Origin of the sequence: Streptomyces sp. AP-93 (assembly GCF_022808175.1) — a bacterium.
Classification (GTDB): Bacteria; Actinomycetota; Actinomycetes; order Streptomycetales; family Streptomycetaceae; genus Streptomyces.
In genome coordinates, this window is sequence record NZ_JALGBX010000011.1 from 171,463 (window position 1) to 229,133 (window position 57,671).

The 57,671-nt window shown below is 71.6% G+C and carries 48 protein-coding genes, 1 pseudogene and 1 riboswitch (2 of these 50 only partly in view); of the genes and pseudogenes, 23 read left to right on the forward strand and 26 right to left on the reverse strand.

From position 1 onward, the window contains the following. A protein-coding gene (treS, locus tag MTF69_RS20020) for a maltose alpha-D-glucosyltransferase (RefSeq protein ID WP_243336286.1) crosses the window boundary here: on the reverse strand, positions 1-584 show its beginning. 1,129 nt of this gene lie to the left of the window's left edge; the window shows 584 of its 1,713 coding nt (coding positions 1-584); the start codon lies at positions 582-584; its stop codon lies off the left edge, out of view. Beyond that, a complete protein-coding gene (locus MTF69_RS20025) occupies positions 581-2,575 on the reverse strand; it encodes an alpha-1,4-glucan--maltose-1-phosphate maltosyltransferase (protein ID WP_243336287.1) in 1,995 nt (664 codons plus the stop codon). The genes treS and MTF69_RS20025 overlap by 4 nt, the downstream gene beginning before the upstream one ends. Positions 2,576-2,900: 325 nt before the next feature. On the opposite strand from MTF69_RS20025, the gene MTF69_RS20030 reads away from it, so the two are divergent. Then, a complete protein-coding gene (locus MTF69_RS20030; protein WP_243336288.1) occupies positions 2,901-3,407 on the forward strand; it encodes a hypothetical protein in 507 nt (168 codons plus the stop codon). 177 nt (positions 3,408-3,584) lie between these two features. Next, positions 3,585-6,230, forward strand: coding sequence for an alpha-glucan family phosphorylase (gene glgP, locus MTF69_RS20035; protein WP_243336289.1), 2,646 nt, complete (start codon positions 3,585-3,587; stop codon positions 6,228-6,230). A 13-nt stretch (positions 6,231-6,243) separates the two neighbouring features. On the opposite strand, the gene MTF69_RS20040 is transcribed toward glgP, so the two are convergent. After that, entirely contained in the window at positions 6,244-6,396 is a 153-nt protein-coding gene (locus MTF69_RS20040) for a hypothetical protein (RefSeq protein ID WP_243336385.1), read from the reverse strand. Positions 6,397-6,861: 465 nt separating this feature from the next. Here MTF69_RS20040 and MTF69_RS20050 point away from each other — a divergent pair, with 465 nt between their 5' ends. Both MTF69_RS20050 and MTF69_RS20055 read left to right on the forward strand, forming a co-directional pair. Then, positions 6,862-8,448, forward strand: coding sequence for a DHA2 family efflux MFS transporter permease subunit (locus MTF69_RS20050; RefSeq protein ID WP_279345987.1), 1,587 nt, complete (start codon positions 6,862-6,864; stop codon positions 8,446-8,448). A gap of 255 nt (positions 8,449-8,703) precedes the next feature. Continuing rightward, the gene (locus tag MTF69_RS20055; RefSeq protein ID WP_243336290.1) at positions 8,704-9,267 is read left to right on the forward strand and encodes a hypothetical protein; all 564 of its coding nucleotides are present in this window, start codon (positions 8,704-8,706) and stop codon (positions 9,265-9,267) included. A 113-nt stretch (positions 9,268-9,380) separates the two neighbouring features. Here MTF69_RS20055 and MTF69_RS20060 read toward each other — a convergent pair whose 3' ends face one another. Both MTF69_RS20060 and MTF69_RS20065 read right to left on the reverse strand, forming a co-directional pair. Continuing rightward, a complete protein-coding gene (locus MTF69_RS20060; RefSeq protein ID WP_243336291.1) occupies positions 9,381-10,841 on the reverse strand; it encodes a nitronate monooxygenase in 1,461 nt (486 codons plus the stop codon). Positions 10,842-11,101: 260 nt separating this feature from the next. Then, positions 11,102-13,366 carry a M4 family metallopeptidase gene (locus MTF69_RS20065; protein ID WP_243336292.1) on the reverse strand — a complete coding sequence of 755 codons (2,265 nt, stop codon included), beginning with the start codon at positions 13,364-13,366 and terminating at the stop codon, positions 11,102-11,104. 380 nt (positions 13,367-13,746) lie between these two features. On the opposite strand from MTF69_RS20065, the gene MTF69_RS20070 reads away from it, so the two are divergent. Further along, positions 13,747-15,222, forward strand: a complete 1,476-nt coding sequence (locus MTF69_RS20070) for a sugar transferase (protein WP_374323405.1) — start codon at positions 13,747-13,749, stop codon at positions 15,220-15,222. A 25-nt stretch (positions 15,223-15,247) separates the two neighbouring features. On the opposite strand, the gene MTF69_RS20075 is transcribed toward MTF69_RS20070, so the two are convergent. Beyond that, a complete protein-coding gene (locus MTF69_RS20075) occupies positions 15,248-16,213 on the reverse strand; it encodes a GDP-L-fucose synthase (RefSeq protein WP_243336294.1) in 966 nt (321 codons plus the stop codon). A gap of 842 nt (positions 16,214-17,055) precedes the next feature. On the opposite strand from MTF69_RS20075, the gene gmd reads away from it, so the two are divergent. The 4 genes from gmd (at position 17,056) to MTF69_RS20095 (ending at position 22,207) form a co-directional block, all read left to right on the forward strand. After that, positions 17,056-18,069, forward strand: coding sequence for a GDP-mannose 4,6-dehydratase (gene gmd / locus MTF69_RS20080; RefSeq protein WP_243336295.1), 1,014 nt, complete (start codon positions 17,056-17,058; stop codon positions 18,067-18,069). A gap of 251 nt (positions 18,070-18,320) precedes the next feature. Next, complete coding sequence (locus MTF69_RS20085) at positions 18,321-21,098, forward strand: LamG-like jellyroll fold domain-containing protein (protein WP_243336296.1); 2,778 nt, start codon at positions 18,321-18,323, stop codon at positions 21,096-21,098. Positions 21,099-21,177: 79 nt separating this feature from the next. Further along, positions 21,178-21,861 (forward strand): hypothetical protein, encoded by a 684-nt coding sequence (locus tag MTF69_RS20090; protein ID WP_243336297.1) that lies wholly within the window; start codon positions 21,178-21,180, stop codon positions 21,859-21,861. Positions 21,862-21,994: 133 nt separating this feature from the next. Further along, positions 21,995-22,207: a hypothetical protein gene (locus tag MTF69_RS20095; protein WP_243336298.1), complete on the forward strand. Its 213-nt coding sequence runs from the start codon at positions 21,995-21,997 to the stop codon at positions 22,205-22,207. A 24-nt stretch (positions 22,208-22,231) separates the two neighbouring features. Here MTF69_RS20095 and MTF69_RS20100 read toward each other — a convergent pair whose 3' ends face one another. The 3 genes from MTF69_RS20100 to MTF69_RS20110 form a co-directional block, all read right to left on the reverse strand. Beyond that, positions 22,232-23,353 (reverse strand): glycosyltransferase, encoded by a 1,122-nt coding sequence (locus tag MTF69_RS20100; RefSeq protein ID WP_243336299.1) that lies wholly within the window; start codon positions 23,351-23,353, stop codon positions 22,232-22,234. Next, positions 23,350-23,889: a WcaF family extracellular polysaccharide biosynthesis acetyltransferase gene (locus MTF69_RS20105; protein WP_243336300.1), complete on the reverse strand. Its 540-nt coding sequence runs from the start codon at positions 23,887-23,889 to the stop codon at positions 23,350-23,352. The genes MTF69_RS20100 and MTF69_RS20105 overlap by 4 nt, the downstream gene beginning before the upstream one ends. Before the next feature lie 88 nt (positions 23,890-23,977). Continuing rightward, positions 23,978-25,864, reverse strand: a complete 1,887-nt coding sequence (locus MTF69_RS20110) for a transposase (RefSeq protein ID WP_243336301.1) — start codon at positions 25,862-25,864, stop codon at positions 23,978-23,980. Between the two features lie 149 nt (positions 25,865-26,013). Here MTF69_RS20110 and MTF69_RS20115 point away from each other — a divergent pair, with 149 nt between their 5' ends. Continuing rightward, positions 26,014-27,528, forward strand: coding sequence for a hypothetical protein (locus tag MTF69_RS20115; protein ID WP_374323409.1), 1,515 nt, complete (start codon positions 26,014-26,016; stop codon positions 27,526-27,528). 159 nt (positions 27,529-27,687) lie between these two features. After that, a complete protein-coding gene (locus MTF69_RS20120; protein ID WP_243336302.1) occupies positions 27,688-27,906 on the forward strand; it encodes a hypothetical protein in 219 nt (72 codons plus the stop codon). Between the two features lie 57 nt (positions 27,907-27,963). Here the strand turns inward: MTF69_RS20120 and MTF69_RS20125 are convergent, their stop codons facing one another. Genes MTF69_RS20125 through MTF69_RS20135 form a run of 3 tightly spaced genes read right to left on the reverse strand, consistent with a single transcriptional unit; the run spans position 27,964 to position 32,188 of the window. After that, complete coding sequence (locus MTF69_RS20125) at positions 27,964-29,184, reverse strand: hypothetical protein (RefSeq protein WP_243336374.1); 1,221 nt, start codon at positions 29,182-29,184, stop codon at positions 27,964-27,966. Positions 29,185-29,216: 32 nt separating this feature from the next. Further along, positions 29,217-30,986, reverse strand: a complete 1,770-nt coding sequence (locus tag MTF69_RS20130) for a polysaccharide biosynthesis tyrosine autokinase (RefSeq protein ID WP_243336303.1) — start codon at positions 30,984-30,986, stop codon at positions 29,217-29,219. Next, the gene (locus MTF69_RS20135; protein ID WP_243336375.1) at positions 30,983-32,188 is read right to left on the reverse strand and encodes a glycosyltransferase; all 1,206 of its coding nucleotides are present in this window, start codon (positions 32,186-32,188) and stop codon (positions 30,983-30,985) included. Before MTF69_RS20135 ends, MTF69_RS20130 begins: the two co-directional genes overlap by 4 nt. A 172-nt stretch (positions 32,189-32,360) precedes the next feature. Here MTF69_RS20135 and MTF69_RS20140 point away from each other — a divergent pair, with 172 nt between their 5' ends. Next, positions 32,361-32,834, forward strand: coding sequence for an adenylyltransferase/cytidyltransferase family protein (locus MTF69_RS20140; protein ID WP_243336304.1), 474 nt, complete (start codon positions 32,361-32,363; stop codon positions 32,832-32,834). A 28-nt stretch (positions 32,835-32,862) separates the two neighbouring features. Here the strand turns inward: MTF69_RS20140 and MTF69_RS20145 are convergent, their stop codons facing one another. Both MTF69_RS20145 and glgX read right to left on the reverse strand, forming a co-directional pair. Further along, entirely contained in the window at positions 32,863-33,609 is a 747-nt protein-coding gene (locus MTF69_RS20145; RefSeq protein ID WP_243336305.1) for a CDP-alcohol phosphatidyltransferase family protein, read from the reverse strand. 202 nt (positions 33,610-33,811) lie between these two features. Then, complete coding sequence (glgX, locus tag MTF69_RS20150; RefSeq protein ID WP_243336376.1) at positions 33,812-36,025, reverse strand: glycogen debranching protein GlgX; 2,214 nt, start codon at positions 36,023-36,025, stop codon at positions 33,812-33,814. A gap of 426 nt (positions 36,026-36,451) precedes the next feature. On the opposite strand from glgX, the gene MTF69_RS20155 reads away from it, so the two are divergent. The 8 genes from MTF69_RS20155 (at position 36,452) to MTF69_RS20190 (ending at position 46,246) form a co-directional block, all read left to right on the forward strand. After that, complete coding sequence (locus MTF69_RS20155) at positions 36,452-37,648, forward strand: Ig-like domain-containing protein (protein WP_243336306.1); 1,197 nt, start codon at positions 36,452-36,454, stop codon at positions 37,646-37,648. Positions 37,649-37,820: 172 nt separating this feature from the next. Further along, positions 37,821-40,004, forward strand: a complete 2,184-nt coding sequence (locus tag MTF69_RS20160) for a choice-of-anchor A family protein (protein ID WP_243336307.1) — start codon at positions 37,821-37,823, stop codon at positions 40,002-40,004. A gap of 109 nt (positions 40,005-40,113) precedes the next feature. Next, a complete protein-coding gene (locus MTF69_RS20165) occupies positions 40,114-40,857 on the forward strand; it encodes a L,D-transpeptidase family protein (RefSeq protein WP_243336308.1) in 744 nt (247 codons plus the stop codon). Positions 40,858-40,970: 113 nt separating this feature from the next. Continuing rightward, positions 40,971-42,212, forward strand: a complete 1,242-nt coding sequence (locus MTF69_RS20170) for an Ig-like domain-containing protein (RefSeq protein ID WP_374323412.1) — start codon at positions 40,971-40,973, stop codon at positions 42,210-42,212. Between the two features lie 85 nt (positions 42,213-42,297). Then, positions 42,298-43,065 carry an enoyl-CoA hydratase/isomerase family protein gene (locus MTF69_RS20175; RefSeq protein ID WP_279345988.1) on the forward strand — a complete coding sequence of 256 codons (768 nt, stop codon included), beginning with the start codon at positions 42,298-42,300 and terminating at the stop codon, positions 43,063-43,065. A 294-nt stretch (positions 43,066-43,359) separates the two neighbouring features. Beyond that, entirely contained in the window at positions 43,360-43,863 is a 504-nt protein-coding gene (locus MTF69_RS20180; RefSeq protein WP_254384318.1) for an anti-sigma regulatory factor, read from the forward strand. Positions 43,864-44,213: 350 nt separating this feature from the next. Continuing rightward, positions 44,214-45,053 carry a polysaccharide deacetylase family protein gene (locus tag MTF69_RS20185; RefSeq protein WP_243336309.1) on the forward strand — a complete coding sequence of 280 codons (840 nt, stop codon included), beginning with the start codon at positions 44,214-44,216 and terminating at the stop codon, positions 45,051-45,053. Beyond that, positions 45,050-46,246: a YncE family protein gene (locus MTF69_RS20190; protein WP_243336310.1), complete on the forward strand. Its 1,197-nt coding sequence runs from the start codon at positions 45,050-45,052 to the stop codon at positions 46,244-46,246. Before MTF69_RS20185 ends, MTF69_RS20190 begins: the two co-directional genes overlap by 4 nt. 115 nt (positions 46,247-46,361) lie before the next feature. Here MTF69_RS20190 and MTF69_RS20195 read toward each other — a convergent pair whose 3' ends face one another. Then, positions 46,362-47,600: a cytochrome P450 gene (locus tag MTF69_RS20195; protein ID WP_243336311.1), complete on the reverse strand. Its 1,239-nt coding sequence runs from the start codon at positions 47,598-47,600 to the stop codon at positions 46,362-46,364. Continuing rightward, on the reverse strand, positions 47,581-48,381 hold the full coding sequence (locus MTF69_RS20200) for a tRNA-dependent cyclodipeptide synthase (RefSeq protein WP_243336312.1): 801 nt from the start codon (positions 48,379-48,381) through the stop codon (positions 47,581-47,583). The genes MTF69_RS20195 and MTF69_RS20200 overlap by 20 nt, the downstream gene beginning before the upstream one ends. A gap of 254 nt (positions 48,382-48,635) precedes the next feature. Between MTF69_RS20200 and MTF69_RS20205 the strand changes: the two genes are divergently transcribed. Beyond that, positions 48,636-48,848: an EF-hand domain-containing protein gene (locus MTF69_RS20205; protein ID WP_243336380.1), complete on the forward strand. Its 213-nt coding sequence runs from the start codon at positions 48,636-48,638 to the stop codon at positions 48,846-48,848. A 43-nt stretch (positions 48,849-48,891) separates the two neighbouring features. Here MTF69_RS20205 and MTF69_RS20210 read toward each other — a convergent pair whose 3' ends face one another. Genes MTF69_RS20210 through MTF69_RS20230 form a run of 5 tightly spaced genes read right to left on the reverse strand, consistent with a single transcriptional unit; the run spans position 48,892 to position 52,126 of the window. Then, positions 48,892-49,446: a PadR family transcriptional regulator gene (locus MTF69_RS20210; RefSeq protein WP_243336313.1), complete on the reverse strand. Its 555-nt coding sequence runs from the start codon at positions 49,444-49,446 to the stop codon at positions 48,892-48,894. A gap of 51 nt (positions 49,447-49,497) precedes the next feature. Next, a complete protein-coding gene (locus MTF69_RS20215; RefSeq protein ID WP_243336314.1) occupies positions 49,498-50,343 on the reverse strand; it encodes an energy-coupling factor ABC transporter ATP-binding protein in 846 nt (281 codons plus the stop codon). Then, positions 50,340-51,089, reverse strand: coding sequence for a cobalt ECF transporter T component CbiQ (gene cbiQ / locus MTF69_RS20220; protein WP_243336315.1), 750 nt, complete (start codon positions 51,087-51,089; stop codon positions 50,340-50,342). Before cbiQ ends, MTF69_RS20215 begins: the two co-directional genes overlap by 4 nt. A gap of 3 nt (positions 51,090-51,092) precedes the next feature. Next, positions 51,093-51,431 (reverse strand): energy-coupling factor ABC transporter substrate-binding protein, encoded by a 339-nt coding sequence (locus MTF69_RS20225; RefSeq protein ID WP_243336316.1) that lies wholly within the window; start codon positions 51,429-51,431, stop codon positions 51,093-51,095. Beyond that, a complete protein-coding gene (locus tag MTF69_RS20230) occupies positions 51,431-52,126 on the reverse strand; it encodes an energy-coupling factor ABC transporter permease (protein ID WP_243336317.1) in 696 nt (231 codons plus the stop codon). Before MTF69_RS20230 ends, MTF69_RS20225 begins: the two co-directional genes overlap by 1 nt. 28 nt (positions 52,127-52,154) lie before the next feature. Beyond that, a riboswitch (cobalamin riboswitch) is annotated at positions 52,155-52,349 on the reverse strand. 317 nt (positions 52,350-52,666) lie between these two features. On the opposite strand from MTF69_RS20230, the pseudogene MTF69_RS20235 reads away from it, so the two are divergent. Next, a pseudogene (locus MTF69_RS20235) lies at positions 52,667-53,098 on the forward strand (flavodoxin family protein); the annotation flags it as partial. Positions 53,099-53,403: 305 nt separating this feature from the next. Here MTF69_RS20235 and MTF69_RS20240 read toward each other — a convergent pair. The 4 genes from MTF69_RS20240 to MTF69_RS20255 form a co-directional block, all read right to left on the reverse strand. Next, positions 53,404-53,931 (reverse strand): hypothetical protein, encoded by a 528-nt coding sequence (locus MTF69_RS20240; protein WP_243336318.1) that lies wholly within the window; start codon positions 53,929-53,931, stop codon positions 53,404-53,406. A 124-nt stretch (positions 53,932-54,055) separates the two neighbouring features. After that, positions 54,056-54,463: an SsgA family sporulation/cell division regulator gene (locus MTF69_RS20245; RefSeq protein ID WP_243336319.1), complete on the reverse strand. Its 408-nt coding sequence runs from the start codon at positions 54,461-54,463 to the stop codon at positions 54,056-54,058. A 215-nt stretch (positions 54,464-54,678) separates the two neighbouring features. Next, positions 54,679-54,993: a hypothetical protein gene (locus tag MTF69_RS20250; protein WP_243336320.1), complete on the reverse strand. Its 315-nt coding sequence runs from the start codon at positions 54,991-54,993 to the stop codon at positions 54,679-54,681. Positions 54,994-55,287: 294 nt separating this feature from the next. After that, on the reverse strand, positions 55,288-55,605 hold the full coding sequence (locus MTF69_RS20255) for a ricin-type beta-trefoil lectin domain protein (protein ID WP_308401433.1): 318 nt from the start codon (positions 55,603-55,605) through the stop codon (positions 55,288-55,290). A 172-nt stretch (positions 55,606-55,777) separates the two neighbouring features. On the opposite strand from MTF69_RS20255, the gene MTF69_RS20260 reads away from it, so the two are divergent. Further along, positions 55,778-56,251, forward strand: a complete 474-nt coding sequence (locus MTF69_RS20260; RefSeq protein WP_243336322.1) for a hypothetical protein — start codon at positions 55,778-55,780, stop codon at positions 56,249-56,251. Positions 56,252-56,361: 110 nt separating this feature from the next. Here MTF69_RS20260 and MTF69_RS20265 read toward each other — a convergent pair whose 3' ends face one another. Beyond that, positions 56,362-57,671, reverse strand: partial view of an L-serine ammonia-lyase gene (locus tag MTF69_RS20265; protein WP_243336323.1) — the 3' portion only. It continues 73 nt past the right edge of the window; only the last 1,310 of its 1,383 coding nucleotides appear in the window; the start codon falls outside the window, past its right edge — the gene reads right to left on this strand; the stop codon is at positions 56,362-56,364.

The window sequence follows — 57,671 nt, forward strand, 5'->3', positions numbered from 1 at the left end:
GCCGGGTTCTCGTAGTTGAGGTCCGGCTGGTGGGAGAAGAACCGGTGCCAGTAGTACTGCTTGCGGACCGGGTCGTACGTCCAGTTCGAGGTTTCGGTGTCGACGAAGATGATGCGGGCGTCCTGGAACTGCTTGTCGTTGTCGGCCCACATGTAGTAGTCGCCGTAGGGCCCGTCCGGGTCCTTGCGGGACTGCTGGAACCACTCGTGCTGATCGCTCGTGTGGTTCATGACGAAGTCGATGATCACCCGCATGCCGCGGGTGTGCGCCGCGTCCACGAACTCCACGAAGTCGGCGAGGTCGCCGAATTCGGGCAGCACGGAGGTGTAGTCGGCGACGTCGTAGCCCCCGTCGCGCAGGGGTGAGGCGAAGAACGGCGGGAGCCACAGGCAGTCGACGCCGAGCCACTGGAGGTAGTCCAGTTTGGCGGTGAGCCCCTTGAGGTCACCGACGCCGTCGCCGTTGCTGTCGTGGAAGGACCGTACGAGGACCTCGTAGAAGACCGCCCGCTTGAACCAGTCGGGGTCGCGGTCCTTGGCGGGGGTGTCCTCGAAGGTATCGGGGACGGGATCGTTGATCATCATGAGATGGGTGACCCTCCGGTGGGCGGGGACGGTCGCAGAGCGGCAAGTACGTGCGCGGGCGTTCGGCCCGGCTCTAGGCGCACGTAATTCGCCCTGCCCCAGTGATAGGTCTCGCCGGTGAGCTCGTCGCGCACCGCGAGGGACCCGTGCCAGTCGAGGCCGAGTACCGGCATGTCCAACGAGACCGTCGCCTCCTGGGTGTGGTGCGGATCGAGGTTGACGACCACCAGTACGGAATTGCTCCCCGCGTGCTTCGAATAGGCGATCACCTGTTCGTTGTCGGTCGGGTGGAAATGGATGTCGCGGAGCTGCTGGAGTGCCGGGTTGCGCCGGCGCAGCCGGTTCAGGGAGGTGATCAGCGGGGCGATCGTGCGGCCCTCGCGGTCGGCGGCGGCCCAGTCGCGCGGGCGCAGCTCGTACTTCTCGGAGTTCAGGTACTCCTCGCTGCCCTCCTTGACCGGGGTGTTCTCGCAGAGCTCGTAACCGGCGTAGACCCCCCAGGTGGGGGAGAGCGTGGCGGCGAGGACCGCGCGGATCTCGAAGGCGGGGCGGCCGCCGTGCTGAAGGTATGCGTGCAGGATGTCGGGGGTGTTGACGAAGAAATTCGGCCGCATGACGGAGGCGGAGCGGGTGTCCGCGAGCTCCGTCAGGTACTCGGTCAGCTCGGCCTTGGTGTTGCGCCAGGTGAAGTACGTGTAGGACTGCTGGAAGCCGACGGCGGCCAGCGCCCGCATCATCGCGGGGCGGGTGAAGGCCTCGGCGAGGAAGATGACGTCCGGGTCGGACTTGTTGATGTCCGCGATCACCTTCTGCCAGAACACCACCGGCTTGGTGTGCGGGTTGTCGACCCGGAAGATCCGGACGCCGTGCTCCATCCAGTGCCGCAGGATCCGCACCGTCTCCCCGACGATGCCGGCCATGTCGGCGTCGAAGTGGATGGGGACGATGTCCTGGTACTTCTTCGGCGGGTTCTCCGCGTAGGCGATCGTCCCGTCGGCGCGGTGGCGGAACCACTCCGGGTGCTTCTCCACCCACGGGTGGTCCGGGGAACACTGCAGGGCGAAGTCGAGCGCCACCTCGATGCGCAGCTCGCGGGCCTTGGCGACGAAGGCGTCGAAGTCCTCCAGGGTCCCGAGCTCGGGGTGGACCGCGTCGTGGCCGCCCTCGGTGGAGCCGATGGCCCAGGGCACGCCCGGATCCCAACTCCCTGCGGACAGCGTGTTGTTCGGACCCTTGCGGTACGTGCTCCCGATCGGGTGGATCGGCGGCAGGTACACCACGTCGAAGCCCATCGCGGCGATGGCGGGAAGCCGCTCGGCGGCGGTCCGGAACGTCCCGCTGACGGGAGCCTCGCCGGGCTCCAGCACGGCTCCCTCCGACCGGGGGAACATCTCGTACCAGGAACCGAAGAGGGCCCGCTTGCGCTCGATCAGCAGCGGCAGCGGCTTGGACGCCGTCACCAGCTCCCGGAGCGGGCGCTTCGCGAGCAGCGCGTCGATCCGCGGTCCGAGGGCGGCCGCGTACCGCTCGGCGACGGGCCGGTCCTCGTCGCGCATCACGTCCGCGGCGGCGAGCACGTGCTCGCGGCCGTCCCGCTTGGGAATCTTCGCGGCGGCCCGCTCGTAGAGCTGGGCGCCCTCCAGGAGGGTGAGCCCGGTGTCGATCCCGGCCGGGATCTTCACCGCCGCGTGGGCCCGCCAGGTGCCCACCGGGTCGCTCCACGCCTCGACGGTGTACGTCCACCTCCCCTCGACCTCGGCGGACACCCGCGCCCCCCACCGGTCGGTGCCGGGAGCGAGCTCGGACAGGGACACGGGGGGCCGCAGCCGCCCGCTCGGATCTCGGAGCACGACATGGGCCGCCACGGCGTCGTGTCCCTCGCGGAACACGGTGGCGGAAATCTCGAAGACCTCGTCCACGACCGCCTTGGCGGGTCTGACGCCGCAGTCGACGGCGGGGCGGACGTCCAGCACGGGAATGCGACCGATCATGATGGGATCACCTGGGGGCAGTTCGCAGGGCTCGGTGACAACAGGCCAGCCGGCATGGCGGCTGGTAGTGCACGCTCTGTTCGCTCTGTTTCTAGCTGCTCGGAAGACGGCTGGGCTGCGGGCATGGCCGCTCCTGTCCGCGTTCACTCGGGTGGCGGGAGAGGTCGGGGGGAGGGTGCGCCGTGCGCGTACCCGGGGAGCCCTTCCCACTCCAGCCCCGCCCATGCCGTGTGTTCGGTTAACTACTCGTACGTAGTGGAACGCCTGCCCGGACAACCCGGCCCGACACCCACTCATGCTCCGTCAACTCGGATGGGACTACCGGATGTCCACCTCTCCACTGTTCCGCTACACGGGACCGCCGGAACTGGCCGAAGCCGTACGGCCCGAAGCGCGCGGGCGGGCCGTACGCACGGCGGCGGACCTGGAGGGCGACCCGGGCGAGCCGCACACGTACGTGGTGGACGCCTCGGGCGTGCTCCGCATCGCCCCGCGCCGCAGCGAGCACGTCGCCTGCGCGGGCGGCGCCCCCGTCCGCGCGGCGGGCGAGATCAGCTTCACGCGGGATCCGGCGACCGGCTGGACGGCCGTGGAGGTGAGCAACCTGTCCACCGGCTACTGCCCCGACCTGACGGCCTGGCCGGCCGTCGCCGCGGCCCTGGACCGGGCGGACATCCGCCACCCGGCGGCCTTCACCCACGCGGTGGTCTTCCGCCGGTGCAGCTCCTGCGGCGAGTGCAACGTGGTCCGCGACGACTGGTTCGTGTGCGTCTTCTGCGACAGCGAACTCCCGCCGCAATGGAACGTGGACGCGGGGCCGGGCCCCACGTGACCCCGGGGTGCCAACGGACCGGGCCGCGCGAGCAGTCGGCGCCGGCGCCCGGTGGAGGCGCGCTGGAGGCGCCATGGCCGGGCGGGGCGGTCGCCGCTAGCCTTCCGGGGGTGACGCTCGCGGTGCACAGCGTGGTGCGGCCGCTCCGATCCGTAATCCCCTGCGAAGGTGGAACGCGTGAAGGCTATCCGTCGATTCACCGTGCGCCCCGTCCTCCCCGAGACCCTCTCGCCGCTCGCCGACCTCGCGCGCAACCTGCGCTGGTCCTGGCACGCCGAGACCCGTGAACTCTTCCAATCCGTCGATCCCGAGGGCTGGCAAGCCGCCGGCGGGGATCCCGTCAGGCTGCTCGGCGCCGTGTCCGCCGCGCGGATCGCCGAGCTCGCCGGGGACCGGCGGTTCCTGCGGCGGCTCGCCGTCGCCGCCGCCGACCTCGATGACTACGTCCACGGCGGGAGGTGGTACCAGAGCCACGAGGCGGCCGCGGAGCTGCCCGCCGGCATCGCCTACTTCTCGCCCGAGTTCGGGATCACCGCCGCCCTGCCCCAGTACTCCGGCGGGCTCGGGATCCTCGCCGGGGACCACCTCAAGGCCGCCAGCGACCTCGGCGTCCCCCTCATCGGCGTCGGACTCCTCTACCGGCACGGGTACTTCCGCCAGTCCCTCTCCCGGGACGGCTGGCAGCAGGAGCACTATCCGGTGCTCGACCCCAACGAACTGCCCCTCTCGCTGGTGCGCGAGGAGGACGGGACACCCGCGCGGGTGTCTCTGAGCCTGCCCGGCGGCCGGGCCCTGCACGCGCATGTCTGGCAGGCCCGCGTCGGCCGGGTGCCGCTGCTGCTCCTCGACTCCGACGTCGAGGACAACGACGCCGTCGCCCGCGAGGTGACCGACCGGCTGTACGGGGGAGGCAGCGACCACCGGCTCCTGCAGGAGATGCTCCTCGGCATCGGCGGGGTCCGGGCGGTGCGCGCCTACTGCCGGATCACCGGGCATCCCGGCCCCGAGGTCTTCCACACCAACGAGGGCCACGCCGGGTTCCTGGGACTCGAGCGCATAAGGGAACTGGAGGGACGGCAGGGACTCGGCTTCGACGCCGCCGTCGAAGCCGTCCGGGCCGGCACCGTGTTCACCACGCACACCCCCGTCCCCGCCGGCATCGACCGCTTCGACCGGGCCCTGGTCGCCCGCCACTTCGGCGACGGCGGCGAACTGGCCGGCGTACCCGTCGACCGGATCCTGGCCCTCGGCGCCGAGACCTACCCCGGCGGCGACCCCGGGGTGTTCAACATGGCCGTGATGGGCCTGCGCCTCGCCCAGCGGGCCAACGGGGTCTCCACCCTGCACGGCGCCGTCAGCCGCGAGATGTTCGCCGGGCTGTGGCCGGGCTTCGACCCCGCCGACGTGCCCATCACCTCGGTGACCAACGGCGTGCACGCCCCGACCTGGGTGGCGCCCGAAGTCGTGAGGCTCGGCGCGAAGCAGATCGGCGCCGGCCGCACCGAGGACGCGCTCTCCGTCGGCGGCTCGCAGCGCTGGGACGCCGTCGCCGACATCCCCGACCAGGACGTCTGGGACCTGCGCCGGGTGCTCCGGGAGCAGCTCGTACAAGAGGTACGGGACCGCCTGCGCGCCTCCTGGCGCCAGCGCGGGGCCGCCGCCGCCGAGCTGGGCTGGGTGGACTCCGTACTCGACCCGGACGTGCTGACCATCGGGTTCGCCCGCCGGGTGCCGTCCTACAAGCGGCTCACGCTGATGCTGCGCGACCCCGACCGGCTGCGCCGCCTGCTGCTGGACCCGGACCGGCCCGTGCAGATCGTCGTCGCGGGCAAGGCGCACCCGGCCGACGACGGCGGCAAGCGGCTCGTCCAGGAACTGGTGAGGTTCGCGGACGACCCCCGCGTGCGCCACCGGATCGTGTTCCTGCCCGACTACGGCATGGCCATGGCCCAGAAGCTCTACCCGGGCTGCGACGTCTGGCTGAACAACCCGCTGCGCCCGCTGGAGGCCTGCGGCACCAGCGGGATGAAGGCGGCGCTCAACGGCTGCCTCAACCTGTCCGTCCTGGACGGCTGGTGGGACGAATGGTTCGAGCCGGACTTCGGCTGGGCCATCCCGACCGCCGACGGACTCGGCGCGGACGAGGACCGCCGCGACGACCTGGAGGCGAACGCCCTCTACGACCTGATCGAGGGCCGGGTCGCCCCCCGGTTCTACGACCGGGCCGGACAGGCCGGACTCCCCGTGCGGTGGATCGAGATGGTCCGGCGCACCCTCGTCTCCCTGGGGCCCAAGGTGCTCGCGGGGCGCATGGTGCGGGAGTACGTGGAGCGGCTCTACGCTCCGGCCGCGCACTCCCACCGCGCCCTGACCCCGGACGCGGCGCGGGACCTCGCCTGGTGGAAGGGGCGCGTCCGCGCGGCCTGGCCGCAGCTCACCGTCGAACACGTGGAGGCCCTGACCGCGGGCCCGGTCGGCGGCACCGCCGAACTCGGGGCCACCCTCACCCTGCGCGTGCAGGTCTCCCTCGACGCCCTGGCCCCCGAGGACGTCGAGGTACAGGCCGTCGCGGGCAGGGTCGACGCGCAGGACGTCATCCGGGACGGGCGGGCCTTCCCGCTCAAGCCCGCCGGCGGACCCGACCTGGAGGGCCGCTGGCTGTACGAGGGCCCGCTCGCCCTCGACCGTACGGGACCCTTCGGCTACACCGTACGGATCATGCCGGCGCACCCGCTGCTGGCGACCCCGGCCGAACTGGGCCTGGTCGCAAGCCCCGCCACGGGCACGGGCACGGACACGGGAGGCGGCGTCGTACTGCGCTGACGGCCCCGGCCGTTCAGGGGGCGGGCGGCGGATCCACCAGCCGCCCGTCCTCCACCAGCATCCCGGCCCGCTTGACGCGGCGCAGCGCCGGGATCACCTCCACCTGCCCCACACCGTCCACCGCGCCGATCCGCTCGGTCAGCCGGGCGGGCGGGACGGAGAGCACGACCGTCGCCTCCGCCTCGTAGCCGAAGAGCGACGCCGGTCACCCGGCGGGTCCGCGGCAGCTTCTCCAGCAGCAGGGCGTCCCGGTCCTGGCGGGTACGGGCCCGGGTCATGCAGTGGATCTCGGTACCGCCCGAGCCCAGGGTCACCCACGCGATGTCCGGGCGGCGGGCGAGCGCCTCGGCCACCGGGAGCGCGGCGTCGGGGGCGCACCGCACCCGCAGCCAGGACTCGAACAGTCCGACGCGGCTCCCCAGCGGCAGCCCGACGACCCGGATCAGGCCGGTGGTCCGCAGCCGCCGGCAGCGCCGTACGACGGTCTGGTCGCAGACCTCCAGCACCTCGGCCGGATGGCTGAAGGGAGCCCGGCCGTCGATCGTGCCCCCTGCCCCCGGGCCCCCTGCCCACCGTCGTTCCATCCCTGCCCTGCCCCGCCCCTGCCCTCGGACATCTCCAGGAGTAACCCATGCGCAAATGGCTGCCGTTGACGGCGGTGTGTCTCGGAGCCTTCATGCTCCTGGTCGACGTTACGATCGTGACCGTCGCCCTGCCCGACATGGCCCCCGACATGCGCACCGGCTTCTCCGGGCTCCAGTGGGTGATGGACGGCTACGCCCTCGCCCTGGCCGCCCTGCTGCTCGGCGCCGGATCGCTCGCCGACCGGATCGGCCGGCGCCGCGTCTACCTCGGCGGGCTCGCCCTCTTCGCCGCCGCCTCGCTCGCCTGCGGCCTGGCCCAGGGCCCCGCCGCGCTGATCGCCTTCCGCGCGGTCCAGGGCGTCGGCGGCGCCGCGATGTTCGCCACCACCATGGCCCTGCTCAGCTCCACCTACCAGGGCCGCGACCGGGGCGTCGCCTTCGGCGTCTGGGGCGCGGTCAACGGAGCGGCCGCCGCGGCCGGTCCCCTCCTCGGCGGGCTGCTCACCGAGCAGTTCGGCTGGCGCTGGATCTTCTTCGTCAACCTCCCGGTCTGCGCCCTCGCCGTGTACGTCACCCTCAAGGCCGTCACCGAGTCCCGCGACCCGCACGCCAAGGGCCTGGACCTGCCCGGCATGGCCACCTTCACCGCCGGCGCCGCGACCGTCACCTACGCCCTCATCCGCGGCGGCGAGAACGGCTGGACCTCCGCCGGCACCCTCGGCCTGTTCGCCCTGGGCGCGGCCTCCTTCGCCGCCTTCGTCCTCGTCGAACTGCGCGGCTCCCGGCCGATGCTGGACCTCTCGCTCTTCCGTAGTCCGGTCTTCCTCGCCGTGATGACCGCCTCGCTGCTGATGTCCGGCGCCGCCTTCGGGTACCTGATGTACGTCTCCCTGTGGCTGCAGACCGCCGAGGGCATGGGCCCGGTCGGCGCCGGACTGGCCCTGGCGCCGATGAGCCTGGCCGGCTTCCTCGTCTCCGCGGCCTCCGGCAAGCTCCTGCACGGGGCTTCGCACCGGATCACCATCGGCGGCGGGCTGCTCCTCATCGCGGCCGGCGCGCTGCTCCAGGGCTGGATGCTGGACGCGGGCGACGGCTGGACGGCGCTGGTGCCGGGCCTGGCCGTCGCCGGTGTGGGCGTCGGACTGATCTCCCCGGCCCTGGCCGCCGCCGCGATGGGCGCCGTGCCCCCGGCCCGGGCGGGCATGGCGGGCGGTGCGCTGAACACCGCGCGACAGCTCGGCATGGCCCTGGGCATCGCGGTGCTCGGCGCGGTGTTCCACGCCGGGCTGGCCGACGGCCTCGCCGGCTCCGGGCAGCCGCACGGCACGGCCACGGCGCTGGCCGGAGGCGGGGCGGCGCGGCTGCTGGACACCGTTCCGGGGGCCGGGTCCTGGGTGGAGGCGGCCTTCGCGAGCGGGCTGCGCGACACCTTCTGGGTCGCGGGGGCGATGGGGCTGGTGGGGGCGCTGATCCTGGTGGTGCTGGTCCGTCGGCCGGCCGCCACCGCTGCGGCGGGCCCCGCGGTGCCGGGTCAGGTGCCGGGTCCGGTGCCGGTCCCGGGTCCGGTACCGGGCCAGGCCGCCGGCCCAGTCGCCGGCCCGGTCGCCCGGCCCGGTGACCGCGCCGCCCTCTGAGTCACCGTCCGAGCTCCGTGCGGGCCGCCCCGGCGGGTCCACGGGGCTGCGCGCGAGGCCTCGTAGACCACCTCGTGCGACCCGGATCCCCCGCGGATCCGGGTCGCACGGGTGTGCGGAGACCGGGGGACCGTGAGGGTGAACCTTCGAACGGACTGCCGTGAAGAATCGTTTCTGCGAGGGGGGCCGCTCCTACGCTGCCCGCGGATGCCCACCGGACCCGGCATCCGAGAACGCGAGAAACGGATTCCCCCCATGCGTCTTCGCACCACCGCCACCGCGCTCGTCGGCGCCCTCATGATGGTCCTGCCGACCGCCGGGCTCTCGTACGCCAACGACCACGACGACCGCGAGCGCCTCGGCACCCTCCACTACCGCTACACCGACCAGGACGGCGACCGCCGCCACGGGCAGATCCGCCCGGGGGACAACGACACCTGCTACCGGCTGACCCACACCAGCGAGAACCGGCCGGCCTTCGAGGTGACGAACGAGACCGAATCCCTCGCGGTGGTCTACAGCAACCGCAGCTGTGGCGGGGTCCCGGAGGCGGAGCTGGAGCCGGGCGAGCGGCTGCGGAACACGGCCGTGGCATCGGTGTACTTCAAGCCCGTCGACGAAGACCACCACCACGGCGGCCGCCACGACTGGCGCGACGAGGACGACCACGAAGGCCGCGGCGATGGCCGCGGCGATGGCCGCGGTGACGGCCGCGACGACTGGCGCGACGACGAGGACCGCGCCATCGGCGGGCGCGCCGCAGCGGCGGACGGCTCCACGCCGGACATCCTCGACCGGATCTTCCGCTCCGTCGGCTGATCCGCTCCCCCGGCCGACCGGCCCCTTCGGCTGATCCCCGGCCGGTGAGCCGGAAGGCCCGGCACCCCGCTCGGGGGTGCCGGGCCCTTCTCGCGCCGTGTTCCCCGGCTGCCTCAGCCGGCCGGACGCCGGTCCGCGCCCGCCGCGAGCCAGTGCACCACGTCCGCGGCCGTGTAGGGCTCGGCGTTCGGGGCGAGCTCCGGGAGGAATGACAGGTCCTTGCCGATCGTCACCAGCGGGGGTTCCACCCGGCCGTGCGGCCGCCGCTGGGCCAGTCCGATCGTGGCCAGCAGGCCGTTGCACAGGCACTGGCGGCCCTTGGTGTCGGAGGCCTCGCCGCCCTTGCGGACGTACGCGGCCACGGGCTCGGCCGCGCACCGGTAGACCAGACCGCGCGGACCCCGTACGGGGGTGCGCAGGAACCCGAGGTCGCAGACCCGGCGCCGGGCCTCGGACACCTCAGGCTCGGAGACCGTCCCCGGCAGGTCCGCCACCTTGAACGGGAAGGACGTCGGGGAGGCCTCGGGGTCGTTGCGGACCGAGAGGGTGCCGGTGTGGGCCCGGTCCAGCAGCTCCTCGCGCAGGTGGCGGGCCATCCCCGACTCCTCGCACAGGGCGAACGCGCTGCCGATCTGGACCCCGGCCGCGCCCTCGGCGAGCGCCCGGGCCACGGCCTCGGGGGCGGCCTGGCCGCCGGCGAGCCAGAACGGCAGCCCGAGCGCCGCCATCTTGGCGAGGTCGGGGCTGTCGCGCGGGCCGTAGACCGGCTCGCCGTCCTCGTCCAGCTTCATCGGCCCGCGCGGCGGGGCGCTGTGGCCGCCGGCCTGGCTGGTCTCGATCACGAAGCCGTCGGGGCGGGTGATCTCGTCCCGGGCCAGGTAGGTGGCCAGGACCGGGAGCGAGACGATGGCCAGCACGTGGGGGCGGCGCAGCGCGCCGGGCAGGTGTCCGGCGAGCAGGGCGGCGGGGTCGAAGAGGTGCTCGAGGGGCTCCTCATCGCCCTCCACGTGGATCTTGCTCACGCAGCGTTCGTAGCGCGCCAGCCTCGAGGCGAGGGCAGGGATCTGACCGGGGACTCCCGCGCCCACGAGCACGTAGTCGACACCTGCCAGGATCGCGCCGAACATTGCGGGGGCCGTGGCGAGCTGGATCTTCTCCAGGTAGTTGATGCCGATGACACCGTCATGTCCCTCCTTGGCGAGCCAGACCTCGACGAAGTTGCCGAGGACGGTGAGGATCTCGGCCTGCGACCCGCCCGTCGCCCGCAGTCGCGGGGTGGTGCGCATCGCCGCGCCGTCCGCGAGGCCTTCCTCGCGGAAGTAGAGGTCGAGGGCGGACTGGGCCAGCTCCGGCAGCGGGAAGGCCGCCAGGGCCCGGCGGGCGTGGCCGCCGGGGTCGCCGGTCTGCAGCACGCGGGCCAGTACGACGTCCAGGGCCGTCCCGGAGACCACGCCCAGCTGGCCCTCGCCGGAGACGGCTTTGGCCAGCCGCCAGCCGGAGACGCCGACGCCCATGCCGCCCTGGATCAGCCAGGGATGCTGCGCGGCGGGGGCGGTCGTGGGGGTCTGCGGCATGGGTCACGTCCTCGGAATCACCCGAACCTACGGTTCCGTAGGTTCGCTGAATTCCACTATGACCCCGCGGTCGCCCGCCGGATGGCGCCGAAGGTCCCGGCCCTCAGGGGCGCCGGACCTTGTCCGGCGGGGGCTTTCGGAAAGAGGGGTGGGAGGAGCGGCGCAGGGGGAATGGAACAGGGCCGCCCGGGGAGGTCTTCTCCCGGGCGGCCCCGTGGTCTAACGGTTCAGCTCTGGTTCACGGACGGCCCCGGTGGGGGTCAGAAGGTGAGCTTCCAGCTGTCGATCTTGCCGGTGTCGATGTTCGCGTTGTCGTTGACACGCAGCTTCCAGACGCCCTGGGCAACCTCGGAGGAGGCGTTGACCGTGACGGCCTTGATGATGTTGTCCGCACTGCCGCCGGTGCGGTTGTGCAGGTTGTACAGGGTGCCGTCGGGGGCGACGAGGTCGACCTTCAGGTCACCGATGTAGGTGTGGAGGATGTTGAGGTCCACCTTGAGGGTGCTCGGGGCGTTGCCCGTGCGGTTCACGGTGATCGGGGAGTCGACCGTCGAGTTGTCGGCGATCGCGTAGTCGGTGGTGTTCTCGAAGACGTTCGGCTGTGTGGCGCCGACCGTCCAGGTGAACGCCGCCGTCCCGGTCTGGTTCGCCGAGTCGGTCACCGTGATGGTCACGTTGGACGTGCCCGCCGTGGAGGCCGTACCCGAGATCAGGCCGTTGGAGGCGTTGATCGACAGCCCGGCCGGCAGGCCGGTCGCCGCGTAGCTCAGGGCACCCGCGTTGGTGCTGGTGGCCTGGATCTGGAGGCTGACGGCGCTGCCCGTGACGGTTGTCTGGTTGCCCGGGTTGGTGACCGTGACGCCGTTGACGATGCGCGGACCGACGTTGACGGCGGCCCAGGCGTTCGCGGCGTTGTTGTACGTGGTCGAACCAGCGCCGTACAGGTCGGCGGCGGCCTGCAGGGTGGCGGTACGGGCGGCCGCGTAGTTGGTGTTCGACCTGAACAGATTGGTGGTCAGGGCGCGGAACCAGATCTTGGACGCGGCGTCACGGCCGATCGCGGTGACCGGGAGGCCGTCGGAGGTCGGCGAGTCGTAGCTCACGCCGTTGACGACCTTGGCGCCCGAGCCCTCGGAGGCCAGGTAGTACCAGTGGTTGGCCGGGCCCGAGGAGTAGTGGACGTCGATCGAGCCGATGCCCGAGTACCAGGCGTCCTTCGACGATCCGTCCTTGCTCGGCTTGTCCATGTAGCGCAGCGGGGTGCCGTTGCCGCGGATGTCGATCTTCTCGCCGACCAGGTAGTCGCCGACGTCCTGCGGGTTGGCGGCGTAGAACTCGACCGCCGCCGCGAAGATGTCGGAGGTGGCCTCGTTCAGACCGCCCGGCTCGCCGCTGTACGTCATGTTGCCGGTGACCGAGGTCAGGCCGTGCGTCATCTCGTGCGCGGCCACGTCGGTGGAGGTGAGCGGCTTGGCGTTGCCGTCACCGTCTCCGTACGTCATGCAGAAGCAGGAGTCGTCCCAGAAGGCGTTCACGTAGTTGTTGCCGTAGTGGACCCGGCTGTACGGGGAGACCCCGTCGTTGCGCAGGCCGTTGCGGCCGTGGACGTTCTTGAAGTAGTCCCACGTCACCTGCGCGCCGTAGTGGGCGTCGGCGGCGGCCGTCTCCAGGTTGGCCGGCAGGCCGTTGCCCCAGATGTCGTCCGGGCCGGAGAAGAGGGTGCCGGTGCCGGAGGTGGCCCGGTTCAGGTTGTTGGTCTTGTGGCCGCCGCGGGTGGCGTCGTTCAGCGTGAAGTTGCTGCCCGACTGCGAGGTGCCGACCGTCACCTGGCCGCTGTACATGGTGTTGCCGGTGCCGTTCTTGACGGCCTGCCACTCGGTGATCTTCGCGCCGGTCTTGGCGTTGGTCACCACGTGCAGCTCGCTGGGCGTGCCGTCGTGCTGGAGGCCGCCGACGACGGTCTCGAAGGCGAGGACCGGAGCGCCCTCGGCCGCCCAGATCACCTTGCGGGCGCCCTTGGTGGCCTTGACGTCCTTGGAGCCCTCGGCGTTGGCGGCGGAGACCGCCTGGCCCTCGGCGGCGGACGGCGCGACGGTGGCGGTGGTGTCCACCTTCAGGTCGTGGTTCGTCGCCTTGGTGACCCGCTTGGTGACGCCGCCCTTGGCGTGGACGGTCAGGTCACCGCCGAGCACCGGTATGCCGTCGTAGGTCCGCTCGTACGAGGTGTGGGTGGTGCCGTCCACATCCTTGACCACGTCGCGGACGATGAGCTTCTCGCCGCTGCCGAGGCTGAGCGCCTTGGCCGCCTGCGCGGTGGTGGAGTTGGCCTCGGCCAGGAGCGTCGCACGCTCCGAAGCACTGAGTTTGAGATTGGCCGCGCCCGGGTTGGCCTGGGCGACCGATCCGGCCTGCGACGCGGTGGCGTCGGCGGTGGCGGATCCGGTCTGGATGCCTACGGCGAGGAGAGCGGCCGCGGCAACAAGCGCGCCGGCCGTGGTGGCACGCCGCTGGGGGGTGGGACTCAACGCAGACTCCTTCTGCAAGGGGGGTTCCGGATGGCTGGGTGGGCCTCCGGGCAGATCGGGCTGGTGCGATGAACGGTCGAAGAGTGCCACCTGAGCGCTGTGATGTCAGGGCCGCGTCAAAAGGTTGGCCTGAAATCGTTCGTTGTCCGAAGAGACGTATCCGGTATGCGGAACATTCACTTGGGGATGAGAAAGGGGTGTCCCGCATCCGGAATGAGGACCCCCGCCCGCTAACGCTTGGGCAACAAGATGTCCGGTTCCCGGAAACGGCATTTACCGTACGGGTGTTTGTCGTACTGTTTCCCGGTGCGTCTGATGTCCACTGCCCGGGGAAGCCGCGGACCAGCGCCACTGTCATAGACCACGTGCCAGGGGGGCCCATGAGGCATGTCCATATACCTGTGCAAAGAGTGGCCGAAGCGGCCCGGGCGTCGGCCATGCCGGCCCGGGGCCTCGGCGACAAGGCCCGCTGGTACCTGCCCGCCGCGGTCGCGGCGGACCTGATCGGCGCGGGAGTCCCCGTCGGCCTGGTCTTCGAGGCTGCCCAGCAGGCCCGGCCCCTCTTCTGCGCTCTCGGTGCGGCCCTGGCCTGGACCGGCGTACAGCTGATGCGCCGGCGCTACGCGGGCCGCGCGCTCGGCGAATCCCGGGGAGTCCTGCCGGTCGTGCACGACTGGCTGATTCTGATCGGCGTACTCGCCGTGGCCCGCGTGGTCACGGGTGAGAACACCCCCCGGCTGGGCGCCCTCGGCGCCCTCGTACCCGCCCTGCTCGTCACCGTCGCCTGCCACAAGCTGACCTACCGCCACCTCTCCGCCGCCCGGCGCGAGGCCCAGGCGGTGAGCCGGGTGCTGGTCGTCGGCGAGCCCGACTCCGCCGAGTCCGTCATCGGACACCTCGCCGCGCGCACCGACCACCCGTACGTGGTGGTCGGCGTGGTCCCGGTGGGGCCCGGCACGATGGACAGCGGGGTACCCGTGGCCGCGCGGCTCGGCTCCGCGACGGCGCCGTCCCCGAACGGGGACTCCGCCGCCGTGCTCGGCGCCGTCGCCGCCCACCGCGCCGACCTGGTGCTCGTCGCACCGGGGGCCCGGCTCGCGGGGGAGCGGCTGCGCCGGATCTCCTGGGCCCTGCACGACGCCGGGCTCGAACTGGCGGTCTTCCCCGGCCTGGTGGAGGTCTCCGTCAAGCGGCTGGAGACCCTGTCCGCGGGCGGCCTGGCCGTGCTGCGGGTCGCGCCGCCGGTGAGCCGGGGCGTGCAGCCCCTGCTGAAGTCGGTACTGGACCGGGCGGGCGCGGCGGTCGGCCTGGTGTTGCTGTCGCCGGCCTTCCTCGCGATGGTCCTGGCGATCCGCTTCGGGTCGCGCGGCCCCGCCTTCTACCGGCAGCGGCGCATCGGCCGCGACGGTGTCCCCTTCGTCATGTGGAAGTTCCGCACGATGGTCGTGGACGCCGATGCGCGCAAGGCCGAGCTGTCCGGGGCCAACGAGAACGACGGCCTGATGTTCAAGATGCGCCGAGACCCCCGGGTGACCCGCGTGGGCCGGCTGCTGCGCCGCACGTCCATGGACGAACTGCCCCAGCTGATCAATGTGGTGGCGGGCAACATGTCACTGGTCGGCCCGCGCCCGCCGCTGCCGGAGGAGGTGGCCGAGTACGACGAGGTCGAACTGCGCCGGCTCGCGGTGCGGCCCGGGATGACCGGGCTGTGGCAGATCAGCGGGCGGTCCGACCTCTCGTGGGACGAGACCATCCAGCTCGACCTGCAGTACGTGGACAACTGGTCGTTCACCAGCGACGTCGACTTGATGGGCCGCACGCTCCGCGCCGTGGTCGACGGTCGCGGAGCGTACTGAGACACCGGGGCCCCTCGCTTTGGGATCAGCTCTGCCCGCGGGTCTGCTCGCCGCTCTGCTCGCGCCACCAGGCGTACGTGGCGGCGATGCCCTCGCGCAGCGGGACCGCGGGCTTCCAGCCGAGGGCGCGCAGCCGGGTCACGTCCAGCAGCTTGCGGGGCGTGCCGTCGGGCTTGGAGGTGTCCCAGGCGAGCCTGCCGCGGAAGCCGGTCACCTCGGCGACGGTCTCCGCGAGGGCCCTGATGGTCAGGTCCTCGCCGCAGCCGATGTTCACCGGCTCGGCGCCGTCGTACTCGCGCAGCAGCACCGCGCAGGCGGCGGCCAGGTCGTCCACGTGCAGGAACTCCCGGCGGGGCGTCCCCGATCCCCACAGCGTGACCTCGCCCCGCCCCTCGGCCGCGGCCTCGTGGAAGCGGCGGATGAGGGCGGGCAGGACGTGCGAGGACTCCAGGTCGAAGTTGTCGCCCGGGCCGTAGAGGTTCGTGGGCATGGCCGAGATGTACGAGGCCCCGTACTGCTTGCGGTACGACTGGACCTGGACGATGCCGGCGATCTTCGCCAGGGCGTACGCCTCGTTCGTCGGCTCCAGCGGGCCGGTCAGCAGGGCGTCCTCGCTGATGGGCTGCGGGGCCAGCTTGGGGTAGATGCAGGAGGAGCCGAGGAACAGCAGCCGGCCGACCTCCGCGGCGTGCGCCCCGGCGACGACGCTCAGCTGGATCTTGAGGTTGTCCTCCAGGAACTGCACCGGGAACGTGCTGTTGGCCATGATCCCGCCGACCTTGGCGGCGGCCAGGACGACGGCGTCGGGCCGTGCGTCCCGCAGGTACGCCGCGGTCGCGGCGGCGTCGCGCAGATCGAGGTCGGCGCGGCCGCGGGTGAGCACCTCGTACCCGTCGGCGGTGAGCCGGCGGACGACCGCGGACCCCACGAGGCCGCGGTGACCGGCGACGAAGACGCGGGCGTTCGGGGGCAGGAACGGCGAACTTGTCATACCGCCGATGATGCCAGTCCGCTGTCCGCGGTTTTACGGGGGAGCCCCGGCCCGCACCCGGCGCCCGGGCCGCCCGGCCCCGGGATCCACCCCGGGCCCGCCCCGGACCGCCCGTCTGAGCCCGGCCTCGCACTGCCCGCCTGGGTCCGGCCCCGGGCCGTGCTTTCGGGCCTGGCCTCGGGCTGCCCGTCTGGGCCCGGCCCGGGGCCGTGCTTCCGGGGGCCTTCCGGGGCCGGGGCAGGGTGGATTCGGGTCGGTTCAGGCCAGTCCGGTACATACCGCCCCGCAAGGGGGCGAGGGGGCCCGATCCGGCGGGAGGGGCTCCGGGCGCAGCGTGTACGGTACCCATCCGGTACCCGTCTCCAGCCCCCTGGCGGCGGACCCGCGCAGCATCCCGGGCCCGGCCCCACTCCGCATCCGGCGGCCGGCCCGAACACCGGGGGCGCGGCCCCGAGCCGCACTCCGGGACCTGGTCCCGAGCCGCGCTCTCGGGCGCGGTCCCGGCCCCGGACCAGGGATCCGGTTCCGAGCCGTGTTTTGGGGCGCGGTCCCGGCCCCGGACCGGGGCCTGGTTCCGAGCCGCGCTCCGGGGCGCGGTCCCGGCCCGGACCCGGGGCCTGGACCCGGCCCGGACCCGGGGCATGGTTCCGCGCCGCACGCGGTGCACGGCACCGACCCGCATGACGAGGCGTGACCCCGAGTCAGATCCGGGGTCGGGCCCCGAGCCGTACCCGGGGCGCCGCCCCGAGCCACATCCGGGGCGCCGCCCCGGACCGAACAGCTTCGGCCCGTACTCCGGGGCGCAGCCACGACCGCACCGTAACGATCCCCAGGGGGACCCAATGGGCAAGACCGCGCTGATCACCGGCGTCACCGGGCAGGACGGCTCGTACCTCGCAGAGCTGCTGCTCTCCAAGGGCTACACGGTGCACGGGCTCGTGCGGCGGTCCTCCAGCTTCAACACGGAGCGGATCGACCACATCTACCAGGACCCGCAGACGGCGAACCGTTCCCTCGTACTGCATCACGCAGACCTCTCCGACGGCGTCGCCCTGGTGAACCTGCTCCGCGACATACGTCCCGACGAGGTCTACAACCTCGGCGCCCAGTCGCACGTCCGCGTCTCCTTCGACGCCCCGCTCTACACCGGCGACGTGACCGGCCTCGGCGCCCTGCGCCTGCTGGAGGCGATCCGGGCCAGCGGCGTGGACACCCGCATCTACCAGGCCTCCTCCTCGGAGATGTTCGGCGCCACCCCGCCCCCGCAGAACGAGGCCACCCCGTTCCACCCGCGCAGCCCGTACGGCGCCGCGAAGGTGTTCGCGTACTGGACGACGGTGAACTACCGCGAGGCGTACGGGATGTTCGCCGTCAACGGGATCCTCTTCAACCACGAGTCCCCGCGCCGCGGCGAGACCTTCGTGACCCGCAAGATCACCCGCGCGGTCGCCCGGATCAAGGCGGGCCTGCAGGAGAAGCTCTACCTCGGCAACCTCGACGCCGTCCGCGACTGGGGCTACGCCCCGGAGTACGTGGACGCCATGTGGCGGATGCTCCAGCAGGACGAGGCCACCGACTACGTCGTGGCCACCGGCGTCGCCGCCACCGTGCGCGAGTTCGTCGAGGCCTCCTTCACGCACGCCGGTCTCGACTGGAACGAGCACGTTCGCTACGACCCCAAGTACGAGCGCCCCAGCGAGGTCGACGCCCTGATCGGCGACGCCTCCAAGGCCCATGACCTGCTCGGCTGGAAGCCGACGGTCCTGGTGGCCGAACTGGCCAGGATCATGGTGGATTCCGATATCCGGCAGGTCGAGGACCAACTGGCGGGCGCCGGCGTCCGCATCGACCGCTGAGGCCATATATTTCGCCTACGATTTGCCCTGTCCCGGTCATTCGCGCATCAATCGGCGAATGCGGCCGGGGCAAATCTGCCGTATGTCCGTAGTGCTCCATCCGTGCCGGACCCGTTGATTCCAAATTGGTAGCAATGGGTCGAGCGTGGTGACCAGGCCCTCGCGTGAGCCCTAGTCTGCGCCAGTACATATGGCTGTTCTGATAGTTCTCGAACCAGCCATTCAAGACGGGCAATTGCCCTGGGGGGCTCATGCGTAGATCCAGAGGGCTGACTGCTGCCCTCGCCCTGTCACTGGCCGGTGCCGGCACCGCGATAGGCCTGGTGCTGATACCCGAGGCGTCGGCCATCACGCAGCCGGTGGCCTTCACCGCCGACGAGCTGCCGACGTGGCAGCCCAACGGGATCGTCTGGGCGATGGCCGAGGCCAACGGCACGGTCTTCGCGGGCGGCACCTTCTCGGCCGTCCGCCCGCCCGCCGGCGCGGCCGGCGCGGAGCAGGAAGCCGTGAACTTCGTCGCGCTCGACGCGGCGACCGGCGCCCCCACCTCCTGCAAGCTCTCCTTCACCATCGGCGAGGGCACCGCGACCGTGCGCGCGCTCACCGTCTCGAAGGACAAGAAGACCCTGTACGCGGGCGGCTACTTCGGCGCCGTCAACGGAACCCCGGTCTCCAGCGTCGCCGCGATCGACATCGCGACCTGCGCCCCCAAGGCCTCGTTCGACCCGCAGTTCCCGGCCACGGTGCGCGCGCTCGCCGCCACCGAGGACACCCTGTACGCGGCAGGAGACTTCAGCACCGTCGAGGGTGCGGGCCGTGAGCGGTTCGCCGCGGTCGACGCCACCTCCGGTGCGCTTCTGCCCTTCGTCGCCAACGCCGACGAGCCCGGCCGCGCGCTCCAGCTCAGCAACGACGGCAAGAACATCCTGCTGGGCGGTGACTTCTTCACCGTCAACGGCTCCCAGAGCCACGCGCTCGCCGTCGTGAACGCCACCACCGGCGCCGTCGCCAAGACGTACGGCACCATCCCCTCGATGTCGGTCATCAAGTCCATCGCGGCCGACGCCACGGGCTACTACACCGGCGCCGAGGGCACGGGCGGCTTCGACGGCCGCGTCGCCCTCGCCACCGACTTCAGCGAGAAGTGGCGCGACCAGTGCCTGGGCGCGACCCAGTGGGTGCTGCCGTACGACGGGGTCCTCTACAGCTCCTCGCACGCGCACAACTGCAGCTCCGAGGGCGAGTTCCCCGACGGCAAGCGCCACTTCCTGCTGGCGCAGCTGACCGACTGGGGCAACGGCGGCCTCGACGCTCCGTCGGCCGTGAACGGCTTCGTGCGCAGCCCGGGGAAGCTCGGCTGGCACCCCACCGCCAACGACGGCCTCGGCGAGGGCATCGGCCCGCGCGTGATGGCCATCGCGGAGAAGAACACCACCAAGTACATGTGGGTCGGCGGTGAGTTCACCCTCATCAACGGCAAGGCCCAGCAGGCCCTGACCCGCTTCGCCTCCACCGGCGACGTCGGCGCCCCGACCACCCCGGTCGCCAGTGTCTCCAGCGTCAAGCCCGGCGAGGTCCAGGTCCGCTGGCGCACCAGCTACGACGCGGACGACAGCAAGCTGACCTACCGCATCTACCGCAACGGCTCCGCGACCCCGATCGCCACCGTCAGCGCGAACTCCCTGGAGTGGCTGCGCCGACAGGCCTCCTGGACGGACGCCACGGTCAAGGCCGGCGCGTCCTACAGCTACCGGGTCACCGCCACCGACGCCGCGGGCAACACCAGCCCCCTGTCGTCCACCGTCTCGGTCGCGGTCCCGACCGCGGTCAGCGCGTACCCGAACCAGGTCCGCGAGGACGGCGCCCACCTGTACTGGCGCTACGACGACGTCGTCAGCCCGTACGTGGCCGACTCCTCGGTCTCCGGCAACATCAGCGGCATCCAGTACAACGCCCCGGCGCTGCGCCAGACCCCGGGCGCGGTCAGCGGTGCCAGCACGGCCATGGGCTTCAACGGCAGCACCCAGCAGGTGTACAGCGACCACCGCCAGACGGTCGGCAGCAGCTACACGCTGGAGACCTGGGTCAAGACGAACACCACCCGCGGTGGCAAGCTGATCGGCTTCGGCAACAACCAGAGCCGCAACAGCAACAACTACGACAAGAACATCTACATGACCAACACCGGTCGGATCTTCTTCGGCGTCAACGCGGGCGGCACGAAGACGGTCTCCACCGGCCTGTTCGACACGTACAACGACAACAAGTGGCACCACGTCGTCGCCACCCAGGGCCCCGCCGGCATGGCGCTGTACGTGGACGGCCAGGTCAAGAGCACCAACAACGTCACCGGCCACCAGCAGATCGAGGGCTACTGGCACGTCGGCGGCGACAACCTCGCCGGCTGGCCCTCCCGGCCGAGCAGCAACTACTTCGCCGGCCAGCTCGACGAGACGGCCGTCTACCCGAAGGCGCTGACCGAGGCCCAGGTCAAGAACCACTTCAACCTGGCCAAGGCCGCCACCGACACGGTCTCCAAGGTCACCGCGACCGAGGACACCTACATCAACCAGGGCGCCCCCAGCGCCGCCTACGGAACGTCCACCTCGCTGGCCGTCCGCGGCACCGCGGCCTACGAGACGTACCTGCGCTTCGACATCCCGGCCGCCCCGGCCGGCACGGTGCTGAAGTCCGCGTCCCTCCAGATCAAGACCACCACCGTGGCGAGTGCCGGCACCACCGACACCGTCTCCGTGGTCCCGGTCACCGGTACCTGGAGCGGTACGGGGACGACCTTCAACAGCAAGCCCACCCTGGGCAGCACCCCGCTCGGCTCCTTCGCGGGCGTGCCGGACGGTTCGGCGGTCCAGAGCACCTCGCTGGACACCACCGCGCTCTCCGCGGTGCTGGGATCCAGCTACAGCCTGGCCCTGACGAGCACGGGTACCAACCCGCTGTGGCTCTGGTCCTCGGAGTCCACGGCCGTGGACGCCAAGCCGCAGCTGACCCTCACCTTCGGCGCGAAGTAACCGCTTGACGGAGTGCGGGGCCCGGCCGTTTCGACGGCCGGGCCCCGCACACCCATCTCATACGTACGGGAGCCACCTGATGTACCGACGCTCCGCAGCGGCTGCTGTCCTGCTGGCCGCCGCCCTGACGCTGACGGCCTGCAGTTCGGACGGCGACGGCAAGGCCGAAGCCCCGTCCGTCTCGCCCAAGCCGCCGGCCGCCTCGTCGGCCCCCGACCCGGCCGACGCCACGAGCACCCCGGCGTCGCCCCAGGCGGACGCGAAGCCGACGGGTCCCGTCCTGCCGGACACGAAGCTCGTCCCGAAGACGGGCAGCTTCACCGCGCCGGAGAAGCAGTACCTGAGCGGCAGGGTCCCGGAGAAGATGGACCCGGCGGCCGTCCTGCAGGGCGGCCAGGAGGCCTGCCAGCGGGTGCAGCGCACGGCGAAGCGGGACAAGGACGCGGCGGTCGGCGCCCTCGTGGCCGGGGAGATCCCGGGCGCGAAGGACGCGATCACCTTCCTCTGCCCGGAGCAGAAGCCGGTCCTCGACGCGGCGGCGAAGGGCTTCCCGGACGGTACGAAGGCGTCCCCGGCGGCAGGCACCTACCGCGCGCTGACCCAGAGCACGACGTGCTCCTGGGAAGCCAAGTCCAAGGACGGCGCCCCCCTGGCCTCGGGCCCGGCAGCCCCTCTGAAGCCGGGCGACAAGATCATCGCCAAGATCCCGGCGGGCACGGCCCAGTTCGTCTCGAACGGCTGCTACGCCTGGATTCCGGCGTAAGCCGCACGCACCACGAGAACGCCCCCGCTGCCCGACCCCCGGGCAGCGGGGGCGTTTTCGATCCCGCATCGGGGGCATCCGAGCCTCCACACGGCGGGGCCGCACCCCGCCCACGACGCTGGAGGCGAATCCGATGAGGGGCATCAGCGGTTGCATAGGACTGATCGTGGTGGGGGCCGTCCTCACCTTCGCGAGCGACTGGCAGCTGCAGAGCGTGAACCTCGACCTGGTCGGGGTCATCATGATGGTCGCGGGCATCATCGGCCTCGCGGTCTACGCGAGCGTCCTCAAGCGCCGCCGCGTCGGCGCCCTCCCGGTGGTCGACGAAACCCGCCGCGAGCTCTGAGCCCGACGCCGGGACCCGCGCACCTCAACTCCGCCGGAGGGCACCCTCGTACACCGGCAGCAGCGTGTCCAGGACGGCATCCATGGAGAAGGACTCGGCGGCCAGCTTGCGTGCCGCGCCCGAGGCCGCCGCGTTGGCCGTCGGCTCCAGCAGGGCCAGGACGGCCGCCGCGACGCCCGCCGGGCCCGGTTCGACCGCCGCGCCCGCGCCCGCGCGGGCGATGTCGCGGGCCAGGCCGTTGGAGTGGGTCACCACCGACGGGACGCCCACCGACAGGGCCTCCAGGACCGACATCGGGAACGGCTCCTCCACCGAGGGCAGTACGTAGACGTGGGCGCGGCGCAGCTCCGTCAGGACCTCCGCGCCGGACAGGGCGCCCGGGACCGTGAAGCGGGAGGAGAGGCCCAGCTCGGTGATCCGGGCGCGGACCGCCGCGAGTTCGCCCTCGTCGGGGCCGGCCACCACGAACTCCGCGTCCGGGTGCGCCGCCAGGACCGCCGGTGCGGCGTCCACGAAGTCCACCGGGCGCTTGCGGGCCTGCAGGCGGGCCGAGTAGAGGATCCGCGGAGGGCCGGACAGGGCGGGGCGCTCCTCCTGGGCCGGGGTGCCGTTGACGAGGCGGACGGTGTTCGGGAGCGGAGCCCCGACCACCGCGTCGAGGCCCCCACGCTCGTGCGGAGTGAGGTACAGCAGCGCGTCGGCGCCGCGCAGGAGGCGGCGTACCGCCAGCGCGTCCAGCACCTTGGCCAGCAGTTTCCCGCTCGGGTCGACCATGCCGTGGGTCTGCAGGACCAGCGGTCTGCCGGCCCGCAGCGCCGCCAGGGCGACGGGCAGGGTGACCAGGTCCCGCGCCAGGTGGACGTGGACCAGGTCCGCGCCCCGCACCAGGCGGCCCGCGGAGGCGAGCAGGGCCGGCGAGGTCATCCCGCTGAAGCCGAGGGGGAGCAGGCGCCGGGCGGGGAAGAGCTTCGCCGGGACCCCTTCCACCGAGGTCGGCCAGGGGTCCGGGAACCCCTCGCCCAGCGCCAGCAGGTTCGCCTCGTGCCCGCGGGCCCGCAGCCCCTTGGCCAGGTTCAGAGCGACCCGCACCGGCCCGCCGAAGGCGTGCGTGGGGGAGTGCAGGGTGACGGCGTGCAGGACTCTCATTTGGGCTCCTCGACCGGGCGGCGGTGCCCGTCCTGGGTCTGCAGGGTCAGTGCGGGGAGGTCCTTGTGGACCACGGACCCCGCGCCCGCCACCGCGCACCGGCCGATGGTCACGCCGGCCAGCACGGTGGCCCGTACGGCCACCCACGCGCCGTCCTCGACGGTGATCGGCGCGTTGCGGTAGCGGAAGTCGGCGGCGCGGTGGTCGTGCGAGCCGGTGCACAGCAGCGCCTCCTGCGAGACGCAGGCGTGCGCGCCGATCGTCACCGGCTCCAGGTTCAGCACCCAGGCCCCCTCGCCGATCCACGCGTGGTCGCCCACGGTCAGCTTCCAGGGCCACAGCACCCGCACCCGGTGGCGTATCAGCACCCCTTCGCCGATCCGCGCCCCGAAGGCGCGCAGCAGCGCGACCCGCAGCCGCGCGGGACACAGCCAGCTCATGAAGAGCGTGTTCATCACGGCGAACCAGAGCGCCTGCGTCAGCCGCCCGCGCCCCTTGTCGTATCCGGCCAGCGTGAAGGCAGGAAGATCACGCACAGGCACCCCTCGTACTCCGGCCCCCGACGGCGCCTTCGAAGGCGCCTCCCCGGGCGCCGAGCGCTCAGACTAAGACTTGATCCGCAGTTCACCAAAGGGTGAGCTGCGGACTGCACGCGGGGCGGGGACCGGGCTTTCCGGCGTGGCCGCGCAAGCGTGGCTCATCCGGGGTCGCTCGGTTCCGCTGTCCGCCGGTTCGGGGAGCAGAGGTCTCACGGCGTTGCCGTGGGACTGCCACGCGACCCGGCCGCCGGAGCGGTTTCGGGCTCGGTGTGGTTGACTCCCGCAGCGCTTCTTCCAGCGCTTGCGCATAGGTGATCTGAGCGTGCCGGGACGCGGTGGTGTCCAGGTAAGCGGTTTTGGGGTCGGCTACGTCGGTGAAGCGGACGAATGCGGCCAGCGCGGCGGAGACGAGGTCACGTTTGCCGGTGAGGCCGCACGCCGTGCACTTGTGCTCGCGGTCCCGCAGGGACTTGGAGACACGCTCACCGCAGAGGCAGTGCTGCGACAGGGCCGTTGACCATGTGGAGACCCGGACCATCCGACCGCCGGCGGCCTCGCACTCGGCCTTGAGGGCGGAGACGAGCATGCCGGGTGTGGTCTGCGAGAGGCGTTTGCCCCACAGCCGGTACCAGGTGCGGATGTCGCAGTCTTCGACGACGAGTGCGGGGCCGTGGGCAGAGATGATCTCGCAGGCCACCAGACGGGCGCGGTGGCGGCGGTGCTCGGCGGTAGACGCTGCTTGTTCGGCGATCTCACCGGAGGCAAGCCCTTCTCCACCGAGATCACGCTCACCGGAACCGAGCAGGTCCTGTTGGAGAAGCAGGCGAAGAAGCGGCGGGACCGTGCGCGGGCGCTGGAGCGCTCCCGTCGTGCGACGAACGCCGCGCAGTACGGGCTGTCGAAGAAGCAGATCAAGCAGGCCGCCCGGCGCGCCGAGAAGGGTCTGCGGCCCAAGGCCGTGACCGTGCCCGGCGGTGCCCGCGCCGCCCGGTCCGACAGCATTCCGAAGCAGGCGTTCCGCTGCGACCGGCTGTCCGGCAACTATCGCGAGCATCGCGCCCGCCAGGGCGGGGAAGGAGACGACCGAGAGGTTGGAGACGTTGCCGTCCACACCGCCGACACGGTCGAGCTGGGCGGCGCGGGCGCGCATGGTCCGCACGCTGGGTGAGGTGTAGCCGGGGCCCAGGACCATCAGGTGCGCCTCGTACACCCAGTCGCCCGGCGCGGACGCCTTCCGGCGGCGTACGAGGTCCACCTTGTGCCAGCGGCCGGGACTGGAGAGGAAGTGCTGCACCCGCGTCCACTGGCCTGGCTGCTGCGGGATGCGTACGGGAAGTACGAGGTCACCACGGGCGCTCTCGGTTCCTCCGGCGAAGACGACGGCGAGGGGGCCAGTGTGGTCCCACCACGTCGCCTTACGGGCTGCGGGCTTGCCCGAGGCGGTGACCTTGCCCGTGGGCACGCGGACGTCCGGCACGGCGGGCTTCGGCATCCGGCGCGGCTGCGTCAGTGCGTGCCGGCCGCCGTCGGCGTAGGCCGAGGCATGACCGCGGAGGGTGCCGACCAGGCGGAAGGTCTCCCACTTGTTCTCGCTCGTGTGGGAACGGGCACGGCCCGGAATCCGGCTGAAGTCGTGCCGGCGGCCCACCTTCGGGCGGCCGAACCGCCGTCCGGTGGCATCCGGGAACAGGTGCCGCGAGACGCCGTTCCACACCTCATCCGCGATGTGCATCGCGAGAGCCTTGGATGCGTGGTGCTTCAAGTGCCCGGAGTCTTCGAGGTGCTTGTACGCGCAGCGCTCCAATGCTTCACGGGACAGGCCGAGGCGCTGTCGTGCGGCCTTCGCGCCGTGCTCCTCGCGCTCATGGAAAGCAGTCCAGTAGGCATCGACCTTGGCGCGGGCGTCGCGTTGGAGGGCCCGCTTGACCGACCACATCGCCCCGAACAGCTTCTCCAGGGAATCGGTTGTCACCGTTCACTGGAGCCCCGACCGGCTCACGTCGAGATGGTCCAGGACGCCGCCGAGCTGTCGCCATCCTGCACAAACTCAAGATCGAGTACGCGCAAATGCGGAACACGTCTTAGACTGCGGCCGATCAGGCACAGGGGGTGGGGGCAAGCGTGGCGACCGACATACGCGAGACCGTCGCCAAGCCGGCGCCGGCGACGCCGCAGCCCGGCGACGAGAAGAGCTGGGGCAAGGTCACCACTCCGCGGACCCTGCTCTCGCGGGCGCTGTCCGTGCCGCTGGCCCTCGGGTTCACCGTCTTCCTGCCGCTGTTCGTCGCCGTCCAGCCGGGCGCGGGCAAGCACGACGCCGCCTTCTGGCTCCAGCTCCTGCTCACCATGTACGCGGGTGCCCGGCTCTCGGCGATGGTCCTGACCAGCCGCCGCAAGCTGCTGCAGGGCTCCTTCTGGCTCTTCGTCTACATGGCCATGGGCGTGGCCCCCCTCGCGCAGGCCGTCCTCGGTCAGGTCCCGACCCCCGTCGTCGGCCCGCGCTCCGACCTCACCGCCGCCATCGGCCTGGTCCTGCTCGGCTGCGCCGCCTTCGACGTGGGCGTCCTGCTGGCCCGGCACCGGCCGGCCGGCCGCGCGGGCGGTTCGCTGAAGGAGCCGCGCCCGGTCATGGCGCACCGCAGGCGCCTCTACGTGCTGACCGTCGTGGCGTTCCTGGGCGCGGCGGCCCTGATCATGAAGCTCGGCGGCCCGGCGGTGTTCTTCTCCAGCCGCCAGGAGATCATCGCGGGCATCGAGGAAGCGGGCGTCTCTCAGGACGGCCAGGCGGGCCAGGCGCTGCTGCGCGGTTTCGGCACGGTCCCCGCGCTGCTGGCGCTGCTGCTGTACACGCGCTGGCTGATCACCTCGAAGTTCGCCCGCCGCAAGGTGTCGATCATCGTCACCTGGTCGGCGCTGGTGGTCCTCAACCTGATCGTCAACAACCCGATCTCGAACCCGCGCTACTGGTTCCTGACGGTGATGTTCGCGCTGCTCTTCACCGTCTTCCCGGTGAGCGCCGCGATGTACCGGGTGGCGCTGTCCATGGCCGTGGTGATCGCCCTCCTCGTCTTCCCGTTCGCGGACCGCTTCCGCTACGACGAGAAGAACTACAAGCCGGTCGAGACGACCTCCTTCCTGGAGCCGATGGCGCTCAAGGACTACGACCAGATCGGCATGTTCGCGAACACCATCACCTTCGCGGAGTCCGGTCCCGGCCATTCCTACGGGCGCCAGCTCGCGGGATCCGTCTTCTTCGCGGTGCCGCGCTCGGTGTGGTCGGGCAAGCCGCGCGACACCGGCGTGATGGTCGGCCAGTGGATGGGCACGGTCAACACCAACCTCTCCTCCCCGATCTGGGCCGAGCTGTGGATCGACTTCGGGCCGCTGGGCATGGGTGCGGGGCTTCTGGGGATGGGGTACGCCTCCGCCCGCGTCGACCGGCGGTACGCCAAGCGCGCCCGGCGCAGCTCGCCGCCGGGCAGCCTGATCTCGACGGTGGTCCCGCTGGTCGCGGGGTACTCCTTCATCCTGCTGCGCGGGCCCCTGCTCCAGGCCTCGGGCCGGATCGCCATCGCGGGGATGTGCCTCGCGCTCGTGGCCACGTACCGGCAGGACAAGGCCGCCGGCCTGCGCTGACCCCGGAGTCGGGCAACTGCTCCACAAGCACTTCCCGAACAAAGAGGCCCTGGTGTTCGATGAGGACGCGGTCACCGGCGGCACCGAGGCGGCGCTCGTCTCGGCGGTACGGGACCGCGCCCCGGCCAGTCCGTCCTGCACGCCCTGCGCGAGCACCTCGTGACGACGCGGGCGACCCGGCGGATCGACGACCCGGCGGCCGCCATCGCGGAAGCCGCCGGCGCGCCCGAGGGCGACCTCAGGTCCGCCGCGCCGGCCCGCTTCGCGATGGACACCACGAGCCTGATCCGCGGCCAGGAGGACCCGCAGCAGGCCATGCGGGACCTGTTCGACCTGTTAGACCTGATCGAAGCGGGCTTCGGCGACACCCCGGCCTGACCCGGCCTGACCCCGGCCTGACCAGGCGTGCCCGGGAAGCCGTTCGGATCCCGCGCCTCAGGCCGCCCGGACCGGGTCGGCGGGGTCGGCGGTGGCCGGCGGGGCGGCCGGTGCGGCGGCCGGCAGCCGGGCCACGCGCAGCCAGCCCGCCGCGGCCTTCGAGGCGGAGCCGAGGGCCAGCCCCCAGGCCGCCCCGGCCACGCCCCAGACGGCGTACCCGCCCAGCAGCAGCCCGACCGACAGCAGCGAGAAGACCACCTGGAGCGAGAGGGTGGCCTTCGGGTTCAGCACCCGCAGGGTCAGCAGCGCACAGGTACCGAGTCCCATGACGGCGTACTGCGCGCCCGTCGCGGGCAGCAGCGCGGCCGCCGCCTGCCAGGTGTCGCCGAGCAGTTCGCGGCCGGCCCGCTCCGGCAGCGCGTACAGCACGGCCCCCCAGGCGGCGCCGGTCACCGCGAGCGCGCCGCCCATCAGGGCGGTCAGCCGGACCACGCCCCGCTTGCCGGAGGCCCGGCCGACGACCGGCGGGCCGAAGGAGTTCGCGGAGCTGAACAGCACGTTCAGCGGCCCGAAGAGGGTGGTGGCGCCGCGCAGCGCGCCGACGGCCAGCGGGTTCGCGAAGACGCCGAGCCCCAGGACGGCGAGCTGGCTGGAGCCGTTGCCCACGGCGAACTCCACGACGAACCGCTGCCCCAGGTACCCGCGCCGCAGGTAAGGCCGCAGGTCGGCGGCGGCGCCCCGCACCGAGGGCCGCAGCAGCCACAGGCCCAGCGCGAGCGCGGGGAGCGCGGAGACCCCCCACACCAGCACCAGCCTGCCCGCGGAGGCGCCCTCGGGCTGGAGCAGCAGCGCGGTCACCACGCACGCGAGGCGCAGCGCGTCGGCGGCCAGCGCCCGCTGCGGCACCCGCAGGGCGGAGAAGCAGTAGCGCAGCCCGTCCTGGAGGAGCACCAGGGGCAGTACGAGTCCCAGCGCGAGGAACGCCCGGCCCGTGGCCCCGGGCAGCAGCAGGCCCAGGAGGGCCAGTACGGCTCCCACCGCCGCCGAGGCGGCCCCGGTGAAGGCGAGGCCCGAGCGGCAGGCCGCCGCGAGGCGGCCCGTGCCGGGGTCGTCTTTTTCCAGCACCAGGGTCTGGCCGACGTAGGCCATGTTCAGGCCGAGCAGCACCGTGAAGGTCACGTAGACCATGGAGAAGTCGGCGAAGCCGGCCGCCGAGGAGAGCCGGGCGGCCAGCACCAGGACGAGGATGTTCGTGGCGCTGGACGCGGCCTGGTCCATTACCGAGGCGACCGCCGCGAGGCCGCGCCGGCTCACCGCCGGCCCGTGCGGACCGTACGCAGGGCGACCGTGTCGGTGCCGTCGCCCGGGATGTGCTGCGAGGCGTCCGCGGCGGCCACCTCGTACGGGATCGGCTGCGGCTCCCGCGAACGGGGCGAGGGCGCGGAGGGGGGCGTCGGCCGGGGGTCCTCGGCGGCGGGGCCGCCGCCCTTGGGGGTCCTGCCGAGGCCGCGCTTCTTCTCGCCCGGCAGCGGCGCGTGCAGTACGGCGCCCAGCACCGTGCCGCCGGCCCCGCTGATCAGCTCGCGGATGCGGGAGAGGTCGGTGCGGCGCACCGCGCCGGGGTTGCAGACCACCAGGACGCCGTCGACGCGGTCGACGAGCGCGAGGGCGTCGGCGTACGAGAGCACGGGCGGGGCGAGCACCACGACGGTGGAGTTGGGGGAGTCGGCCTCGGAGATCAGCCGGGTGGCCCGCTGCGAGGTCAGGGCGCGGGGCACGTTGCGCACCCGCTCGCCCGGGATCAGGTCGAAGCTGCCCGACTCGCCGGCGTCCACGAGGAGCTGGCGGCCGTCGGGCCACTCGGTTTCCCCGTGCTGCGCGCCCGCGCCCGACTGCGACGTGCTCCAGCGCGGCCGCCCGGCCGCGTCGGTGGGCAGCTGGCTGGCCAGCACCGGGGTGCGCAGGTCGGCCTCGATGAGGAGCACGTCCTTGCCGGTCTCCGCGAAGGAGGCGGCCAGGTTCACCGCGACGGCGGCGGCGATCTCGCTGCTGCCGCGCGGGGCGACCACGAGGAGGCGGCGCCGGTCCGCGAAGCGGGCGTCGTAGGCGAGCCGGAAGGCCACCGAGCGGAACTCCTCGGCCAGCCGGGGGTCTTCCTCGCCCGCCGCGAGCAGCGGCCCGCCGTCGGCCTTGCCCCGCGGCAGGGAGCCCAGTACGGGAGCGCGCAGGGCTCGGGCGACGTCGCCCTCGGAGCGCGGAGCCGGGTCGAAGACGAGGCGCACCCAGGCGCCGAGCAGGCCCAGGGCGAGGCCCACGGCGGCGCCGAGCGCGAGCGACATGGCGAGTCCGGGGCCGTCGGCCCCGTGCGGCGGGACGGCCGAGCTGGTGACCCGGCCCGGGGTCATGTCCAGGGCCTTGAGCTTGGCGATGTTGCCGTTGAGGGTGTTGATCTTGCTCTGCTGGTCGGTCTTGGAGGAGTACGCGGCGTCCCGCGCCGGACCGGCCGGCATGCCGGTGATCTGTTTGGCGAGCTCGTCGAGCTGCTTGGCCACCGGGTCGCGCTGGTCCTGGTAGCCCTTGACCATCTTGTCGCGGGTGACGTCGAGGGCCTCCTGCCGCTTGAGCAGGTAGGCCTCGCTCATCGCGTTGGCGCGCTTGGCGGCCTCGGCGGGGGAGGCGGCGGTGTACGTGAAGCGCAGCACCATCGTCTGCGGGGGGTTGGTCACCTGCAGACCGGCGCGCAGGGCCGAGAAGTCGGTGGCCGCGACCCCGAGCTTCTTCGCGGCCTCGTTGGCTATGGAGCTGGAGAGCGCGACCTGGCGCTCCGAGCCGATGTTGATCGCCTTGTCGGGGGCGAGGCTCGGGTTGAAGGGGTCGTCGGTGGGCGCGCGCAGCACGATGTCGGCGGTGGCCACGTAGGTGTCCGCCGTGGAGACGCCGAGGTAGACCCCGCCGAGCAGGCCGATGCCCACGCCCAGGCCGATGAGCCGGCGGTAGCGCAGGAGCTGGCGGAACTGGTCCCGGAGCAGGTCCGGTTCGTCCTCGGCCGGAGCCGCTGCCGGGCGGTTGGTCTCGATCACGGCCGGGGACCCCCAAGTGCTTCGTCCATCAGTGCGTCGATGCGGGCCAGGCCCGCCTCACGGCTCAGGTGCGCCGCCACGTGGCGCGGTCCGGCCGCTCCCAGTGCGTCCGCGCCCGCGGGGTCCTCGGCCAGCGCCCGTACGGCCTTCAGCAGGGCCTCCGGGTTCTCCGGCGGTACGAGCACCCCGGCGCCCGAACGTTCCACTTCCTGGGCGGTCCCGCCCAGTGCGGCGACGGAGGCGACGACGGGACGGCCGGCCTGGAAGTACGAGGTCAGCTTGGACGGCACGCTCATGTCCATCACGGCGGCGTGCTGCGTGACCGCGAGCACGTCCGCCGCGGCGAGGATATCGGGGAACTCGCCGTCGGCGGCAGGGGGGATGATGTCGAGGTTGGGAACATCGGCCGCCAGGTCGGCGAGGGCGGAGCGCTGGCTGCCGTCACCCATCAGGACGAAACGGACGCTCGGGTCCAGCCGGGCGGCGCCCACGAGGACCTCGAGTCCCTGCTTGAGCCCCATGTTCCCGGAGTGCAGGACGACGGTCTGGCCGGGAGCCCAGCCGAGGTGGCTGCGGGTCCGCCCGCGCGGCTTGGTGGGCAACGCCACATGGGACCAGTTGGGGACGAGCCGGATCCGCTTGGGGTCCACGCCCATGCCGACGACCCGGTCGACGAAGGTCTCGTGGATCACGCCGACGAGGGCGGCCCGCTTCAGGGCGTGGGCCTCGGCCCGCCCGGCGAACGCGGCGGCCCTGTCCCCGCCGCTGATCCCGCTCTGTGCGGCGGCGGCGCCCATCAGGTCCTGGACGACGGGAACGAAGGGGACCTTCCAGCGCGCCGCGAGACGGGCGGCCAGCAGGCCGCCGGCCAGGCTCGGCATCTGGGCGAGGACCGCGTCCGGCTTCGGCATCCGGGGCGGGGCCACGGAGCCGTGCAGCAGAATCGATCCTTCGAAAAGTGCCCGGCGGAGGGCGGTCTGACGCGGAGGCACGGTGTGCGCGCGCCGGTGCACGGTCACACCCGCGCGCTGTTCCGTGCGCCGTAGCGCCCCCTTGTACTCCGGCTCGACGGACCAGGCCGGGTAGTGGGGCATGCCCGCCAGGACGTGGGTCTCGTGACCGAGACCGGCCCAGTGCTCCGCGATCTGGGTGGCGTACGGGCCGATGCCCGTGTGCTCGGGGGCGTAATTCGTGGAAACCAGCAGTAGGCGTCGCTGACCGGATTTCGACACTCGACGTCCCCCTCTCACCTGGATGATGCGCACGTCACCCTATTCGTTCACCGGCAACACAGGGAACGTGCACGCTATTGTCTGCTAATCCGCCACACCGGGGTGGGCGGCTTATGGGGGATATGACGTGACGGAGAAGGATATGTCCAAATTTATCGAGCCTGGGCGTAGACCTCACCGAATCGGCTACGCGCCGGGTGCCTATGACCTCTTCCACATCGGACACCTCAACATCCTTCGGCACGCCCGGAGTCAGTGCGACTACCTCGTGGCCGGGGTCGTATCCGACGAAATGGCGGAACTCGCCAAGGGCCGCCGCCCGGTGATCCCGCTCGTCGAGCGGCTGGAGATCGTCCGCAGCGTCCAGTACGTCGATGCCGCTTTCGTCGAGACCGTTCCGGACAAGGTCGAGACGTGGAAGCAAGTCCGCTTCGACGTCATATTCAAGGGCGACGACTGGCGCGGCACCCCCAAGGGCGACCAGCTGGAAAAGGACTTCGCCGTCCACGGGGTCGAGGTCGTCTACTTCCCCTACACGGTCCACACCTCCAGCACCCAGCTGCGCCGGGCCCTGGACGTCCTGTCGGAGCCGCTCGCCACGGAACAGCGCGGCTGAGCGGCGCGGCGGCGGGCGCCGGCCCCGGTCACCGGGGTACGGCGCTGAGCTCCCGGAACCACTTCGCGAGGAACGCCACCAGGAACAGCGCGGCCATCACGCCCGCCCCGGCGTACACCCAGCGGAACAGCCCGGTGCCGCCGAGGAACAGGAACACCAGGCAGAACACCCCGTAATCCACGGGCAGCAGCGCCACCGCGCGCAGGGTCGACGGCGCCGTGGCCGCGCTCCCCGGCGCCGGCTTCGGCTTGAGCTTCTCCGTCAGCAGTCCTCCGAAGAAGGTCACGACCGCGGCGAGCTGGAAGCCCAGGGGCACCAGCAGCCAGCCGGCCGAGGCGCCGCCGCCGTCCGCGCCGCCGCCGACCCCGTAGGCCTCGGGGAAGCGGTAGAAGGCGATCAGTACGCAGGTGTGCAGCGAGGTGAGCTTCGCGCAGTCCACGACGTGGTCCAGCCACTCGCCCGCCGCGCTGCCGCCCCCGCGCAGCCGGGCGAGCTGCCCGTCGGCGGAGTCGAAGGCGAAGCCGACGGCGAGCAGGGCCCACACCGCGATGCCCAGCGCCCACGAGGGCGAGGCCAGGGCGACGACGGCCGCGCCCGCGAAACTCAGGGCGGCGCTGATCAGCGTCACCTGGTTCGGGGTGAGCCCGAGCGCGTACGACCCGGCGGCCAGGTACCGCCCGACGGGCCGGTTGACGAACCGGGAGTAGAGCGACACCCCCTTCGCCGACTTCTGCGCCCCGCGCAGCTCCCGCAGCGCGGTCCCGACACTCGCCATCGACACAACCCCTCGAATCATCCGTGTATGCGTGCGTGCGTACGAAGGGCACATCATCGCAGGGCGTTCGAGGGCGCCCGCCTCCCGCCCCGACGGCGAACCCGGGCTCCGCGAGGTCTTCGCACGCCGCAGACCACGTGCGGGACGTGGGCCGGCCGGTCACCTGTCTCGAGCCCCGCCGGCCGACGGGGCACCCCCCTGCTCAGCCCACCACCTTCAGCAGCAGCACCGCGCGGGCCGGGACGGTCACGCTCTCGCCCCCGCGGTGCACGGTGGCGGGCGCCGCCGCCTGGTCCTCCCGGGAGGTGTCCAGGACCAGCTCGTACGCCCGGCCCCACGGCGCCCCCGGCAGCACCCACGCCACCGGCCGGTCCCCGGCGTGCAGCAGCGCCAGGAAGCTGTCGTCGGTGACCTGCCGCCCGCGCTCGTCACGGCCCGGGATGTCCTGCCCCGACAGGTACAGGCCCACCGACCCGGCCGGGGCGTACCAGTCCCGCTCGGTCATCTCCATCCCCGCCGGGGTGAACCAGGCCAGGTCCCGCAGCCCGTCCGCCCCCTGCGAGCGCCCCGAGAAGAACGCGCGGCGCCGCAGCACCGGATGGGCCCGGCGCAGCGCCAGCAGCCGCCGGGTCAGCGCCAGCAGCGCCTGCCAGGACGGGTCCTCCAGCAGCGACCAGTCCACCCAGCTCGTCTCGTTGTCCTGGCAGTACGCGTTGTTGTTGCCGCCCTGCGTCCGGCCGAACTCGTCGCCCGCCACCAGCATCGGCACCCCGGTCGACAGCAGCAGCGTGGTCAGGAGGTTGCGCAGCTGCCGCCGGCGCAGCGCCGCGATCCGCGGATCCGTGCCCTCCTCGGGCTCGCCCTCCACACCGCAGTTCCAGGACCGGTTGTCATTGGTCCCGTCCCGGCCCGCCTCGCCGTTCTCCTCGTTGTGCTTGGACTCGTACGACACCAGGTCGCGCAGGGTGAAACCGTCGTGCGCGGTGATGAAGTTGACCGAGGCGTACGGCCGCCGCCCGCCCCACGCGTACAGGTCGCTCGACCCCGACAGCCGGTACCCGAGGTCCCGTACGTCGGGCAGCGCGCCGCGCCAGAAGTCCCGTACGGCGTCCCGGTACCGGTCGTTCCACTCCGTCCACAGCGGCGGGAACGCCCCCACCTGGTACCCGCCCGAGCCCACGTCCCACGGCTCGGCGATCAGCTTCACCCGCCGCAGCACCGGGTCCTGGGCGATCACCGCGAGGAACGGCGAGAGCATGTCCACGTCGTGCATCGAGCGGGCCAGCGCCGCCGCCAGGTCGAAGCGGAAGCCGTCCACCCCCATCTCCGTCACCCAGTACCGCAGCGAGTCGGTGATCAGGCGCAGCACGTGCGGCCGCCCCGCGTGCAGGGTGTTCCCGCAGCCCGTGTAGTCCGCGTACCGGCGCTGGTCCGACTGGAGCCGGTAGTACGCCCGGTTGTCGATCCCGCGCAGCGACAGCGTCGGGCCCAGCTCGCCGGCCTCCGCCGTGTGGTTGTAGACCACGTCGAGGATGACCTCGATCCCGGCGGCGTGCAGCGCCTTGACCATCCGCTTGAACTCGCCGACCTGCTGGCCGGCCGTACCGCTCGAGGAGTACGCGGCGTGCGGGGCGAAGTAGCCGACCGAGTTGTAGCCCCAGTAGTTGCGCAGGCCCCGGCGCAGCAGGTGGTCCTCGTGCGCGAACTGATGGACCGGCAGCAGTTCCACCGCCGTCACCCCGAGCCCGGTCAGGTGCTCGATCGCCGCCGGGTGGGCGAGGCCCGCGTACGTGCCGCGCAGGTGCTCGGGGATGCCCGGATGGCGCATCGTGAAGCCGCGCACGTGCAGTTCGTAGATGACCGAATCGGCCCACGGAGTCTTCGGCCGGACGTCGTCCGCCCAGTCGTCGTCATCGTGGACCACGACCCCCTTCGGGACGTGCGGGGCCGAGTCGCGGTCGTCGCGCACGGTGTCCGCGATGTACTGCTGCGGCCAGTCGCGGACGTGCCCGTACACCTCCGGCGGCAGCAGGCCGTAATCATTTCCTTCGGCCCCGTCCACGGCCCGTGCGTACGGGTCCAGGAGCAGCTTGGCCGGATTGAACCGGGCCCCCGTCCACGGGTCCCAGCGCCCGTGCACCCGAAATCCGTACCGCTGCCCGGGGCGCACGCCCGGCAGGAAGCCGTGCCAGATCTCGTGCGTCAGCTCCGTCAGCATGCACCGGCTCTCGGACCCGTCCTCCGCGAAGAGGCAGACCTCCACCGCCTCCGCGCCCTGGGACCACAGCGCGAAGTTGGTACCGGCCGTCCCGTCCGGCCCCTGGTGGAACCGGGCCCCCAGCGGATGCGAGGAGCCGGGCCACACGGGCGGTCCGGGGCGGGTCCGCTCCACCGCAGCCGCATGGCCTCTGGCCAGGCCGTTCGACGTCGCGGTCGCGGTCGCGGTCGCGGTCGCGGTCGCGGTTCCGGTCGAGGTCCCGTGCCCGGCCCCGTTTCCGCTCCCGCTCCCGTTTCCGCTCCCGCTCCCGCTCCCGCTCCCGCTTCCGTTTCCGGTCACTGTGGGATGCTGCCCGGCCCCGTTCGGATGCCCGGTCCCCGTGACGGCTTCCACCGCCTCTTGCTCGGCTGCGCTCGACACTGCCCGCCTCCACGGCTCTCGGTACCTGCGGGGGTGGGGGAACTGCGGCCCCGGCGTCCCTGCCGCGGCCCGCCCCCGTCCGGTCCTTCCCACTGTTCTGCCCGGACTGTCCTGCCTGGAACGTGGCCCGCGCCCACGTTTCCCCCGGAGGGGCCCGGTCGTTGGAGGAACGTGACTCTTCTGACGAGGCGGGCAGGGGCGGGCTTGGCCGCCGTGGCGGTATGGGCGGGCCTCCTCGGAGGCCTGGCCGGATGCACCGAGAACGGCGGCTCCCCGATCGAGATCCAGCTGCCCGGCAAACCCCGGTCACCGGACGAGGCGATCAGGATCACCCCCGACGACAACGCCAAGGGGGTGCCGGCCGAGGGGCCGCTGAGGATCACCGTGCCCGAGGGCCGCCTCGAGCGGGTCGTGGTCACCAAGGTGGAGGACGCCCAGCAGGAGACGGTGCCCGGCGCCATCGCCGTCGACGGGCTCAGCTGGAGCCCCGACCCGGCGTCGGGCCGGCTCGCGCTCGCGGCCAAGTACACCGTGGACGCGGTCGCGCTCGACGGGCACAACCGCCGCCAGGCCCGGCACACCACCTTCACCACCTACGTTCCCGAGGAGCGGTTCATCGGCTACTTCAAGCCCGAGAACCGCTCGACCGTCGGCACCGGCATGATCATCTCCTTCGGGTTCAGCCGGTCCATCGAACGCCGCGCCGACGTGGAGCGGGCCATCACGATCACCTCCGACCCGGCCGTGGAGGTGGTGGGCCACTGGTTCGGCGACGAGCGCCTCGACTTCCGGCCCAAGACGTACTGGAAGCCCGGCACCGAGGTCACCCTCAAGCTGAACCTGCGGGACGTCGAGGGCGCCGCCGGCTCCTACGGCATCCAGGACAAGACCCTGCGCTTCACCGTCGGCCGCTCCCAGATCTCCACCGTCGACGCGGCCGCGCACACCATGGAGGTCCGGCGCGACGGCGAGCTGCTGTCCACCGTGCCGATCACCGCCGGGGCGCCGAAGAACATGACCTACAACGGGAAGATGGTGGTGATGGAGCTCTTCGACGTCACCCGGATGAACGGGCAGACCGTCGGCTTCGGCGGCGAGTACGACATCCCCGACGTCCCGCACGCCATGCGCCTCACCCGCTCCGGGACCTTCCTGCACGGCAACTACTGGGCCAGCCCGGACACCTTCGGCTCCACCAACGTCAGCCACGGCTGCATCGGACTGCGCGACGACAAGGGCGGCGGCTCGGACACCCCGGCCGGCTGGTTCTTCGACCGGACCCTGGTCGGCGACGTGGTGGAGGTCGTGAACTCGAAGGACAAGACGGTCGCCCCGGACAACGGGCTGGGCGGCTGGAACATGTCCTGGACCGCCTGGGTCGCGGGCTCCGCGATCGGCTGACCCTCCGTCACCCGCTCGCCCGCGCTTCCCTTCACCCCGACACCCCAGCCGGGTGATTGTCGTACCGGAATGCCGTAGCGGGGGAGTGTCGGTCCGCCCGGCGCACCGGAGCCCGCCGCCAGCCTGTACGGGGCCCACCCGCACGCGGCGGGCGGGCAACGGACGGAGCGTCATGTCTGCAAGGAAGTGGACCCTCGGGCCCCTGGGGCTCGCCCTCGGGGCCGTACTGGCCGCAGGCGCCCCGGCGGCCCTGGCGGCGCCGGCCGCACCGGGCCCCGGCGGGCAGCAGCCGGCTCCGGCGCGGCAGGCCGCCGCGGCCCTGCGAGCACCGCTGCCGGGCGGGCTCGGTCCCTGTCTGGGGTCCCGGTGCCCCGACCCGTTCCCGCCGATCGAGGTCAGCAACGACCCCAACGGCTACGACGAGGGCATCAACATCTTCGTCGGCGCCGACTTCCTGGTCCGCGAGCGCGCCGCCGAGGCCGAGGGCAAGGTCGTCGTCCTCGGCAGCTTCGACCAGAACAAGAACCTGGCGGTCACCGGCGGCGGGTACAACATCGGAATCGTCGGGGCCGGCTCGCTCGTGCGGCCTCCGGCGGGTTCGGACTTCCTCACCACCGGCCGCGACGTCACGATCGCCGCCCAGCAGCAGCTGATCTCGGACGGCGGCGTCGTCCGTCACGCGGGCACCGCCCCCGGACCCGGCACCGTCACCGGCCCGCTCGTGGCCGACCCGGCCGCGATCACCCCGTACGCCGGCCTGCGCGACCAGCTCACCTCGGCCAGCCGGTGCTACGCCCGGGTCGACGGCAGCCCGCGCCCGGCGACGGGCACCGCCGTCAACCAGGACGGCACCACCGTCTTCACCGGGGACAACACCTCCCCGCTCCAGGTCTTCAACGTGAACTTCGACCTGGTGAGCGCGAGCAACGGCGCCGTCGGCATCCGCTTCGACCGGATCCCGGCCGACGCCACCGTCCTGGTCAACGTCCTGGGCGCCAGTCGTACGATCAACACCTACGGTGGCACCATCAACGACACCGGCGCCGGCGCCGATCCCTGGAACGGCTACCGCACCCGGCTCCTGTGGAACTTCCCCGACGCCACCGCCGTCCAGCTCGTCGGCAGCGGGCAGTTCCAGGGCAGCGTGCTCGTCGGCGAGCAGACCTCGCGCACCACCGTCACCCTGCCCGGGACCAACGGCCGCTTCTTCACCACCGGCGAGCTCGTCCACACCAGCACCGGGGGTGGCGGCCAGGAGCTCCACGCGTACCCCTTCGACGGCGACCTGCCGGACTGCGGGAACACGGGGCCGGTCACGGGCACCGTCTCCGTCACCAAGCGGGACGACGCCGACAACCCGCTGGCCGGAGCCGCGTACGAGCTGTGGCAGGAGACCAACGGCACCCCCGGAGCCCAGTTCACGAACCCCGGCGCGGACACCAAGGTCGCCGACTGCGTGACCCCGGCGAGCGGCGTCTGCTCCGCCACCGTCCCGCTCGGTACGTACTACTGGCGCGAGACCCAGGCTCCGGACGGCTACGAGCTCGCGGAGAACCCCGTCGCCGAACTGACGCTGACGGAGCAGAACGCCGCCGCGGGCGCGAGCGCGAGCATGAGCAACGCGAAGCTTCCCGGCAGCGCCGAAGTGGTGCTGCGCAAGTCCGACGCGGACGGCGGGGCGCTCCTGCCCGGCGCCCGCTTCGAGCTGTGGCGCGAGGCCAACGACCGTACGGGCCTGCAGACCGGCGGAACCGGACCCGACGAGCAGCTCGCCGGGTCCTGCACCACCGACGCGCAGGGCAGCTGCACGGTGCAGCTGCCCGTCGGTGAGCGCTACTACTGGCGCGAGACGCAGGCCCCGGCCGGCTACGACCTGCCCGCGGACCCGGTCACGCCGTTCGACCTCGACGCGAGCCACGTGACGACGGGCCTCGTCGTCACCGTCACGGACGAGCGGACCGGGGAGCCGGACTACGAGGGATCGATCACGGTGCTGAAGAAGGACGCGAAGACGAAGAACCCGCTGCGCGGGGCGGTCTTCGAGGTGTGGAAGGAGACCAACGGCATCATCGGCCTCCAGACGCGCGGCATCAACGCCGACCGCAGGGCGACGGCGGGCTGCGCGACCGACCGGGCCGGGGCGTGCACGTTCCCGGGCCTGGAGGAGGGCTGGTACTACGTGGTCGAAACGGCCGTCCCCGAGGGCTACGTCCTCCCGCGGAACCGGGTCACCGGTCCGCTCCACCTGGACGAGAGCACTCCGGACCACCGCCTGGTGGTCACCCTGGAGAACAAGCGCGACCACCACGGCAAGGGCGGCAAGGGCAAGGGCCCGAAGCCGCGGCCGGGCGAGTAGGCCGCCCGGGTGGGCCGGTGACCCTGCCGGCCCACCCGGCGCGCCGGGGCCGGGCCGATCCGGTTGGCTCGGATCCGGTGGCCCGGCCGGCGGGCACGAGGAGGCCCGTATGAGCCGTACGACCCGACGGGACACGGCAGGCGTCATAGGCAGGGCGGCCGTCACGGCCGCGATCCTCGCGGCGGCCGCCCTCGCCCCGCCCCCCGCGGCCTCGGCGGCTCCGGTCCCGGCCCCGTCGCCGTCGGCCCCGGCCGCGGAGGCGTGCGACGCCGGGACCGGGCCCTACCAGCGCGAGCTGGAAGACCACCTGCGCCGCACGCCCGACGGGACACAGGACGCCGGGGACTGCGAGGCGATCCGGACCTTCCAGCGGGACAACGGGATCCGGCCCGCCGACGGCTACGCCGGACTGCTCACCTTCCGCACCGTGGTCGCGGTCGCCGCCCGTGCGAACCCCAACGCCGCGGGCGACTGCCCGGTCCGCCCGCACCGCGTGACCTGCGTGGACATGGAGCGCCAGCTCCTGTGGGTGCAACGCGGCCGCACGGTGGTCTTCCCGCCCGTGCCCGTCCGTACCGGACGTGACGACCAGGAGACCCGCCCCGGCTGGCACGAGGTCTACTGGCGGAGCGTGGACCACGGGTCCACGCTCTACGACAACTCCCCGATGCCCTATGCCCAGTTCTTCGACGGGGGCCAGGCCCTCCACGGCCGCACCGGCTACCTGTACGCCCACGGCGGCTCGGCCGGCTGCGTCAACCTCACCGTCCCCGACGCGCGGCGGCTGTGGGACCTGCTCACCGAGGGCGACGCCGTCTACGTGTGGGGCACCAAGCCCGGCACGGAGGGCTGACTCCCGGCGCACGGACCACTCTTGGGACGGAACGGTGACACGGCCGTACTGTCTCGTGATCCCCCATGTGATTTCCTGGCGATTAAGCGCGCGACTGTCCGTGCGCGGGGGACATGGGGAGAACGATCGTGAAGCTGCAGCCGATACGCGGGCGCGCCCGCACCGGTCTGCCGGCCCTCCTGCTGGGTGCGGCGCTGCTGTTCACCAGCGCGTGCAGCGGTGGCGGAAAGGGTGGCGGCGCCGGCGGGAGCGGGGGCGGCGACGGGGGTACCGGTACGACCGGTACCGAGGCGTCGAAGGCCGTCGTGAGCGTCAAGCCGGACGACGGGGCCAAGGAGGTCGCGACCAGCGGCATCCTCAAGATAACCAGCACCGGCGGCAAGCTCACCACGGTGACGGTCGCCGACACCAAGGGCAACGCGGTGGAGGGCAAGGTCGCCGCGGACGGCGCGAGCTGGGAGCCCGCCCGCCACCTCGCCGCCGCCACCGAGTACAAGGTGCACGCGGTCGCCAAGGACGAGGCCGGCCGCGAGTCCGCGAAGGACACCACCTTCACGACCCTCACGCCCGCCAACACCTTCATCGGGCAGTACACCCCCGAAGACGGATCGACGGTCGGCGTGGGCATGCCGGTCTCGATCAACTTCTCCCGCGGCATCACCAACCCCGAGGCCGTCGAGAAGGCCATCACGGTGACGGCCGAGCCGGCCGTCCCGGTCGAGGGCCACTGGTTCGGCAACGACCGCCTGGACTTCCGCCCCGAGAAGTACTGGGCCGCGGGCACCAAGGTCACCCTGAAGCTCGAGCTCGACGGGGTCGAAGGCCGCCCGGGGGTCTACGGCAAGCAGACCCGTACGGTCACCTTCAAGGTCGGCCGCTCCCAGGTCACCACGGTCGACGCCTCCAGCAAGCAGATGCAGGTGGTCCGTGACGGGCAGGTGCTCAAGAACGTCCCGATCACCGCGGGCGCCCCGTCGACGACCACGTACAACGGTCAGATGGTCATCAGCGAGAAGTACAAGGTGACCCGGATGAACGGCGCCACCGTCGGCTTCGGCGGGGAGTACGACATCTCCGACGTCCCGCACGCCATGCGGCTGACCACCTCCGGCACCTTCGTCCACGGCAACTACTGGGCCTCGTCGGGCACGTTCGGCTCCGCGAACGTCAGCCACGGCTGCGTGGGCCTCAAGGACGTCCGAGGCGCCGGCGACGGCACCCAGCCCGCCGCCTGGTTCTTCAACGAGTCGCTGATCGGCGACGTGGTCATCGTGAAGAACTCCAAGGACAAGACCGTCGCCCCCGACAACGGCCTCAACGGCTGGAACATGGACTGGGCGGAGTGGATCAAGTAACCCTGATCGTCGCCTAGTCCGGTGGCCCGGTGCTGTGACCCACAGCACCGGGCCACCTGCCGTTAACCGGCGCTAACCTTCCCGTATGACCATCTCTCTCGAAGTCTCCGAAGGCGTCGGCGTCATCCGGCTGGACCGGCCGCCCATGAACGCCCTGGACATCGCCACCCAGGACCGGCTGCGCGAGCTCGCCGTCGAGGCGACCGACCGGGCCGACGTCCGCACGGCTCTCATCTACGGCGGCGAGAAGGTGTTCGCGGCCGGCGCGGACATCAAGGAGATGCAGACGATGGACCACGCGGCCATGGTCGCCCGGTCCCGCGGACTGCAGGACGCCTTCACCGCCGTGGCCCGGATCCCCAAGCCCGTGGTCGCGGCCGTCACCGGCTACGCCCTGGGTGGCGGCTGCGAGCTGGCCCTCTGCGCGGACTACCGGATCGCCGCCGACAACGCGAAGCTCGGCCAGCCCGAGATCCTGCTCGGCCTGATCCCCGGCGCGGGCGGCACCCAGCGGCTGTCCCGGCTGATCGGCCCCTCCAAGGCGAAGGACCTCATCTTCACCGGCCGCATGGTCAAGGCGGACGAGGCACTGACCCTCGGCCTCGTGGACCGGGTCGTACCGGCCGCCGAGGTCTACGAGCAGGCGTACGCGTGGGCCGCGAAGCTGGCGCAGGGCCCGGCCCTCGCGCTGCGTGCCGCCAAGGAGTGCGTGGACGCGGGGCTGGAGGCCGACATCGACACCGGGCTGACCATCGAACGGGGCTGGTTCGCGGGCCTGTTCGCCACCGAGGACCGCGAGCGCGGGATGCGCAGCTTCGTCGAGGAGGGGCCGGGCAAGGCCAAGTTCCTTTAGGGACGGCACTCTTGTCGGCATCCTCGCCGGGTCCGCGCCGGGGTCTTCGCCGGGTCTTCCCCGGCGTCATTCCTGTGGGTGGATTAGCCAGGCCTTAAGGCAGCCTTAAGGCGAGCCGGTGATCCACTCTGGGTGACCAGCGTTGTGCCGTGCGTCACCGCAGGTCAGCGGGGTGCGATGGCCCCCGGGTTGCCGATTGCATATGCCAGGACGACCCCTCGGAATCAAAGATCCCGGGGGGTCTTTTCCTGCGGAACGGCCCGAACGGCCGTACCGGCCCTCCATGATGGGTGCATGGCGGGTCTGGAGGGTGTGGAACAGCCGCGGCAGCGCAGTAGCGCTTCCGCCGTACGGCTCACGGCGGCCCTGGAGGACGAACTCGGCCTCAAAGCCCTGGAGTTGTACGGGAATCCGGCCGAGGCGGAGGTGACGCTGCCGTCGATGCCCGAGTCGGCGAGCACCGCCCGCCGGCTCACGCAGTGCGTGGTCGTCCGCCTGTGGGGGCTCTCGCCGCAGATCGCCGAGCACACGGTCCTGCTCGTATCGGAGCTCGTGGGCAACGCCGTCCGCCACACGGGAGCCCGGTCCTTCGGTTTACGGATGCTCAGGCGGCGCGGCTGGATCCGCGTGGAAGTGCGCGACCCCTCGCGCGGACTGCCCTGTCTCATGCCGGTCCACGAGATGGACACCACCGGCCGGGGGCTGTTCCTCGTCGACAAGCTCTCGGACCGCTGGGGCGCGGACCTGCTGCCGCGCGGGAAGATCACCTGGTTCGAGATGCGGGTCGCGGACCGCTAGGAGCCCCCCGAACGCCAGAAACCCCCCGAACGCCAGAAACCCCCTGTCGCCGTTGTGGGGCGCTGTGGGGGTTTCATGGGTGTGCCGAGGATCGAAGGGGTGTGATCCTCGGCAGGGACTTCGCTCGGGTCAACGGGAAGCCGTGGTTCCGACTATGGCAGACGAGGGGCCAAATGCCAAAAGTCCCAAGTTGGACATAAGTGTGCATATCCTAAGACTTTCTACCTAAATCCTAGGTGAGATGGGCCACCGGCCTCGTAATCAGTGCATAAAGATCGACCGCTCTGCGTGAATCGTTGATCACGTAGCGGACAGTGGCCGGGTGGCACCGGTTCGGCCGAAGGTCCCGAATGGGGTCAATCAATGCCTACACGGGCATCCACCCCTTAAATGGGCGGGTGCTCTGCTACCCGGACCGCCGATCCGCTCTCCGTGCCGGCGCGGCGGTCGCCGCCGGCGCCTTCGCCGCCGCCTGTAGTGCCCCCGCCGGCCCCGCGGCCCCGGCGAAGGCCGCCCCGGACAAACCGGCGGCCCCGGCCAAGGCGGCCCGGGCGAAGGCGGCCCCCGCCCCGCGCCGGTTCGCGGGTCAGCCCGTGGAGATCGGGCACGGTCCCCGCGGCCGGCCCGGCGTCGCGCTCACCTTCCACGGCAACGGCGACCCCGCCATCGCCAAGGCGGTGCTCGCCGAGGCGGAACGGGCGGGCGCGCGGGTCACCGTACTGGCCATCGGCGCCTGGCTCGACGCCCACCCGGAGATGGCCCGCCGGATCCTGGACGGCGGCCACGAGCTCGGCAACCACACCCAGCGCCACCTCGCGATCAACGCCATGCCCGAGGAGCAGGCGTACGCCGAGATCACCGGCTGCGCCGACCGGCTCAAACGGCTGACCGGCTCCATCGGCACCTGGTTCCGCCCGTCCCAGACCCAGTACGCCACCCCCCTGGTGCGAAAACTGGCCCAGCGGGCGGGCTACCCGCACGTCCTCTCGTACGACGTGGACTCCCTCGACTTCACCTCGCCCGGTGCCGCGGCCGTCGTCCGCACCGTCATCGGCCCGATCCAAGGCGGATCGGTGGTGAGCCTGCACTTCGGCTACGCGGACACGGTCGACGCGATGCCACCCCTCCTCGAAGAACTCGCACGCCGCAAACTGCGCGCGGTGACCACCACGGAGCTGCTGACCCCATGACGACCACCCGCCTTCCCCGGAAGGCCACCGCGTTGCTGGCCGGTCTGGTCCTCGCCGCCCTGACCGGCTGCGGAGCGGCCGACAAGGGACCCGCCGAGGCCCTCGGTACGAAGGGGCCCGCCGCGCCCGCCAAGGCGGTACCGGCCGTACCGGCCGCGCCTCCGGGCCTGGCCGGAATGCCGCCGCTCCTCGATCCGAACGACGTGTACGCGGCCGACCGGCCGAACAAACTCTCCCCGGTGGTCAAGGACTTCCCGTCCCGCGTGTACGTGCCGAACACCACCTCCAACACGGTGTCCGTCATCGACCCGGTGACGTACAAGGTCATCGACACCATCCCCGTCGGCGTCCAGCCCCAGCACGTGGTCCCGTCCTGGGACATGAAGACCCTCTGGGTCAATAACAACCGGGGCCACACGCTCACCCCGATCAACCCGGCCACCGGCGAGGCCGGCAAGCCCGTCGAGGTGCACGACCCGTACAACCTGTACTTCACGCCCAACGGCAAGTACGCGGTGGTCATGGCCTCGATGGACAAGGAGCTGGTCTTCCGCGATCCGCACACGATGGACCGCGTGAAAACCGTCCCCGTGAGCTGTTTCGGCGTCAATCACGCGGACTTCTCCGCGGACGGCCGCTACTTCATCGTGAGCTGCGAGTTCTCCGGCGAACTGCTCAAGGTCGACACCGAGAAGATGGAGGTCGTCGGCCAGCAGAAACTGCCCTTCGAGGGCGCGATGCCACAGGACGTCAAGGTCTCGCCGGACGGAAAGACCTTCTACGTCGCGGACATGATGGCGCACGGCATGTGGGTGCTCGGCGGCGACAAGTTCGAGACCCCCAAGCTGCTGCCCACCGGAAAGGGCTGCCACGGCCTCTACGTCAGCCGCGACTCCAAGGAGATGTACGTCTCCAACCGGGGCGAAGGGTCCGTCTCCGTCTTCGACTTCACGCAGAACAAGCTGACGAAGAAGTGGGAGCTGCCCGACGGCGGCAGCCCCGACATGGGCGGGGTCTCCGCCGACGGCAAGGTGCTGTGGCTCTCGGGCCGCTACAACTCCGAGGTCTACGCCATCGACACCACCACCGGCAAGCAGCTCGCCAGGATCCCGGTGGGCGGCGGACCGCACGGCCTCGCCGTCTACCCGCAGCCCGGCCGCTACTCCCTCGGCCACACCGGCATCTTCCGGTAGGGCGCGAGCGCGCGGACACCGCTTCGCGCGGAGACTGCTTCACGCGGAGAACGCGGGCGTGCCCCGGGAGCTCGCACAGCTCCCGGGGCACTTTCAACCGCTCACCGACGCCTCCTCACCAGGCGACGGGGAGCCGCTCGGGGAGGCGCTTGATGAAGCCGGTCCGCCATACGAGGTTCTCCGCCGGCACCGCGAGACGCAGCTCGGGCAGCCGCTCGACCAGCACCTCCAGCGCGATCTCGGCGTGCGCCCGGCCCAGCGCGGAAGCCGGGCAGAAGTGCCGGCCCGCGCCGAAGGCGAGGTTGGCGTGGGAGCCCTCGCGCTCCAGGTCCAGCTCGTCGGGGTTCTCGAAGGCCTCCGGGTCGAAGTTGGCCCCCTCCAGCAGGACGAGGACCAGCTCGCCCTCCCTGACCAGCACGTCCCCGACCTGGATGTCCGCCATCGCGATGCGCGGCAGGCCGTCGCCCACGGACAGGTTCCAGCGGAGCAGCTCGTCCACGGCCTTGCCCATGCGCTCCGGGTGAGCGCGCAGGTACCCGATGAGCTCGGGCTTCTGCAGCAGCGCCAGGACCGCCAGGGTCAGGAACGCGGAGGTGGAGACGGCGCCGGCCCCGAAGAGGGAGACGGCGACGGTGGCGAACATGTCGTCGGTCAGGTGCGCCGACTCCGGGTCCGCCTCCTTCAGCTCGGCGAACTTGCCGAGGAGCCCCGTACGCTCCTCGGCAGGCAGCGCCAGCTGCGCCTTCAACTGGTCCTCGAAGTAGCCGACGTCCTTGTACCAGTTGAGCGCCGAGTCGGCGAACGGCTCGCGCGCGGTCATGAACGCGACGTCCAGCCCCGACATCAGGCGCCGCCAGTCCTCGAACGGCACGCCCAGCACCTGGCAGTGCATGGCCGCCGAGAAGGGATCGGCGAACCCGGCCCGCAGGTCGGCGGGCCCCCCTTCGGTGACGAGCTGGTCGATGAGCTCGCCGGCCTTCGCGCGCAGCCAGTCCTGCAGGCCCTTCTGGCGCGGGTTGAGCGCCTTCATGACCGCGTTGCGCAGTCCGGCGCTGTTGATGTTCCCCATGTTGTTGACGACCTCGGGCGGGATCGTCAGCGCGTACTGGCGCGGGACGCCGGCATTGGCCGTGTCCTTGAGGCTGAAGCGCTCGTCCTCCAGCACCTGCTTGGCCAGCGCGTAACTGCTCACCAGCCAGGCCGGATCCCCGGTGAGGGTACGGACCTTCGCGACCGGCGCCTTCTCGCGCAGCCAGGTGCACTCCTCGGGGAGCACGTCGCCGCGCCGCGAGAGGGGGAAGTCGATGAGGGGCTCGGCGGTCTGTCCCGTGCCCTCAAGCTGCTCGACGCTCATCGACGGTCCCTTCGGTTGGTGCGGTGTGCGTGTGCGTGTGCGCGTGCGGGTTCGTGCTCGCGCGGTTCGGGTTGCCCTGCGCCTTTTCGGCCGCCTCGGGGCGGACCACGGCGTATGCCTGGTTCCTCGTCGCGCGCAGTCCCCCACCGCGCGCGAAGAGGACGTCGGTCATCGGCATCTTGACGTGGTAGGCCGCCACGGAGGACGGCACGTCGAGAATGCTCGGGGTGTCGATGAAGAACGGCAGCTCGGCTGCCATGTAATCGAAACACACCTGCAACTGTGCGTCGGTGATGGATTCACCTTCCGGCAACTTGGATCCGACAAAGTGCAGGGCCATTTCCTCGCAGCCCTTGCGGAATTCGTCGTCGGTCTCCAGGAAATGGAGTACGCGTCGGTGCAGAAGTTGGTAGACGGGGTTCGTCTGGAACTCCGAAAGTGCCCTCACTCGGATCTCGGCATGCTGAGGCCCTGATTCCTCCACGCCCTTGAGAATCCTTCGCCGGACTGCCTTGATTTCCTTCGTAGCACGCTTCTCGGCGTGTTCCTGGGTGTAGCCGAATGCGGCGAACATCCGGTCCACGTGGAGGTCTGCGTACACGAAGTCGACCTGTGCGAAGCGGGTCGTGGCCCATCGGGTGAGGCTGGATATGCGCTCGGAGCTGAAGTAGCTGTTTCCAGGACTCACTCCGATGAGCACATGGTCGCCGTCTTCCCAGATGTGGTGGCAAGTGCGGGTGAAGGGCAGAACTTCGAATGATGCGTCAGCTGTGATCGTCACCTGTGTGATCGCCCTTGTTGCCGCTTGTCCCTGGGAGCCCTGCGCTCCCGGTGTGGCGGCAATGTCGCTACGTTATGCCGTGGTCCCGGAGCGTGACAAGTGGGGGCTTGAATTGTTGGCTGGAATTATCGCTTCCGCACTACGGAAGAGTAATTGAATATCTATCTGCCGCTCGAACGGGACCCGGGGCGTGAGGGGTCCGGGCATGCCGCTACCCTGAGCCGGTCAACAAGCACCAAGAAGGGGTGGACCCAGTGGCGGACATCGAGAGCGCACGGACGACGTTCGGCAAGTTCGACGTGAACGGTGACGGCTTCGTGACGGCCGACGAGTTCCGTTCGGCGATGGCGGAGATGGGCGACCCGTTCGTCACCGGCCCGGTCGCGGAGGCCGTGATAGCCGCCAAGGACTCGAACGACGACGGCCTGCTGAGCTTCGACGAGTTCTGGGCCTCCCTGAACAAGTAAGCCCCCGCGCCGCCCCCGGCCCCTGCCGGGCCGGGGGTGCGCGTCAGTTCTGCCGCGGCCCGTCGGTCATGCCCTCCACCTCGGCGAGGGCCTCCTCCAGCCAGCGCAGCCAGAAGGTCTCCAGCCCGGTTCCCGCGTGCAGCACGACCCGCCGCAGCCGGTCCTCCCCGGAGTCCCGCCCGGCCGGGAAGTCCTTCTCCTCGATCCCCTCGTACACGGCCAACTGGGCCCGGTGCAGCTCCAGATGCCGCCGCAGCTCCGCGGCCAGCCCCTGCGGCCCCACCACCGCGGCCGCCCGGATCCGCAGCAGCAGCGGATCCCGCACCGGCTTGGGATCCTGACTCTCCCGGACCCACCGCGCCAGCTCCCCGCTCCCGGCGGGCAGCACCTCGTACTCCTTCTTCTGCCCCCGCACGGGCCCCTCGCTGGGCAGCGCCCGGATCAGCCCGGCCTCCTCCAGCCGGCCGAGCTCGCGGTAGATCTGCTGGTGCGTCGCGGACCAGAAGTACCCGATCGACTTGTCGAACCGCCGGGTCAGTTCCAGCCCCGACGAGGGCTTCTCGAGCAGGGCGGTGAGGATGGCGTGCGGGAGCGACATGCGGCCATCCTAGGTTTGCGGAGACCGGGGCCCGGCGTCCCGCCGCCCTGCCTACCCCCAAGCGGCCAGTGCCTCCGGGGTGCGTGGGCCCGGGGTGTGCGCGGACAGGTGGCCGTGGGCGCGGAGGAAGGCCGTCACCGCCGGGGACCAGGCCGGGCGCAGGCCCGCCGAGGTGAGGAGGGACGGGTCCGAGAGGAGGGGCTCGGCCGGGCCGAAGCGGATGCCCGCCGGGGTCAGGACCGCCGCGTCGTCGGCCCAGCGGACCGCCAGGTCCACGTCGTGGGTGGCCATGACCACCGTCGTGCCGGAGGCGCGCAGTCCCGCGAGGACGTCGAGGAGCCGCTCCTGGCCGTCCGGGTCCAGGCCGGCCGTCGGCTCGTCCAGGATCAGCACCCGCGGAGCCATCGCCACCGCTCCCGCGATCGCCGCGCGCTTGCGCTGGCCGTAGGAGAGCAGGTGCGTGGGCCGGTCCCGGAGGTGGGTGATGTCCAGCGCGGCGAGGGCCGAGTCCACGCGGGCGCGGACCTCCGGAGCGGGGAGCCCCAGGTTCATCGGGCCGAAGGACACGTCCTGTTCGACCGAGGCCGCGAACAGCTGGTCGTCGGGGTCCTGCACCACCAGCTGGACGGACGTGCGCAGCCGGGTCAGGCCGGCCCGGTCGTACGAGACCTCCGTGCCGTCCAGCCGCAGCGATCCCGCGCCGGGCCGCAGGCCGCCGCTCAGCAGCCGCATCAGCGTGGTCTTGCCGCTGCCGTTGCGGCCCAGCAGGGCCAGCGCCCGGCCCGGCGCGATGGCGAAGTCGACGCCGGTCAGGACCGCCGGGCCGTCCTCGTAGGCGTAGCCCGCGCCGGACAGTTCCACCACCGGGTTCAGCGACGGGTTCAGCGACGGGTTCACAGGAGGAGCCCCTTCAGGGTGAGGGTCAGGGTGATCAGGGCCGCCAGCAGCCCGGCGGTGGCCGTCAGGAAGCGCCACGACAGGGTCGCCTGCGGTACGAGGACCCGCAGCGCGCCGTCGTAGCCGCGTCCGGCCAGCCCCGCCTGGAGCCTGGCCGCACGGTCGAAGGCCCGTACGAAGGAGGTCGCGGCGAGCCCGGCCAGGGAGCGCCACACCGCCGCCCGGCCGGTGTGCCCGAGCCGGGCCGCCTGGGCCCGGCGGACCTGGGCCATGGAGTCGAGCAGCAGGAAGCCGATCCGGTACATGACCAGGGCCACGTCCACCACCGGGGCCGGCACCCCGGCCCGGACCAGCCGGGGCAGTACGTCGGAGACCGGGGTGGTGAAGGCGAACAGCAGCAGCCCGAGCGAGGCCGCCGAGGTGCGCAGCAGCAGTTCGGCGGCGAGCCGGGGACCGTCGGGGGCCAGGGACACCGGCCCCGCCGGGCCGCCGACGGCCAACAGCAGCGGCAGCGCCCCGGTGAAGCAGAAGCCGAGCGGGATCCGGAAGGCCCGCCAGAGCTGCCGCCCCGCCACCCCCGCCGGGCCGAGCAGCACGGCGAGGGTGGCGGCCGCCACCAGCGGCCCGCCCGGCCACGGCGGCAGGCACACGGCGGTGACCGTCAGCCCGATCCCGAGCAGGGCCTTCTCCAGCGGGTGCCGGCCGCGCCAGCGACTGCTGTGCGCGGCCACGTCGATCGGCAGCACCGCCTACGCCTCCGGGGCGGTGGCGGCAGCGGCAGCGGCGGCTCCTTGGCGGCGGCCCTTGCGGACGCCGAAGTAGTACGCGAGCACGCCCGCGCCCAGTGCCGCCTGCAAGGCGAACAGCGCGGACTCGATCTCGCCGGACGGGGGCTCGTACAGAGGGGAGAACCAGGGCTCGTAATCCGGCTTCAGCTCGGTGATCGCCGCCTCCGCCTGCGCGTCGGCGCCGGCGAAGGGCTCCTCCTTGCCCTCGCCGAGCCCCAGGGCGAGCGGCAGGACGGCCAGCGCCGCCACCAGGAGCAGCAGCAGGGTGTTGATCTTCGCGTTCTTGGACATCCCGCTCATCAGGCCGCCGCCTTCTCTTCGGTACGGGCGGAGGTCAGCTTCGCGACGCCCAGCCGGACCAGGTCCGACTTGCTCGACGCCATCAGCAGCCGCATCACCAGGACGGTCAGCAGTCCCTCGCTCACCGCCAGCGGTATCTGGGTGACCGCGAAGATCCCCCCGAACTTCGCGAGCGAACCCGGGAATCCGGAGGCCGGGTCCGGGAAGGCCATGGCGAGCTGCAGGCTGGTGACGCAGTAGGTGACCAGGTCGGCGAAGAAGGCGCCGAAGAAGACCGTCACCATCAGCGGAAGACCGAACTTCCGCAGCAGCCGGTAGACGGCGTAGCCCGCCCACGGGCCGGCGATGGCCATCGAGAAGACGTTGGCGCCGAGGGTGGTGAGCCCGCCGTGCGCCAGCAGCAGGGCCTGGAACAGCAGGGTGATCGTGCCGAGCACCGCCATGATCGGCGGCCGGAACAGGATCGCCCCGAGCCCGGTGCCCGTGGGGTGCGAGCAACTGCCCGTCACGGAGGGGATCTTCAGGGCGGACAGAACGAAAGTGAACGCTCCGGAGGCACCGAGCAGCAGCGTGCTCTCCGGATGGGCCTTCACCTCGCGGGTGAGCGAGCGGACGCCGTGGACGACGAAGGGGGCGGACGCGGCGCCCCAGGCGACCGCGTGCAAAGGGGGCAGGAACCCCTCGGCTATATGCATGAGTAGGGAGACCTCTCCAGCACCTCGTGGATGGACAACGCGCCCCGGCCGGTCTCCTGGCTCACGGGTTGACGTCCATGCTCCGCCTTCCCGGGCAGCGCGGAACCTCCCGCGCAGCCCAGTGGCTTTCCCGCAGGAGTGGAGCCGGACTTCCCGATCACAGTGGCGAGGGCCGCACCGGTTTCCCACCGGTTTCCCGAACACCAAGGCCCGATGACCCTAGTCGGCCGCACGGACCGGTAACAACCCGCCCCAATCGCGCCGGGTGGTGACCGGATTCCGCTTGTGCGTCACGCCGCGTGTCCGCACCGCTGCTGCCTGCCTCAATGGCCCCGGGTGGAAACGGAGTTCCGCGGATCCACGACCACCGGAGCCCGGCTGTTCCGTGTCGCTGCGCCCTTCCGCGCGTACGGTCCGGCGGGGGCGGGCACGGGGGCGGGCACCGGCACCCCCGGCCGCAAGGGCCTCATCGCCCGCGCCGGTCGCCCGGACGGCTGCGGCCCGGTGGCGGCAGCGCCGGGTCCCGGTGAGGCTGGTCGGGTGGCTACCGACACCGCGCAGGCCTTCGACTACTCCGACCTCACCGCCGTCTACGTCAACTGCACGCTCAAGCGATCGCCCGAGCCCAGCAACACCGAGGGCCTGATCGACAAGAGCCGCGCGGTGATGGAGGCGGCCGGGGCCCGGACCTCGCTCATCCGGGCCGTCGACCACGACATCGCCACCGGTGTCTGGCCCGACATGACCGACCACGGCTGGGAGAGCGATCAGTGGCCGGTGCTCTACAGCCAGATCATGGGCGCCGACATCCTCGTGCTGTGCGGCCCGATCTGGCTCGGAGACAACAGCTCGGTGATGAAGCAGGTCATCGAGCGGCTCTACGCCTGCTCCTCGATCCTGAACAGGCAGGGCCAGTACGCCTATTACGGACGCGTTGGCGGGAAGGTGGCTCCTGGAAACCGGAGTTGCGTAGCGAAATGATATGCTGTACGCCTGTTTCGGCAGCGGTCAGGGCTTGGCCGTCATGACGGATCTTGATCCCGAGTGAGAAGCCCTCTCGTTTCATGAGGGGGAGGAGTCACGAACATCCTCTACGGCCTTCGTGTTGTGGAATCGGATGCGCCTGACCTGTCTGCTCAAGCGGGCGGGATATCAGCACGCGGCAGTCAGTGCTCCCTCTGGGGGTAATGGCTGCCGTTTCGACTTTCGCGGTACCGGCGACCCCTGGGCCGTGACGGCACCGGCACCTCGGCCAGCGCCGCCTCCCGTCGGCGTGTTCAGCAGACGTTCGGGTGCGCGATGTCCAGGACGAATCGCTCCGGGGAGTGCAGCTTGAACGAGGTGTAGGCGGGCTTGGTGTTGAAGGCGGCGCCGAAGGTGACGTACCCCTCGTAGTCGCCGGTCAGGGCGAGGCCCTTCAGCTTGGGCAGGTAGATCTTGAGGAGCTTGGGCCCGCGGTAGACGTTGCGGCCCGCGTCGTCGTGTCCGGCGGCGGGGTTCAGGCGGATCTCCAGGAAGTACCGCCCGGCCAGCGGGACGGGCTTGCCGGACCCGTCGTAGACCAGCGACGGGACGCGGGTGACGGTGACCGCGGGTACGTATCCCTGCAGGTCGATGACCACGCGGTCGTACGTGCAGTGCCCGCCCCAGCGGGCATTGACGACGAGCGGGGTGGCGGTGGCGGCTGTGGTGGTGGTGGCGGCGGTCGTGGCTGCGGCGGAGGCCGGTGCGGCGAAGGCGAGCATGGCGGTGAGCAGTGCGCCCAACCCCAGTGCGGTGGCCTGCCGGCGGCGTGGACGGTTCATGGCGTCCCCTCGATTCCGAGAGACGGGGAACGGTGTCACCCGTGAAGACGCGCCCGGTACGGTCGTGGTTGCACCGGGTTCACATGGTTCACCGGGTTCATCCGCTTGATCGTCTTCGCCCGGTTCAGCTGGGCAGGAAGGCGCTCAGCTCGGCGTCGAGGTCGTAGTGCCGGTGTTCCTGGCCGCGCGGCACCAGCTCCGTCATCCGGCGGCACAGCTCCCGTACGTCCTTGGCCCGGGCGGACACCACGCACGACTGCTCGCCGTTGCTGAAGGCGAGGAAGATCCGGGGCTCGGTGCCCTTCCAGCGCGGCCACACCTGTATGTCGCCCTCGCCGGTGGCGCAGATCTGGCCGTCGAGCAGCAGTTCCCGGGAGAAGACCCAGTGCGCGAGGTGCATCCCGGCACCCTCGAAGTCGAGGGAGATCTCGTAGGGCCGCTCGGTGCGGTACACGAAGACGCCCCGCACCGGGACGGGCGCGGGCGTGGCCTCGAGCCGGAGCGCGAGGACGCGGTGTTCGGTGCCGGTCATGCGGGCGCCTCTCTCTCGGGGTGGGTCTCGCCGGCGCACGCGCGACATGCCCACTCGGGCAAGCTAGCCCACCCCCGGGCCGCCTTTCCGCCGCCAAAGGTCCCGTCCGGCCGGGCCACTCGGCCCGACTTCGCCCGATGCGCCGAGCCCCGCCCTCCGGGGGGAGGGCGGGGCTCGGCGGACGTGCGTGACCGGGGCGGGGGCCCCGGCCGGAACTACGGAAGCGGATTGAAGATGAAGGACTCGTGCGAGTTGGACTGGCCGATCGCGGTGAAGCCGGAACCGTTGGACTGGGCTCCGTTGTTCTGGTTCGAGGCGCCGAAGCCCGAGGCGACCTGCTGGGCGGTGGAGGAGTTCCCGAGGTTGCTGCCGCCGACCCCGCTGCCGAGGATGTCGGCGAGGGCCGCGTTCGACGCGGTCCCGGCCGCACCGGCCCCGTTGTCGGCCTGCGCGACGCCCGAGAGGAGCGCGAAGGCGAGGGGGAGCGATGCGGCGGCCGCCATCACGCGGATGCTGCGGGTGCTTGCCATGTTTCAAGTCCTCCAGTTAAGCAAAACGGCTGTGGTCCAAGACGGTTGGCCGACCGCCGGGGGTGTGGACGCGACGTCGTGCCCCCACCCTTGCGTAGGTGATCATCAAGAAACCAGCCCAGAGTGCCTTGTTCCCCCTCAAGCGTGATCAACTCCCCGCCAAACCTCACATCCCACCCAATCTCGAACGAAGTTACTGGCGTAACCCTCCCACCCGCCCCTACGGAGGCGGCCGCCCCTCCCGGGTGGGAGGAGCGGCCGCCGTAGTGCCGTGCTGCTGGTGTTGCGGGTGGGTCAGGGTGCCGCGTCGAGAGTCGGCAGGGGCAGCGGCGCGGTGGCCAGCGTGGGGATGGCCCAGCGCTGACCGTCACCGCCGTTGCAGTCCCACAGGAAGAGCTGGATGCCCGGTGTGGTGTTCATGTGGGACAGGTCGATGCACCGGCCGGAGACCGGGTTGTAGAGGGAGCCGTTCGCGCGGGTGAGGAACTTCTGGTTCGGTCCGCCGTTACAGGTCCACGTCTCGATCAGGGTGCCGTTGGCCGTGCCCGCCCCGGTGGCGTCGAGGCACATGCCCTGGACGCGGATGGTTCCGTCGCTCCGGACGTCGAAGATCTGGTTCTCGCCGTAGCCAGGCTCTGAAGCTCGCGAGGGAGGCTGCCGCGGGCAAGGGCGGAATGATGGCCACCCAGTGGGAGCTCATCCAGATCGCCGACGCGGGGCTGATGGACAAGGTCGACTTCTACCGCTGGAACAGGCGCTTGGGCTCGTACGGGAAGGTGAAGTGATGGCAGTTCCCTCGACAATGGGATTCTTCGACGACCGAAGCTTCAGCCTGATCGATTACCGACACAGTCACACGCAGGTGATCCTGCGCGGATTCCCGCCGTTCGACGACGCTGTGGTGGAGAGCGGCGAAGGCGAGGTGCTCGACCTGCAATTCGTCGGCGTCGAGCGGATCTCCTGCGGGAAGGACATCGGTCCTCTTCATCTCCGGGCCGCGGACGCCGCGGAGCGTGCCACCTTGGAATCCCGCATCGGACCGATCGGGGACGCGTGGGTCTTCCTGCTCGAACCGGATTCGATCGAGAGTTACATCATCGCGGGGCGTGTCGCGTGGGCCGAGTTCGTGATTCCGATCCCGTTCACGCTGCGCAGCCCCATCGACCCCGACAACCGGGAGGAGGCGGACACGTACCAGCCGGTTGGCGGCGTCGTGCATGAGACCCGCGCGTACTGGCCCTCCGGCTCTGGTTCGTGAGGCCTAGGGCGTCGATGACGCCGTAACACGCGCAAACAGAAGCCCCGCCAGGTGACGCCTGGCGGGGCTTCTGCGTGGGTGACGGCAGCGGGATTACGCGGAATGCCGGGTCAGCACTCGATGACGTTGACCGCCAGGCCGCCGCGGGCGGTTTCCTTGTACTTGACCTTCATGTCGGCGCCCGTCTCCTTCATGGTCTTGATGACCTTGTCGAGGGAGACCTTGTGGGTGCCGTCGCCGCGCATCGCCATCTTGGCCGCGGTGACGGCCTTGACCGCCGCCATGCCGTTGCGCTCGATGCACGGGATCTGGACGAGGCCGCCGACCGGGTCGCAGGTGAGGCCGAGGTTGTGCTCCATGCCGATCTCGGCCGCGTTCTCGACCTGCTCCGGGGTGCCGCCCAGGACCTCGGCCAGCGCGCCGGCCGCCATCGAGCAGGCCGAGCCGACCTCGCCCTGGCAGCCGACCTCGGCGCCGGAGATCGAGGCGTTCTCCTTGAAGAGCATGCCGATCGCGCCCGCCGCGAGGAGGAAGCGGACCACACCGTCCTCGTCGGCGCCCGGCACGAAGTTCATGTAGTAGTGCAGGACCGCGGGCAGGACCCCCGCCGCGCCGTTCGTCGGAGCGGTGACGACGCGGCCGCCGGCCGCGTTCTCCTCGTTGACCGCCATCGCGTAGATGGTCGCCCACTCGCTGCGGTGCATCATCGGGTCGCCCTCGGTGCGCAGCTGGCGCGCCGTGGAGGCGGCCCGGCGCTTGACCCGCAGGCCGCCGGGGAGGATGCCCTCGCGGGACATGCCGCGCGAGACGCAGGCCTGCATGACGCGCCAGATCTCCAGCAGGCCCTCGCGGATCTCTTCCTCGGTGCGCCAGGCCTTCTCGTTCTCCAGCATCATCGAGGAGATCGACAGGCCGGTCTCGTTCGCGAGGCGGAGCATCTCGTCGCCGCTGCGGAAGGGGTACTTCAACGGGGTGTCGTCGAGCTTGATCCGGTCCTCGCCGACCGCGTCCTCGTCCACGACGAAACCGCCGCCGACCGAGTAGTAGGTCTTCTCCAGCAGCGGGGTGCCCGCCTCGTCGTACGCGAAGAGCGTCATGCCGTTCGCGTGGTACGGGAGCGAGCGCCGGCGGTGCAGGATCAGCTGGTTCGGCTCGTCGAAGTCGATCTCGTGGCCATCGCCTATTTCCGTGCCCAGCAGGCGCAGGCGGCCGCTCCGGCGGATGCGCTCGACTTCGGCGTCGGCGGTCTCCACGTTCACGGTGCGGGGGGAGTGGCCCTCCAGGCCCAGCAGGACGGCCTTGGGGGTGCCGTGGCCGTGCCCGGTGGCGCCGAGCGAGCCGAAGAGCTCGGCGCGGACCGAGGCGGTCTGGGCGAGGACGCCGTCCTTCTTGAGCCGGGTCACGAACATGCGCGCGGCGC

Bases quoted from the DNA above. Each gene is read 5' to 3' on its own strand.
- MTF69_RS20025 (WP_243336287.1), bottom strand. From the start codon at position 2,575: ATGATCGGTCGCATTCCCGTGCTGGACGTCCGCCCCGCCGTCGACTGC.
- MTF69_RS20030 (WP_243336288.1), top strand. From the start codon at position 2,901: ATGTCCACCTCTCCACTGTTCCGCTACACGGGACCGCCGGAACTGGCC.
- MTF69_RS20050 (WP_279345987.1), top strand. From the start codon at position 6,862: ATGCGCAAATGGCTGCCGTTGACGGCGGTGTGTCTCGGAGCCTTCATG.
- MTF69_RS20055 (WP_243336290.1), top strand. From the start codon at position 8,704: ATGCGTCTTCGCACCACCGCCACCGCGCTCGTCGGCGCCCTCATGATG.
- MTF69_RS20060 (WP_243336291.1), bottom strand. From the start codon at position 10,841: ATGCCGCAGACCCCCACGACCGCCCCCGCCGCGCAGCATCCCTGGCTG.
- MTF69_RS20070 (WP_374323405.1), top strand. From the start codon at position 13,747: ATGAGGCATGTCCATATACCTGTGCAAAGAGTGGCCGAAGCGGCCCGG.
- MTF69_RS20075 (WP_243336294.1), bottom strand. From the start codon at position 16,213: ATGACAAGTTCGCCGTTCCTGCCCCCGAACGCCCGCGTCTTCGTCGCC.
- gmd (WP_243336295.1), top strand. From the start codon at position 17,056: ATGGGCAAGACCGCGCTGATCACCGGCGTCACCGGGCAGGACGGCTCG.
- MTF69_RS20085 (WP_243336296.1), top strand. From the start codon at position 18,321: ATGCGTAGATCCAGAGGGCTGACTGCTGCCCTCGCCCTGTCACTGGCC.
- MTF69_RS20090 (WP_243336297.1), top strand. From the start codon at position 21,178: ATGTACCGACGCTCCGCAGCGGCTGCTGTCCTGCTGGCCGCCGCCCTG.
- MTF69_RS20095 (WP_243336298.1), top strand. From the start codon at position 21,995: ATGAGGGGCATCAGCGGTTGCATAGGACTGATCGTGGTGGGGGCCGTC.
- MTF69_RS20100 (WP_243336299.1), bottom strand. From the start codon at position 23,353: ATGAGAGTCCTGCACGCCGTCACCCTGCACTCCCCCACGCACGCCTTC.
- MTF69_RS20125 (WP_243336374.1), bottom strand. From the start codon at position 29,184: ATGGACCAGGCCGCGTCCAGCGCCACGAACATCCTCGTCCTGGTGCTG.
- MTF69_RS20140 (WP_243336304.1), top strand. From the start codon at position 32,361: ATGTCCAAATTTATCGAGCCTGGGCGTAGACCTCACCGAATCGGCTAC.
- MTF69_RS20145 (WP_243336305.1), bottom strand. From the start codon at position 33,609: ATGGCGAGTGTCGGGACCGCGCTGCGGGAGCTGCGCGGGGCGCAGAAG.
- MTF69_RS20160 (WP_243336307.1), top strand. From the start codon at position 37,821: ATGTCTGCAAGGAAGTGGACCCTCGGGCCCCTGGGGCTCGCCCTCGGG.
- MTF69_RS20165 (WP_243336308.1), top strand. From the start codon at position 40,114: ATGAGCCGTACGACCCGACGGGACACGGCAGGCGTCATAGGCAGGGCG.
- MTF69_RS20170 (WP_374323412.1), top strand. From the start codon at position 40,971: ATGGGGAGAACGATCGTGAAGCTGCAGCCGATACGCGGGCGCGCCCGC.
- MTF69_RS20175 (WP_279345988.1), top strand. From the start codon at position 42,298: ATGACCATCTCTCTCGAAGTCTCCGAAGGCGTCGGCGTCATCCGGCTG.
- MTF69_RS20180 (WP_254384318.1), top strand. From the start codon at position 43,360: ATGGCGGGTCTGGAGGGTGTGGAACAGCCGCGGCAGCGCAGTAGCGCT.
- MTF69_RS20185 (WP_243336309.1), top strand. From the start codon at position 44,214: ATGGGGTCAATCAATGCCTACACGGGCATCCACCCCTTAAATGGGCGG.
- MTF69_RS20190 (WP_243336310.1), top strand. From the start codon at position 45,050: ATGACGACCACCCGCCTTCCCCGGAAGGCCACCGCGTTGCTGGCCGGT.
- MTF69_RS20195 (WP_243336311.1), bottom strand. From the start codon at position 47,600: ATGAGCGTCGAGCAGCTTGAGGGCACGGGACAGACCGCCGAGCCCCTC.
- MTF69_RS20210 (WP_243336313.1), bottom strand. From the start codon at position 49,446: ATGTCGCTCCCGCACGCCATCCTCACCGCCCTGCTCGAGAAGCCCTCG.
- MTF69_RS20225 (WP_243336316.1), bottom strand. From the start codon at position 51,431: ATGAGCGGGATGTCCAAGAACGCGAAGATCAACACCCTGCTGCTGCTC.
- MTF69_RS20230 (WP_243336317.1), bottom strand. From the start codon at position 52,126: ATGCATATAGCCGAGGGGTTCCTGCCCCCTTTGCACGCGGTCGCCTGG.
- MTF69_RS20240 (WP_243336318.1), bottom strand. From the start codon at position 53,931: ATGAACCGTCCACGCCGCCGGCAGGCCACCGCACTGGGGTTGGGCGCA.
- MTF69_RS20245 (WP_243336319.1), bottom strand. From the start codon at position 54,463: ATGACCGGCACCGAACACCGCGTCCTCGCGCTCCGGCTCGAGGCCACG.
- MTF69_RS20250 (WP_243336320.1), bottom strand. From the start codon at position 54,993: ATGGCAAGCACCCGCAGCATCCGCGTGATGGCGGCCGCCGCATCGCTC.
- MTF69_RS20260 (WP_243336322.1), top strand. From the start codon at position 55,778: ATGGCAGTTCCCTCGACAATGGGATTCTTCGACGACCGAAGCTTCAGC.